At 70.6% G+C, this 55,188-nt stretch carries 56 protein-coding genes (2 of these 56 only partly in view); 33 read left to right on the top strand and 23 right to left on the bottom strand.

Annotation, left to right across the window (positions count from 1 at the left end):
• Positions 1–870, bottom strand: partial view of an ABC transporter substrate-binding protein gene (locus AC5P09_RS00775; RefSeq protein WP_493871919.1) — the beginning only. It extends 888 nt beyond the left edge of the window; 870 of the gene's 1,758 nt are visible here — the first part of the coding sequence; its start codon is at positions 868–870; its stop codon lies beyond the left edge, outside the window.
• Between the two features lie 84 nt (positions 871–954).
• Positions 955–1,980, bottom strand: coding sequence for an ABC transporter permease (locus AC5P09_RS00770; protein WP_266434169.1), 1,026 nt, complete (start codon positions 1,978–1,980; stop codon positions 955–957).
• 483 nt (positions 1,981–2,463) lie between these two features.
• Here AC5P09_RS00770 and AC5P09_RS00765 point away from each other — a divergent pair, with 483 nt between their 5' ends.
• From AC5P09_RS00765 to AC5P09_RS00745, 5 genes are read left to right on the top strand one after another with little or no spacing between them, the layout of a single operon-like run.
• Complete coding sequence (locus AC5P09_RS00765) at positions 2,464–4,110, top strand: peptide ABC transporter substrate-binding protein (protein WP_493871918.1); 1,647 nt, start codon at positions 2,464–2,466, stop codon at positions 4,108–4,110.
• A gap of 9 nt (positions 4,111–4,119) precedes the next feature.
• On the top strand, positions 4,120–5,043 hold the full coding sequence (locus AC5P09_RS00760) for an ABC transporter permease (RefSeq protein WP_493871917.1): 924 nt from the start codon (positions 4,120–4,122) through the stop codon (positions 5,041–5,043).
• Complete coding sequence (locus AC5P09_RS00755) at positions 5,036–6,049, top strand: ABC transporter permease (RefSeq protein ID WP_493871916.1); 1,014 nt, start codon at positions 5,036–5,038, stop codon at positions 6,047–6,049. Before AC5P09_RS00760 ends, AC5P09_RS00755 begins: the two co-directional genes overlap by 8 nt.
• Positions 6,050–6,058: 9 nt before the next feature.
• The gene (locus AC5P09_RS00750) at positions 6,059–7,033 is read left to right on the top strand and encodes an ABC transporter ATP-binding protein (RefSeq protein WP_493871915.1); all 975 of its coding nucleotides are present in this window, start codon (positions 6,059–6,061) and stop codon (positions 7,031–7,033) included.
• The gene (locus tag AC5P09_RS00745) at positions 7,026–8,075 is read left to right on the top strand and encodes an ABC transporter ATP-binding protein (protein ID WP_493871914.1); all 1,050 of its coding nucleotides are present in this window, start codon (positions 7,026–7,028) and stop codon (positions 8,073–8,075) included. Before AC5P09_RS00750 ends, AC5P09_RS00745 begins: the two co-directional genes overlap by 8 nt.
• Before the next feature lie 245 nt (positions 8,076–8,320).
• On the opposite strand, the gene AC5P09_RS00740 is transcribed toward AC5P09_RS00745, so the two are convergent.
• A complete protein-coding gene (locus AC5P09_RS00740) occupies positions 8,321–10,441 on the bottom strand; it encodes a S9 family peptidase (protein WP_493871913.1) in 2,121 nt (706 codons plus the stop codon).
• Between the two features lie 190 nt (positions 10,442–10,631).
• Between AC5P09_RS00740 and AC5P09_RS00735 the strand changes: the two genes are divergently transcribed.
• From AC5P09_RS00735 to AC5P09_RS00700, 8 genes are all read left to right on the top strand, one after another.
• Positions 10,632–10,826 carry a hypothetical protein gene (locus AC5P09_RS00735; protein WP_053749487.1) on the top strand — a complete coding sequence of 65 codons (195 nt, stop codon included), beginning with the start codon at positions 10,632–10,634 and terminating at the stop codon, positions 10,824–10,826.
• Between the two features lie 21 nt (positions 10,827–10,847).
• Entirely contained in the window at positions 10,848–11,729 is an 882-nt protein-coding gene (gene mshB, locus AC5P09_RS00730) for an N-acetyl-1-D-myo-inositol-2-amino-2-deoxy-alpha-D-glucopyranoside deacetylase (RefSeq protein ID WP_493871912.1), read from the top strand.
• Positions 11,726–12,139 carry a DUF6113 family protein gene (locus AC5P09_RS00725; protein ID WP_493871911.1) on the top strand — a complete coding sequence of 138 codons (414 nt, stop codon included), beginning with the start codon at positions 11,726–11,728 and terminating at the stop codon, positions 12,137–12,139. Before mshB ends, AC5P09_RS00725 begins: the two co-directional genes overlap by 4 nt.
• A 158-nt stretch (positions 12,140–12,297) precedes the next feature.
• Positions 12,298–14,961, top strand: a complete 2,664-nt coding sequence (locus tag AC5P09_RS00720) for a hypothetical protein (protein ID WP_493871910.1) — start codon at positions 12,298–12,300, stop codon at positions 14,959–14,961.
• Between the two features lie 148 nt (positions 14,962–15,109).
• Entirely contained in the window at positions 15,110–16,033 is a 924-nt protein-coding gene (locus AC5P09_RS00715) for an ABC transporter ATP-binding protein (RefSeq protein ID WP_493871909.1), read from the top strand.
• Positions 16,030–16,770 (top strand): ABC transporter permease, encoded by a 741-nt coding sequence (locus AC5P09_RS00710; protein WP_493871908.1) that lies wholly within the window; start codon positions 16,030–16,032, stop codon positions 16,768–16,770. Before AC5P09_RS00715 ends, AC5P09_RS00710 begins: the two co-directional genes overlap by 4 nt.
• Positions 16,767–17,933 (top strand): sensor histidine kinase, encoded by a 1,167-nt coding sequence (locus AC5P09_RS00705; protein ID WP_493871907.1) that lies wholly within the window; start codon positions 16,767–16,769, stop codon positions 17,931–17,933. The genes AC5P09_RS00710 and AC5P09_RS00705 overlap by 4 nt, the downstream gene beginning before the upstream one ends.
• Positions 17,930–18,547 carry a response regulator transcription factor gene (locus AC5P09_RS00700; protein WP_493871906.1) on the top strand — a complete coding sequence of 206 codons (618 nt, stop codon included), beginning with the start codon at positions 17,930–17,932 and terminating at the stop codon, positions 18,545–18,547. Before AC5P09_RS00705 ends, AC5P09_RS00700 begins: the two co-directional genes overlap by 4 nt.
• 105 nt (positions 18,548–18,652) lie before the next feature.
• Here the strand turns inward: AC5P09_RS00700 and AC5P09_RS00695 are convergent, their stop codons facing one another.
• Together AC5P09_RS00695 and AC5P09_RS00690 are read right to left on the bottom strand one after the other, a co-directional pair.
• Positions 18,653–19,504, bottom strand: a complete 852-nt coding sequence (locus AC5P09_RS00695; protein WP_493871905.1) for a transglutaminase-like and tetratricopeptide repeat-containing protein — start codon at positions 19,502–19,504, stop codon at positions 18,653–18,655.
• 64 nt (positions 19,505–19,568) lie between these two features.
• A complete protein-coding gene (locus AC5P09_RS00690; RefSeq protein ID WP_493872292.1) occupies positions 19,569–20,591 on the bottom strand; it encodes a GNAT family N-acetyltransferase in 1,023 nt (340 codons plus the stop codon).
• Positions 20,592–20,732: 141 nt separating this feature from the next.
• Here AC5P09_RS00690 and fdxA point away from each other — a divergent pair, with 141 nt between their 5' ends.
• On the top strand, positions 20,733–21,053 hold the full coding sequence (gene fdxA / locus AC5P09_RS00685) for a ferredoxin (protein WP_003985062.1): 321 nt from the start codon (positions 20,733–20,735) through the stop codon (positions 21,051–21,053).
• Between the two features lie 107 nt (positions 21,054–21,160).
• Complete coding sequence (locus AC5P09_RS00680; protein ID WP_493871904.1) at positions 21,161–22,279, top strand: bifunctional succinyldiaminopimelate transaminase/glutamate-prephenate aminotransferase; 1,119 nt, start codon at positions 21,161–21,163, stop codon at positions 22,277–22,279.
• A 108-nt stretch (positions 22,280–22,387) separates the two neighbouring features.
• On the opposite strand, the gene AC5P09_RS00675 is transcribed toward AC5P09_RS00680, so the two are convergent.
• Both AC5P09_RS00675 and AC5P09_RS00670 read right to left on the bottom strand, forming a co-directional pair.
• Entirely contained in the window at positions 22,388–22,837 is a 450-nt protein-coding gene (locus AC5P09_RS00675; RefSeq protein ID WP_493871903.1) for an ATP-binding protein, read from the bottom strand.
• Between the two features lie 338 nt (positions 22,838–23,175).
• Positions 23,176–24,156 carry a VldE C-terminal domain-containing protein gene (locus tag AC5P09_RS00670; protein ID WP_493871902.1) on the bottom strand — a complete coding sequence of 327 codons (981 nt, stop codon included), beginning with the start codon at positions 24,154–24,156 and terminating at the stop codon, positions 23,176–23,178.
• Positions 24,157–24,240: 84 nt separating this feature from the next.
• On the opposite strand from AC5P09_RS00670, the gene dapE reads away from it, so the two are divergent.
• A complete protein-coding gene (gene dapE / locus AC5P09_RS00665) occupies positions 24,241–25,320 on the top strand; it encodes a succinyl-diaminopimelate desuccinylase (protein WP_493871901.1) in 1,080 nt (359 codons plus the stop codon).
• 123 nt (positions 25,321–25,443) lie between these two features.
• On the top strand, positions 25,444–26,202 hold the full coding sequence (locus tag AC5P09_RS00660; RefSeq protein ID WP_493871900.1) for an LOG family protein: 759 nt from the start codon (positions 25,444–25,446) through the stop codon (positions 26,200–26,202).
• Positions 26,203–26,330: 128 nt separating this feature from the next.
• Here the strand turns inward: AC5P09_RS00660 and folP are convergent, their stop codons facing one another.
• Entirely contained in the window at positions 26,331–27,191 is an 861-nt protein-coding gene (folP, locus tag AC5P09_RS00655) for a dihydropteroate synthase (RefSeq protein WP_493871899.1), read from the bottom strand.
• 153 nt (positions 27,192–27,344) lie between these two features.
• Here folP and AC5P09_RS00650 point away from each other — a divergent pair, with 153 nt between their 5' ends.
• Positions 27,345–27,695, top strand: coding sequence for a DivIVA domain-containing protein (locus AC5P09_RS00650; RefSeq protein ID WP_493872291.1), 351 nt, complete (start codon positions 27,345–27,347; stop codon positions 27,693–27,695).
• Entirely contained in the window at positions 27,692–28,276 is a 585-nt protein-coding gene (locus AC5P09_RS00645; protein ID WP_493871898.1) for a DNA-3-methyladenine glycosylase I, read from the top strand. The genes AC5P09_RS00650 and AC5P09_RS00645 overlap by 4 nt, the downstream gene beginning before the upstream one ends.
• A 38-nt stretch (positions 28,277–28,314) precedes the next feature.
• On the opposite strand, the gene chcB is transcribed toward AC5P09_RS00645, so the two are convergent.
• Positions 28,315–29,118, bottom strand: coding sequence for a 2-cyclohexenylcarbonyl CoA isomerase (gene chcB, locus AC5P09_RS00640; RefSeq protein ID WP_266434133.1), 804 nt, complete (start codon positions 29,116–29,118; stop codon positions 28,315–28,317).
• 377 nt (positions 29,119–29,495) lie between these two features.
• Between chcB and AC5P09_RS00635 the strand changes: the two genes are divergently transcribed.
• On the top strand, positions 29,496–29,663 hold the full coding sequence (locus tag AC5P09_RS00635) for a DUF3117 domain-containing protein (RefSeq protein WP_003966491.1): 168 nt from the start codon (positions 29,496–29,498) through the stop codon (positions 29,661–29,663).
• A gap of 138 nt (positions 29,664–29,801) precedes the next feature.
• On the opposite strand, the gene AC5P09_RS00630 is transcribed toward AC5P09_RS00635, so the two are convergent.
• Entirely contained in the window at positions 29,802–30,500 is a 699-nt protein-coding gene (locus AC5P09_RS00630) for an O-methyltransferase (protein ID WP_307680206.1), read from the bottom strand.
• A 163-nt stretch (positions 30,501–30,663) separates the two neighbouring features.
• Between AC5P09_RS00630 and sigE the strand changes: the two genes are divergently transcribed.
• The 5 genes from sigE (at position 30,664) to AC5P09_RS00605 (ending at position 36,115) form a co-directional block, all read left to right on the top strand.
• The gene (gene sigE / locus AC5P09_RS00625; RefSeq protein ID WP_266434131.1) at positions 30,664–31,437 is read left to right on the top strand and encodes an RNA polymerase sigma factor SigE; all 774 of its coding nucleotides are present in this window, start codon (positions 30,664–30,666) and stop codon (positions 31,435–31,437) included.
• Entirely contained in the window at positions 31,434–32,414 is a 981-nt protein-coding gene (locus AC5P09_RS00620) for an anti-sigma factor family protein (RefSeq protein ID WP_493871897.1), read from the top strand. The genes sigE and AC5P09_RS00620 overlap by 4 nt, the downstream gene beginning before the upstream one ends.
• Positions 32,415–32,521: 107 nt before the next feature.
• Positions 32,522–34,552, top strand: a complete 2,031-nt coding sequence (locus tag AC5P09_RS00615) for a S1C family serine protease (protein WP_493871896.1) — start codon at positions 32,522–32,524, stop codon at positions 34,550–34,552.
• A gap of 220 nt (positions 34,553–34,772) precedes the next feature.
• Positions 34,773–35,234: a sec-independent translocase gene (locus AC5P09_RS00610; RefSeq protein ID WP_493871895.1), complete on the top strand. Its 462-nt coding sequence runs from the start codon at positions 34,773–34,775 to the stop codon at positions 35,232–35,234.
• 224 nt (positions 35,235–35,458) lie between these two features.
• Positions 35,459–36,115: a hypothetical protein gene (locus AC5P09_RS00605; RefSeq protein ID WP_493871894.1), complete on the top strand. Its 657-nt coding sequence runs from the start codon at positions 35,459–35,461 to the stop codon at positions 36,113–36,115.
• Between the two features lie 60 nt (positions 36,116–36,175).
• Here the strand turns inward: AC5P09_RS00605 and AC5P09_RS00600 are convergent, their stop codons facing one another.
• The 3 genes from AC5P09_RS00600 to AC5P09_RS00590 are packed head-to-tail and all read right to left on the bottom strand — an operon-like array spanning position 36,176 to position 39,225.
• A complete protein-coding gene (locus AC5P09_RS00600) occupies positions 36,176–37,309 on the bottom strand; it encodes an Mrp/NBP35 family ATP-binding protein (protein ID WP_493871893.1) in 1,134 nt (377 codons plus the stop codon).
• A gap of 43 nt (positions 37,310–37,352) precedes the next feature.
• Positions 37,353–37,949 carry a DUF1003 domain-containing protein gene (locus AC5P09_RS00595; RefSeq protein ID WP_307677160.1) on the bottom strand — a complete coding sequence of 199 codons (597 nt, stop codon included), beginning with the start codon at positions 37,947–37,949 and terminating at the stop codon, positions 37,353–37,355.
• Positions 37,939–39,225: a magnesium transporter MgtE N-terminal domain-containing protein gene (locus tag AC5P09_RS00590; protein ID WP_493871892.1), complete on the bottom strand. Its 1,287-nt coding sequence runs from the start codon at positions 39,223–39,225 to the stop codon at positions 37,939–37,941. The genes AC5P09_RS00595 and AC5P09_RS00590 overlap by 11 nt, the downstream gene beginning before the upstream one ends.
• 223 nt (positions 39,226–39,448) lie before the next feature.
• On the opposite strand from AC5P09_RS00590, the gene AC5P09_RS00585 reads away from it, so the two are divergent.
• Positions 39,449–40,204: a hypothetical protein gene (locus AC5P09_RS00585; protein ID WP_493871891.1), complete on the top strand. Its 756-nt coding sequence runs from the start codon at positions 39,449–39,451 to the stop codon at positions 40,202–40,204.
• A 24-nt stretch (positions 40,205–40,228) separates the two neighbouring features.
• Here AC5P09_RS00585 and AC5P09_RS00580 read toward each other — a convergent pair whose 3' ends face one another.
• A complete protein-coding gene (locus tag AC5P09_RS00580; protein WP_493871890.1) occupies positions 40,229–40,741 on the bottom strand; it encodes a hypothetical protein in 513 nt (170 codons plus the stop codon).
• Positions 40,742–40,763: 22 nt separating this feature from the next.
• Entirely contained in the window at positions 40,764–41,885 is a 1,122-nt protein-coding gene (locus AC5P09_RS00575) for a magnesium and cobalt transport protein CorA (protein ID WP_493871889.1), read from the bottom strand.
• Positions 41,886–42,360: 475 nt separating this feature from the next.
• On the opposite strand from AC5P09_RS00575, the gene AC5P09_RS00570 reads away from it, so the two are divergent.
• Positions 42,361–42,945, top strand: coding sequence for a suppressor of fused domain protein (locus tag AC5P09_RS00570; RefSeq protein ID WP_493871888.1), 585 nt, complete (start codon positions 42,361–42,363; stop codon positions 42,943–42,945).
• Between the two features lie 41 nt (positions 42,946–42,986).
• On the opposite strand, the gene AC5P09_RS00565 is transcribed toward AC5P09_RS00570, so the two are convergent.
• Entirely contained in the window at positions 42,987–44,222 is a 1,236-nt protein-coding gene (locus AC5P09_RS00565) for an MFS transporter (RefSeq protein WP_493871887.1), read from the bottom strand.
• Between the two features lie 161 nt (positions 44,223–44,383).
• Between AC5P09_RS00565 and AC5P09_RS00560 the strand changes: the two genes are divergently transcribed.
• The 3 genes from AC5P09_RS00560 (at position 44,384) to AC5P09_RS00550 (ending at position 46,771) form a co-directional block, all read left to right on the top strand.
• Positions 44,384–45,025, top strand: a complete 642-nt coding sequence (locus tag AC5P09_RS00560; RefSeq protein ID WP_493871886.1) for a DUF6758 family protein — start codon at positions 44,384–44,386, stop codon at positions 45,023–45,025.
• 222 nt (positions 45,026–45,247) lie between these two features.
• Positions 45,248–46,105, top strand: a complete 858-nt coding sequence (locus tag AC5P09_RS00555; RefSeq protein ID WP_493871885.1) for a PHP domain-containing protein — start codon at positions 45,248–45,250, stop codon at positions 46,103–46,105.
• Positions 46,106–46,165: 60 nt separating this feature from the next.
• Positions 46,166–46,771 (top strand): MarC family protein, encoded by a 606-nt coding sequence (locus AC5P09_RS00550; protein WP_493871884.1) that lies wholly within the window; start codon positions 46,166–46,168, stop codon positions 46,769–46,771.
• An 86-nt stretch (positions 46,772–46,857) separates the two neighbouring features.
• Here AC5P09_RS00550 and AC5P09_RS00545 read toward each other — a convergent pair whose 3' ends face one another.
• A complete protein-coding gene (locus tag AC5P09_RS00545; protein WP_217241068.1) occupies positions 46,858–47,010 on the bottom strand; it encodes a DUF8834 family protein in 153 nt (50 codons plus the stop codon).
• Between the two features lie 230 nt (positions 47,011–47,240).
• Here AC5P09_RS00545 and AC5P09_RS00540 point away from each other — a divergent pair, with 230 nt between their 5' ends.
• On the top strand, positions 47,241–48,134 hold the full coding sequence (locus AC5P09_RS00540) for an NYN domain-containing protein (RefSeq protein WP_493871883.1): 894 nt from the start codon (positions 47,241–47,243) through the stop codon (positions 48,132–48,134).
• 195 nt (positions 48,135–48,329) lie between these two features.
• On the opposite strand, the gene AC5P09_RS00535 is transcribed toward AC5P09_RS00540, so the two are convergent.
• Positions 48,330–49,211: an alpha/beta fold hydrolase gene (locus AC5P09_RS00535; RefSeq protein WP_493871882.1), complete on the bottom strand. Its 882-nt coding sequence runs from the start codon at positions 49,209–49,211 to the stop codon at positions 48,330–48,332.
• Positions 49,212–49,305: 94 nt separating this feature from the next.
• Positions 49,306–51,798, bottom strand: coding sequence for a DEAD/DEAH box helicase (locus AC5P09_RS00530; protein ID WP_493871881.1), 2,493 nt, complete (start codon positions 51,796–51,798; stop codon positions 49,306–49,308).
• Positions 51,799–52,271: 473 nt separating this feature from the next.
• Here AC5P09_RS00530 and AC5P09_RS00525 point away from each other — a divergent pair, with 473 nt between their 5' ends.
• Entirely contained in the window at positions 52,272–53,018 is a 747-nt protein-coding gene (locus tag AC5P09_RS00525; protein WP_266434090.1) for a ferritin-like fold-containing protein, read from the top strand.
• Between the two features lie 44 nt (positions 53,019–53,062).
• On the opposite strand, the gene AC5P09_RS00520 is transcribed toward AC5P09_RS00525, so the two are convergent.
• From AC5P09_RS00520 to AC5P09_RS00505, 4 genes are all read right to left on the bottom strand, one after another.
• Positions 53,063–53,332, bottom strand: a complete 270-nt coding sequence (locus AC5P09_RS00520) for a hypothetical protein (RefSeq protein ID WP_493872290.1) — start codon at positions 53,330–53,332, stop codon at positions 53,063–53,065.
• 179 nt (positions 53,333–53,511) lie between these two features.
• The gene (locus AC5P09_RS00515; RefSeq protein WP_019754243.1) at positions 53,512–53,739 is read right to left on the bottom strand and encodes a DUF3107 domain-containing protein; all 228 of its coding nucleotides are present in this window, start codon (positions 53,737–53,739) and stop codon (positions 53,512–53,514) included.
• A 146-nt stretch (positions 53,740–53,885) separates the two neighbouring features.
• Positions 53,886–54,527, bottom strand: a complete 642-nt coding sequence (locus AC5P09_RS00510) for a TetR/AcrR family transcriptional regulator (RefSeq protein ID WP_266434087.1) — start codon at positions 54,525–54,527, stop codon at positions 53,886–53,888.
• A gap of 154 nt (positions 54,528–54,681) precedes the next feature.
• On the bottom strand, positions 54,682–54,906 hold the full coding sequence (locus AC5P09_RS00505; protein WP_493871880.1) for an Rv3202a family protein: 225 nt from the start codon (positions 54,904–54,906) through the stop codon (positions 54,682–54,684).
• 164 nt (positions 54,907–55,070) lie between these two features.
• On the opposite strand from AC5P09_RS00505, the gene AC5P09_RS00500 reads away from it, so the two are divergent.
• Positions 55,071–55,188, top strand: partial view of an alpha/beta fold hydrolase gene (locus AC5P09_RS00500; RefSeq protein WP_493871879.1) — the 5' portion only. 947 nt of this gene lie beyond the right edge of the window; the window shows 118 of its 1,065 coding nt (coding positions 1–118); its start codon is at positions 55,071–55,073; the stop codon falls past the right edge of the window.

Raw genomic sequence — 55,188 nt, 5'->3', positions numbered from 1 at the left:
CAGCGCCTGGAAGCCGAACTGCATGACGACCTTGTCCGGGTAGCCGTTGCGGACCGGGTCCTTGTCGGCCTCCCAGTGCTCGTTGCGCACCAGGGTCAGGGACTTGTCGATGCTGCGGGACTGGATCTTGTACGGGCCGCAGGAGTAGGGGCGCTTGTCGTACTTCTTCTGCGTGTCGTGCTTCTTGGGCACGATCGCGAAGCCTCGCATGGCCAGCATGAACGGGAAGTCGGCGTGCGCTTCCTTCAGCCGGAAGGTGATCGTGCTGCCGTCGATCTCGAGCGAGGACAGGTGCTTGCCGTCGTAGGGGCCCTTGTACTTGTCGCCGCCCTCGAGCCAGCCCTGCGGGTAGCGGGGACCCTCGGTGACGAAGGAGGCGAAGAGGCGCTCGAAGGTGTGGCGGACGTCGTCGATGGTGACGTCGGCGCCGTCCTCCCACTTCACGCCGTCCTTCAGCGTGAACGACCAGGTCTTGCCGCCGTCCTTCACGGTGCCCGCGTCCGTGGCGAGGTCGCCGACCAGGGTGGTGTTGCCCTTGGAGTCGACCCGGTAGCCGGTCAGACCGCGCAGGAACAGGACCGAGCCGGCACCCGTGTACGACGAGTAGATCTGCGCCGGGTCCAGGTGGTCGAAGTCGATCTGGTCGAGGGTGTAGATCGTGCCGCCCTTGACCGCGCCCGGCATCTCCGGGGCGGGGCCCGCGGAGTCGGCCTTGGTGCCGACGGTGATCTGGGCAGCCTTGCCCTGGGGTGCCTTGGTGGAGCTACCGCCGCTGCCACCGGCGTTGCCGCTGCTGCACGCGCTCAGGACGGTGGACGCACCTGCAGCCACGGTGGTGGCTATCAGGAAGTTTCTGCGGGAAAAGGACATGGCTACCTGCCTAGACGTGATGGATGAGAGAGACGGGCTACGAGCTGTCGGCGACCGGACGACGATGACCGGGCCGGGTAGGACTCAGCGCTTGGACTTCGGGTCGAGTGCGTCGCGTACCGAGTCGCCGAGCAGGTTGAAGGCGAGGACGAAGATGATCATCGAGACGCCCGGGAAGATCATGAAGGTGATGTCTTCCGTGTAGAACTGCGCGCCGCGCTGGATCATGACGCCCCAGTCCGGGGTCGGGTCGATGATGCCGACGCCGAGGAAGGCGAGGCCCGCCTCCGCGGTCACGAAGGCCGGGAGGGCGAGGGTGGACTGGATCAGGATCGGAGTCCACAGGTTGGGCAGCAGTTCCTTGAAGATGATGCGGGCCGGCGAGGCCCCGGTCACCTTCGCCGCCTCCACGAACTCCCGCTCACGCAGGGCCAGTACCTGGCCGCGCAGCAGGCGGGCGATGGACGCCCAGCCGAAGGCCGTGAGGACGAGGATCAGGCAGGTGGCCCGCAACGAGGTGGGGATCTCGTCGTCGGGGGCGACGAAGAGGCCGTACACGACGGGCATGAAGGCGATGAAGAACAGCGTGGACGGGAACGACAGCAGGATGTCGATGACCCGGCCGATGAGGTAGTCGGTCCTGCCGCCGAGGTAACCGGCGGTGATGCCGATGACCACGCCGATGATGGTGACCAGGACCGTGGTGGCCGTTGCGATGAGCAGCGAGGTGCGGATGCCGTACAGGAGGAACGTGAAGACGTCGCGGCCCAGTGCCGGTTCGATGCCGAACCAGAAGTCGCCGTCGATGCCGCCGTTCGGCTTGAGCGGGAAGCCGGCCTCGTTGAGCAGGCCGGTCTGCTCCTGGCCGTACAGCGTGTACGGGTCCTTGCCGTAGAGCGAGGCGATCAGCGGAGCACATATCGCGATCACGAAGAAGAAGATCACGATGCACGCGGAGATCACGCCCGTCCGGTCCCGCTTGAAGCGGGTCCAGGCGAGACGGCCCGGGGAGCGGCTCTCGGCGCCCTTGAGGGTGGAGGACGCCACAGGCTTCTCGACGGTCTCGTCGGTCACCTCGAGCGGGGCAGCCGCAGATGTTGGGGGGGTCATGGTGCTCCTGGCCCACGGAAAAGTCTGATGACTCCGCAGGGCACTCCCCTACGGGCTACGCCGGACTTTTTCAACGCAATTCGTTCAAGGTCAATAAAATCTGGGTCGACTTGGGTTTCTCTTTACGTTCTTTGCCTTTCAATGACTCTTCCGTAGCTACGCGTGTAGCGTGCCGTGATCGACTCGTGTCTTACATCGGACTAACTGGACCAATCGGTCAATGAGTTCGATATACGGACGCCGGTGTGTCGGAATGCGTACACCGGGACGTTCCTTTCCAACGGTTCGGTATCGCTTGCCGAAGATCCATTGCGCCTCATGGTGAAGATCCATTGCTTCGGAACCGGATCGTCCGCTTCAGTGTCCCGTTCGGGTGCGTGCATCCGGATGGCGCGTACCTCCAAAGGCCCGAGCCCGTGTGCGGTATCCATCCTTTGCCCCGATATTTGCCGATAACGGACCGGCATTCAGAGGAGGCACTCCATGCGTGGAGCCACGCACGCCAGATGGGCCGCCTGCGCGGCGGCGGCAGCGCTCGCCGCGACGGCCTGCGGGGGCGGTGACAGCGACACCGGCGGCAGCGGCGACACCGGCGCGGTGCTCAGTTCCTCCTGGGGAGACCCGCAGAACCCGCTGGAGCCGGCCAACACCAACGAGGTGCAGGGCGGCAAGGTCCTCGACATGATCTTCCGGAGTCTGAAGAAGTACGACCCGGAGACCGGCAAGGCCGAGGACATGCTCGCCGAGAAGATCGACACCTCGGACTCGCAGAACTTCACCGTCACCATCAAGGACGGCTGGACCTTCAGCAACGGCGAGAAGGTCACCGCCAAGTCCTTCGTCGACGCCTGGAACTACGGCGCGAGCCTGAAGAACAACCAGAAGAACGCGTACTTCTTCGGCTACATCGAGGGCTACGACAAGACCCACCCCGATGACGACGGCGACGGCGGCAAGCAGAGCGCCGACACGCTCTCCGGCCTGAAGGTCGTCGACGACAGGACCTTCACGGTCAAGCTCAGCCAGAAGTTCTCGACCTTCCCCGACACCCTCGGCTACCCCGCCTACGCCCCTCTCCCGCGGGCCTTCTTCGACGACCACGACGCCTGGGTGGCGAAGCCGGTCGGCAACGGGCCGTACACCATCGACTCGTACACCAAGGGCTCGCAGATGTCCCTGCGGGCCTGGGACGGCTACCCCGGCACGGACAAGGCGCAGAACGGCGGCGTGGACCTGAAGGTCTACACCGACAACAACACCGCCTACACCGACCTGATGGCCGGCAACCTCGACCTGGTCGACGACGTCCCCGCCGCCCAGCTCAAGAACGTCCAGAACGACCTCGGCGACCGGTACATCAACACCCCGGCCGGCATCATCCAGACCCTCTCCTTCCCGTTCTACGACGACGCCTGGAACAAGGCCGGGATGGAGAAGGTCCGCACCGGACTGTCCCGGGCCATCAACCGCGAGCAGATCACCGAGACGATCTTCCAGAAGACCCGCACCCCCGCCACCGACTGGACCTCTCCGGTGCTCGGCGAGGACGGCGGCTTCAAGGAAGGTCTGTGCGGGGACGCCTGCGAGTACGACGCCGACGCCGCCAAGAAGCTGATCGAGGAGGGCGGCGGGCTCCCCGGCGGTCAGGTCAAGATCACGTACAACGCGGACACCGGCTCCCACCGGGAGTGGGTCGACGCGGTCTGCAACTCCATCAACAACGCGCTCGACAACGACAAGGCCTGCGTCGGCAACCCGATCGGCACCTTCGCCGACTTCCGCAACCAGATCACCGACCGGAAGATGCCCGGCCCGTTCCGCGCCGGCTGGCAGATGGACTACCCGCTGATCCAGAACTTCCTGCAGCCGCTGTACTACACCAACGCCTCCTCCAACGACGGCAAGTGGACCAACAAGGAGTTCGACCAGCTCGTCGACGAGGCCAACGCCGAGACCGACCCGGCGACTGCGGTGGAGAAGTTCCAGCAGGCCGAGGAGGTCCTCAGGGACGACATGGGCGCCATCCCGCTCTGGTACCAGAACGGCAGCGCCGGCTACTCGGAGCGGCTGTCCAACGTGAAGCTCAATCCCTTCAGCGTCCCGGTCTACGATCAGATCAAGGTCGGCTGAGGCGCCGGCATGGGACGGTACGTCGTCCGGCGGCTGCTCCAGATGATCCCGGTCTTCGTCGGGGCCACCCTGCTGATCTTCCTCATGGTGAACGTGATGGGCGACCCCATCGCCGGCCTGTGCGGCGAGAGGCAGTGCGACCCGTCCACGGCCGCCCAGCTGGAGAAGGAGTTCGGCCTCGACAAACCGGTCTGGCAGCAGTACCTGACCTACATGGGGAACGTCTTCACCGGCGACTTCGGCACCGCGTTCAACGGCCAGGAGGTCACCGAGCTGATGTCGACGGCGTTCCCGGTCACCATCCGGCTGACGATCGTCGCCATCCTCTTCGAGATCGTCATCGGCATCACGCTCGGGGTCATCACGGGTCTGCGTCGCGGCCGCCCCGTCGACACCTCGGTCCTGATGTTCACCCTCGTCGTGATCTCGGTCCCCACCTTCGTCACCGGTCTGCTGCTCCAGCTCCTCCTCGGCGTCGAGTGGGGCTGGATCAAACCGTCGGTGTCGGCGGACGCCACCTTCGGCGAGCTGATCGTGCCGGGCCTGGTCCTCGCCTCGGTCTCCCTCGCCTACGTCACCCGCCTGACCCGGACCTCCATCGCGGAGAACAAGCGGTCCGACTACGTGCGTACGGCGGTCGCGAAGGGGTTGCCTCGTCGCCGGGTGATCACCCGGCACCTGCTGCGCAACTCGCTCATCCCCGTCGTCACCTTCATCGGCACCGACATCGGCGCCCTGATGGGCGGAGCCATCGTCACCGAGCGCATCTTCAACATCCACGGCGTCGGCTACCAGCTCTACCAGGGCATCCTCCGCCAGAACACCCAGACCGTCGTCGGCTTCGTGACGGTCCTAGTCCTGGTTTTCCTGGTCGCCAACCTGATCGTCGACCTCCTGTACGCCGTACTCGACCCCAGGATCCGCTATGCCTGAGCCCCTCCCGCAGGAGCCGTACCTGTCCGGCGGGGGCCGGGCTCCCGAGGACGGAGCGATCGCCGCGACCGGCATGGGCGGCGCGATGGACCTGGCCACCAGCGAGGGCGAGACCCTGGAGAAGCGCCCCGGCGGCCCGGACGGCACGGGCCCTTGGGACCGGCCCCGCTCCCTGTGGTCCGACGCCTGGCGCGACCTGCGCCGGAACCCGGTCTTCATCATCTCCGGCCTGGTGATCCTCTTCCTCGTCGTCATCTCGATCTGGCCGTCGCTGATCGCCTCCGGCAGCCCGCTCAAGTGCGACCTCGCCAAGGCCCAGGAGGGCTCCCAGCCCGGTGCGCCGTTCGGCTACGACGGCCAGGGCTGCAACGTCTACACCCGTACCGTCCACGGCGCCCGTACGTCCGTCACGGTCGGCGTCTGCGCCACGCTCGGGGTGTCCCTGCTCGGCTCGGTGCTGGGCGGGCTCGCCGGGTTCTTCGGCGGGCTCTCCGACTCGTTCCTGTCCCGGATCACCGACGTCTTCTTCGCGATCCCGGTCGTCCTCGGCGGTCTTGTCCTGCTGTCGGTCGTCACCAGCAACACCGTGTGGCCGGTGATCGGCTTCATGGTGCTGCTGGGCTGGCCGCAGATCTCCCGCATCGCCCGCGGCTCCGTCATCACCGCCAAGCAGAACGACTACGTCCAGGCCGCCCGGGCGCTGGGCGCCTCCAACTCCCGGATCCTGCTCCGGCACATCATGCCCAACGCCGTCGCGCCGGTGATCGTCGTGGCGACCATCGCGCTCGGCACCTACATCGCGCTGGAGGCGACCCTGTCGTACCTCGGCGTCGGGCTGAAGCCGCCGACCGTCAGCTGGGGGATCGACATCTCCGCGGCCTCGTCCTACATCCGCAACGCCCCGCACATGCTGCTCTGGCCGGCGGGAGCGCTGGCGCTCACCGTGCTCGCGTTCATCATGCTGGGCGACGCGGTGCGCGACGCCCTCGATCCGAAGCTGAGGTGAGCCGCCGTCATGCTGCTCGAAGTGCGTGACCTGCACGTGGAGTTCCGGACCAGGGACGGGGTCGCCAGGGCCGTCAACGGTGTGAACTACGGCGTGGACGCGGGCGAGACCCTCGCCGTGCTCGGCGAGTCCGGCTCCGGCAAGTCGGTGACCGCGCAGGCGATCATGGGCATCCTCGACATCCCGCCGGGGCGGATCACCGGCGGCGAGATCCTCTTCCAGGGCCGGGATCTGCTGAAGCTGAAGGAGGAGGAGCGGCGGAAGGTCCGTGGCGCCGAGCTGGTGATGATCTTCCAGGACGCGCTGTCGTCGCTGAACCCCGTCCTCTCCGTGGGCGACCAGCTCGGCGAGATGTTCGTCGTCCACCGGGGGATGTCGAAGAAGGACGCGCGGGCCAGGGCCGTCGAGCTGATGGACCGGGTCCGCATCCCCGGCGCCGGGGCGCGGGTGCGCGACTACCCGCACCAGTTCTCCGGCGGTATGCGCCAGCGCATCATGATCGCGATGGCGCTGGCCCTGGAACCGGCGCTGATCATCGCCGACGAACCGACGACGGCCCTGGACGTGACGGTCCAGGCCCAGGTCATGGACCTGCTCGCGGAGTTGCAGCGCGAGTACCACATGGGGCTGATCCTCATCACCCACGACCTGGGCGTGGTCGCGGACGTGGCCGACCGCATCGTCGTCATGTACGCGGGCCGGATCGTGGAGTCGGCGCCCGTGCACGACATCTACAAGGCGCCCGCGCACCCGTACACCCGGGGCCTGCTGGACTCCATCCCGCGCCTGGACCAGAAGGGCCAGGAGCTCTACGCCATCAAGGGCCTGCCGCCCAACCTCATGCACATCCCGCCGGGCTGCGCCTTCAACCCCCGCTGTCCCATGGCCCAGGACGTGTGCCGCACCGACGAACCGCCGCTGTACGAGGTGTCGGACGACCGGGGCAGCGCCTGCCACTTCTGGACGGAGTGCCTGCATGGCTGAGCCGATTCTGGAGGTCAGCGGGCTGGTCAAGCACTACCCGCTCACCACGGGCATCCTCTTCAAGAAGCAGGTCGGCGCGGTGAAGGCCGTCGACGGCGTCGACTTCACCCTGAACCGCGGTGAAACCCTGGGCATCGTCGGGGAGTCCGGCTGTGGCAAGTCGACGGTCGCCAAGATGCTGGTCAACCTGGAGCAGCCGACGGCCGGTTCGATCAAGTACAAGGGCGAGGACATCGGCAGGCTGTCCGGCCGCGCCCTGAAGGCCGTGCGCCGCAACATCCAGATGGTCTTCCAGGACCCCTACACCTCGCTCAACCCCCGGATGACGGTGGGCGACATCATCGGGGAGCCGTACGACATCCACCCCGAGGTGGCCCCGAAGGGCGACCGCCGCCGCAAGGTCCAGGAGCTCCTGGACGTCGTCGGCCTCAACCCCGAGTACATCAACCGCTATCCGCACCAGTTCTCCGGCGGCCAGCGCCAACGCATCGGTATCGCACGGGGGTTGGCGCTGCGCCCGGAGGTGATCGTCGCCGACGAACCGGTCTCGGCCCTGGACGTCTCGGTGCAGGCGCAGGTCATCAACCTGATGGCGAGCCTCCAGGACGAGTTCGACCTCTCGTACGTCTTCATCGCGCACGACCTGTCGATCGTCCGGCACATCTCGGACCGGGTCGGGGTCATGTACCTCGGGCGGATCGTCGAGATCGGCAAGGACGCCGAGATCTACGACCATCCCACGCACCCTTACACCCAGGCGCTGCTGTCCGCGGTCCCCGTGCCCGACCCGGAGGCCCGCGAACACCGGGAGCGGATCATCCTGGCGGGCGACGTGCCGTCCCCGACCAACATCCCCTCAGGCTGCCGCTTCCGCACCCGCTGCTGGAAGGCGCGGGAGCGGTGCGCGGTAGAGGTGCCGGCGCTGGCGGTCCCTGCCGAGTTCCGCCACGTCCCCGGCCCGGCGGCCCACGACTCGGCCTGCCACTTCGCGGAGGAGAAGCAGGTCGTGCCCCCGGACGATCACACAGAGGGCGCGGCATAGTCGTACAAATACACAGCAATCGCGTTTACAAGCAGGCAACTCGGCCGACCCGATCCCGATATACGGACGCGTCAGTCTGAACAACGTACGGCCGTGCGGGTGCCGTAAACGGGCCGGAGCGCGCCATGTCGCTCCGGCCCGTTGCCCTTTTTTGCGCCTAAACCGGCGCCGCTCTCGCGGACCTGGCTGGTGCTTCGTCGTGGTTCCTCAATTGTGGGTTGCGGTGCTCTGCGGAGAGTTGAGGCTCAGCCCAGCCCAAGAGTGCGCCGAAGGAAGTCCAGTTGAAGCCGCAGCAGGTTCTCGGCGACCGCCTCCTGCGGGGTCATGTGGGTCACGCCGGACAGTGGCAGCACCTCGTGCGGGCGGCCGGCGGCCAGCAGGGCCGAGGACAGCCGCAGTGAGTGGGCGACCACCACGTTGTCGTCCGCCAGGCCGTGGATAATCATCATCGGGCGGTGCGGTTCCGCGGCGTCGACCAGACCCGCGTCGTCGAGCAGGGAGTTGCGGCGGTAGACCTCGGGCTGCTCGTCGGGGTGGCCCAGGTAGCGCTCCTGGTAGTGGGTGTCGTACAGCCGCAGATCCGTGACCGGGGCGCCCACCACGGCCGCGTGGAAGACGTCCGGGCGGCGCAGGGCCGCGAGCGCGGCCAGGTAGCCGCCGAAGGACCAGCCGCGGATCGCGACCCGGTTCAGGTCGAGCGGGAAGTCGGCGGCGAGGGCCTGGAGCGCGTCGACCTGGTCCTGCAGGACCACCTCCGCGAGGTCGTCCCTGACCGCCTTCTCCCAGGCGGGGGAGCGGCCCGGAGTGCCCCGGCCGTCCGCGACGACCACGGCGAACCCCTGGTCGGCGAACCACTGCGAGGTCAGGTACGGATTCTGCGCGGCGACCACCCGCTGGCCGTGCGGACCGCCGTACGGATCCAGCAGCACGGGAAGGGGAGTGTCCCCGTCGTAGTCAGTAGGCATAAGCACGGCGCACGGGATTCGTCGTGCGCCCCCCTCGGTGAGCGTCACGCGCGGGGACATACCAGGATCTTCGGCGTATGAGGTGACACTCGCCACCGGCTTGCCGTCGCGCAGTACCTGGACGCGGGCGCCCGGCCGGTCCAGTGCGGCGGACACCAGCACGGTCACGCCCCCGGCGCGCACCGCCGAGTGCACGCCGGGTTCCTGTGAGAGGCGCTCCAGGCCGAGCTCGTTGACCCGGTAGACGTGCACCTCGCCGGTCTCCGGGGACTCGGCGTCCTCGCCGGCCGACGCGGAGACCAGCACGTCGTCGTCGGCGACGTCTAGCACCGCCCGCACGTGCAACTGGGCTCCCGTCAGCGGCCGTTCACCGACCGCCAGAACCCGCGCACCTCCTTCGTCGGCGATGCGCACCAGCTGTCCGGAGGGGCTCCAGGACGGCACTCCAGGGAAAAGATCCAGCCAAATTGGATCTTCGTCCGCGTGCACCATCCGGGTCGTGCCGGTCTCCGGATCCACGGCCAGATACAGCTGACTGCGCTGGTCGCGCGCCTGTACGAGCAGCAGTGGCGCACCCGCCGCTGACCAGTGCACATGCGCCAGATACGGATAGCGCGCCCGGTCCCAGACGACCTCCGTGCGCGCCCCGTCCAGGCCGATCACGAAGAGCCGTACCTCCGCGTTGTCGGTGCCCGCCGCCGGGTACGGCACGTGGTGTGGCTCACGCTCCGGGTGGGCCGGATCGGAGATCCACCACCGCCGCACCGGCGTGTCGTCCACGCGCGCGACCAGCAGCCGGTCCGACTGCGGCGACCACCAGAAGCCTCGCGAACGGCCCATCTCCTCGGCCGCGATGAACTCCGCCAGACCATAGGTGACCTGCTCCGACTCGCGTTCCGTCAGCGCCCTGTCCCCCTCGCCCTCCGCGCCCACGACCCGCAGGGCGCCCTGCGCCACGTACGCGACGTGCCGTCCGTCGGGGGAGGGGCGCGGGTCGATCACCGGTCCGGGGACGTGGAGTTCGCGTGCCGTGCCGGCCCGCAGCTCCGCCGTGAAAAGCCGCCCTGACAAGGCGAAAGAGGCCAACTCGACGGCGGAGTCGGTGGCGTAGCCGACCACGCCGGCACCGCCCTCACGGCTGCGTTCGCGCCGCGCCCGCTCCTCGGGCGAGAGGTGCTCCTCGGCGCCGCCCAGGAGGGCGCGCGGGTCCGCCGCGACGCGCTCCCCGGCGTCCGGAAGGTCGAGGACCCAGAGCGAGTTGGCCCGGTCCGTGCCGGAGCTCGAACGCAGGAAAACGACACGGGAACCGTCGGGCGCCACGGTGAACGCGCGTGGCGCGCCGAGCGTGAACCGCTGGGTGCGGGCGTGCCGACGGGGGAAGGAGTCAGGCTCGGTCGTCATGCCACGACCATATTGGCCGTGCGCCCCCTTGTGAGGCCGTGCGCCGATCGATGCGCACGTACGGATAGTTATGATCACTAGCGCATAGTGGGTATCAACCTGCTGGCATCTTGTATGGATTTATCTGCCCCCATAGTTCCGTTCCCCGTCCGACCCCCCACGTCCCTGGGTTCTTTGGAGGTGAGCCGCCGTGGCACTCTCGATTTCGGCGGTGGTGCTGCTGGCGATCGTCGTCTTCCTTCTGATCAAGAAGTCAGGGCTGAAGGGAGGTCATGCGGTCGTGTGCGTCCTGCTCGGCTTCTACCTGGCTTCGTCCACGGTGGCCCCGACGATCAGTGAGCTGACGACGAACATCGCGGGCATGATCGGAAGTATCAAGTTCTGACCAGCCCTTTAGAGTGGCCCCATGACGGAACTGCCCGCCCGGCGTCTGCTGCTGGTGCACGCGCACCCGGACGACGAGTCGATCAACAACGGCGCGACCATGGCCAGGTACGCGGCCGAGGGTGCCCGGGTGACACTGGTCACCTGCACCCTCGGTGAACGCGGCGAGGTCATCCCGCCCGGGCTCGGGCATCTGACCGGCGCCGCCCTCGGCGAGCACCGGCTGCGCGAGCTCACGGCCGCGATGCGTGAGCTCGGCGTCGAGGACTTCCGGCAGCTCGGCGGCCCGGGGCGCTACCAGGACTCCGGAATGATGGGCCTCACCGACAACGACGACCCGGGGTGCTTCTGGCAGGCCGACGTCGACGAGGCGGCCGCGCGGCTGCTCGAGGTGATCCGCGAGGTACGGCCGCAGGTCCTCGTCACCTACGACGAGAACGGCGGCTACGGCCACCCCGACCACATCCAGGCCCACCGCGTCGCCATGCGCGCGGCCGATCTGGCCGCCGAAGCGGGCATCGGGATCGCCAAGGTCTACTGGAACCGGGTACCGCGCTCCGTCGCCGAAGACGCCTTCGCGCGGCTCGAGAGGGAGCTGCCCGGCCTCCCCTTCACCAAGGCGGCGGTCATCGACGACGTACCGGGCGTGGTGGCCGACGAGCGCGTCACCGCCGAGATCGACGGCACCGCCCACGCCGCCGCCAAGGCCGCCGCGATGCGCGCGCACGCCACGCAGATCACGGTCGCCGACCCGTACTTCCTGCTCTCCAACGAGCTCGCGCAGCCCCTCTTCACCACCGAGTACTACGAGTTGGTGCGCGGGGAGCGGGCGGCGTCCGGCTCGCGGGAGACCGACCTGTTCGCCGGTGTCGAGGAGATGTCCGGTATCGAGGAGACGTCATGAGTGACCGGACGACCTCCGCGCTGGCCCAGCCCCTGCAGCGGCCCTCCTTCGGGCGGGCCGCCGCCTACCTCGGGCTCCTCGTGCTCGGCGCACTGGTCGGCGTGGCCGGGTCGCTGGTGCAGTCCGGCTGGTTCCCGGGCGGGCTGCTGCTCGGTCTCGCCGGCGAGGCCGGGCTCTGCCTCGGCGGAGCGAGAGCCACCGGCAGCCGGGCCGGGGCCGTCGCGCCCGCCGGCGGCTGGATCGTCGCGGTCATCCTGCTCACCGCCAGCCGGCCGGAAGGCGACTTCGTCTTCGCCGCGGGCAGCGGGTCCTACCTTTTCCTGCTCGGCGGGATGGCCGTTGCTGTGATCTGCGCCACGCTTGCCCAGGGGCGGCAACCGGACGGCGATGGCGTCCGACTTGGGAAGTGACGTACCACTTCGCCGTACGGAGCGCGTGGGAGTCCGGTGATGGTTTCCCCGGCGGTCGTGGGATACACGCCAGAAGTGGCCAGTATGGTGGTGCGCGCCGCCGAGCCGCCCGAGAGAGGTCGTAACGCGGGCGGCGGAGCCAACCGGGAGAACCTGCCTTGAGTCGTGAAACTGACAGTCCGTCCTCCGGGCCCAACGGGCGCGGCGGAGCCGCATACCCCTCGGGCACGCCGCCGTACGGGACGCCCACGGCTTCCGACGGCGGTGCGGACGCGGGCCGTTCGGCCGCGCAGCCGGAGGAACGCAAGACCGAGACCACGCTGACCACCAGGATCCGGATCAACATCCCCGGATCTCGGCCCATTCCGCCGGTCGTCGTGCGCCAGACCGTCCCCGATGCCGAGGGCTCCGACGGCAACGGCACGGACGACGCCGAGGCGCCGGCGCCGGGCGCCGCCATGTCCACGGGCGTCGTCGAGTCTCCCGCCGAGGGTGCCCCGGGCGCCGACGAGAAGACGAGCGACTGGTTCGCGCCGCGCAAGTCCGGGCCCGCCAAGGGCAGTCCGGGCGGGGGCTCCACCAACGGGGCCGGTACGCCGGGCGGTTCGGGTGCTGCGGGTGCTGGGGGCGCTGCGGGCGCCGGTACGCGTCCCGGTGGTGCCCGGCCCGGTGGGGTGGTCGGCTCCATGAGCGTGCCGGGCGGCTCCCGGTCCGGCGGAGCGAACGGCTCCCGCCCGGGTGGCACGAACGGCTCCGGAGCCCCCGGTGGTGCCACCGGCGGCCCCGTCGCCCCCGGCCACGGCGGCGGCACCGGCTCCTTCGACGTGACCGAGGCGCTGTCCGCGGGCGGCCCCCAGACGGGCGGCTCCCGCCCCGGCCCGGGCCGCGACGACCTGCCGTACTTCTCGGAGAACGGCAACGGTCAGAACGGTGCCGGTCCTCACGGTTCCGGTCCTCACGGTTCCGGTCTGAACGACGGTGGTCAGAACGGCACCGGCGGTCAGAGCGCGCTGAGCGGTTACGACACCGACCTGAGCAGCTACGGCGGTCCGAACGGCCAGAGTCCCTACGGCGGCCCGAGCGGCCCCGGCGGCCCGAGCGGTTTCAACGGCCCGAACGGCCCCGGCGGCCCCGGAGGCCCGGGCGGCGGGCAGGGCCCCGCGGGCCCGACCGGCGGTCCGGTCACCGGCGACGGTCCGATCGTTCCGCCCGTCGGCGGGGTGAGTGACACCCTCGGCGGCTCCTACGACTTCAACGGGCCTGACGGCATCGGCGGGCCCGGTGGCCCCGGTGGTCCCGGCGGTCTCTCCGAGGGCCGCGGCCCGGGCGGTCCCGGCGGTCCCGGTTCTCCCTCCGGGCGTTCCGGACCTGCCGGCCCGGGTGGTCCCGACAGCCGTGGCGGACCCGCGGGTCCCGGCGGCCCCGGTGCGCCGCAGGCCTTCGGGGGTCCGAACGGCCCCGGCGGTTCTCCTGCGCTCGGCGGCCCGACCGGTCCTGGTGGATCTCCTGCCCTGGGTGGTCCGACGGGTCCGGGCGGGTCTCCCGCCCTCGGTGGTCCCACCGGCCCCGGCGGCACTCCTGCCCTCGGCAACCCCGCCCTCGGCGGCCTCGGCCCCGGCGGCGGTATGAGTGACGACACCGCGATCCTCACCCCGCAGAAGCCCGCCCCCGAACCCGGCGGCCACGGCTTCGGCGGCGCCTCAGACAACGTCTCCGGGCACACCGTCACCAGCGGCATCCCCGTCGTGCCGGCGGACCGCAACGGGACCTTCCCGCCGGGCGCCCACACCGACGCCCCGGTGCCCCACGCGGCCCCGAAGCCCGAACCCGGCCGGCAGGCCGCGCCCGCCGCGTCCAAGAAGCCCAAGAAGCCCAAGAAGAAGGGCCGCAACAAGCTCGCCCTCCTCTGCACCGGCGTGATCGTCATCGCCGCGGGTGCCTACGGCGCCGGGCTGCTGATGAACAGCTCCGACGTGCCCAAGGGCACCACCGTGCTCGGCGTCGACATCGGCGGCGGCACCCGGGACGACGCCGTCGAGAAGCTCAACAAGGCCTTCGACGGCCGGGTGAACAAGGACCTGAAGCTCACGGTCGACGGCAAGAGCGTCACGCTCAAGCCGGAACAGGCCGGGCTCCAGTTCGACATGGCGGCCACCGTCAGCGGGGCGGCGCACAGCGACTACAACCCGGTCTCCGTGATCGGCTCGCTGTTCGGCAACCACCGGGTCGTCGACCCGGTCATGCCGGTCGACGAGGAGAAGCTGCAGGCCGAACTCCAGGACACCGCGGGCGGCACCGGCTCGGCGACCGACGGCACCATCGAGTTCAAGTCCGGCAAGGCCGTGGCCGTGTACGGCAAGGCGGGCAAGGGCGTCGACGTCGCCAGGTCGACCGAGGCGGTCGAGGAGGCGTACCGCACCCAGGTGGAGACCGGCACGGCCCCCGCGGTGACGCTCCCGACGACCACCAAGCAGCCGACGATCTCGAACGCCGAGGTCGACCGGATGATGAAGGAGTTCGCGGAGCCGGCGATGTCCGAACTCGCCATCGTTCAGACCGACGCGGCGCACAGCATCAAGTTCGGCTCCCTGTCACTGCCGAAGATCCTCGGCTTCAAGGCCGTGGGCGGCAAGCTCGTGGAGACGTACGACCTCGAGGCGCTCAAGGAGGCGTACGGCACCACCTTCGAGGGCGTGCAGATCGACGGCGCGAGCGGCAAGCGGGACGTCCTGCCGCAGGACGTCGCCTCCGCGCTGGGCAAGGCTCTGCGCGGCAAGACGGCGGCGGAGCGCACCGTAGTGATCGACACCACCCCGAACTAGCGGAGCACGACCGCACGAGAGGGCACCCGGCACCCGCCGGGTGCCCTCTCGTCGTACGGAGCCGAGGCCGTCGTATGACATCTGTCATCCGGCACTCGGGATCACCGACACTGCCGGGCGCCGGGCCTGCACTGCCACCCTGGCTCCCATGACGACAACAACGGCGACCACCACCCCGGTGGTCGCGTTCGACCAGGTGAGCAAGGGCTACGGGAGCGTTCGGGCCGTGGACGGCCTGACCCTGGCCCTGCATCCGGGGGAGACCGTGGCCCTGCTGGGCCCGAACGGCGCCGGCAAGTCGACCACCCTCGACCTGCTGCTCGGCCTCAGGAACCCGGACAGCGGCAGCGTCCGGCTCTTCGGCACCACCCCGCGCGAGGCGATCGTCACCGGGCGCGTGGGCGCGATGCTGCAGAGCGGCGGGCTGATGGACGAGGTGACGGTCGCGGAGCTGGTGCGGCTGGCCTGCGCCCTGCATCCGAGGCCGTACCAGCCTTCCGACGTACTGTCCCGCGCCGGCATCTCCCAGCTCGCCGACCGCAAGGTCGACAAGCTCTCCGGTGGCCAGGCCCAGCGCGTCCGCTTCGCCCTCGCCACTGCCGGCGACAGCGACCTGATCGTCCTGGACGAGCCGACCACCGGCATGGACGTCACCACCCGCCAGGCCTTCTGGGCCACCATGCGCGAACAGGCCGAGCAGGGGCGGACCGTCCTGTTCGCCACCCACTACCTCGAAGAGGCCGACGCCATCGCCGACCGGGTCCTCGTCCTGCACCGGGGCCGGCTGCTGGCCGACGGCACGGCCGCCGAGATCAAGGCGACGGCGGGCGCCCGCCGGATCTCCTTCGACCTGGAGGGGGCGATCGACGAGGCCCCGCTGCGTACCCTGCCCTTCCTGACCTCCGTCGACGTGTCGGGCCAGACCGTCCGCATCCAGTCCTCCGACGCCGACGCGACCGTCCACGCCCTCTACGGCCTCGGCCTCTTCCCCCGCAACCTCGAAGTCGCCGGGCTCGGCCTGGAGCAGGCCTTCGTCGCCATCACCACCGCCGAGGAGGCCAAGCGGTCATGAACAGCCTGATCAAGCTGGAACTCACCCGCGCCCTGCGCAACCGCAAGTTCCTGTTCTTCTCCGTGATCTACCCGTCGGTCCTGTTCCTGATCATCGCGGGCAACGCCGACAGCACGACCGAGGTCACCGGCACGGACCTGACCCTCCCGACCTACATGATGGTCTCGATGGCCTCCTTCGGCGCCCTGACCGCCGTCCTGATGGGCAACAGCGAACGCATCGCCAAGGAGCGCGAGAGCGGCTGGGTACGGCAGCTGCGGCTGACCGCGCTCCCGGGCCGCGGCTACGTCCTGGCGAAGACCGCGAGCGCCGCCGTGGTGAGCCTGCCGTCGATCGTCGTCGTCTTCGTCGTGGCGGCGGCCGTGAAGGACGTACGGCTGGACGCCTGGCAGTGGCTCGCCCTCACCGGCGCGATCTGGGCCGGCAGCCTCGTCTTCGCCGCGCTCGGCGTCGCCATCGGGTACCTGGCGAGCGGGGACGCGGTCCGGCCGATCACGATGATCACCTACTTCGGCCTGTCGATGCTGGGCGGACTGTGGATGCCGACGACGACGTTCCCGTCCTGGCTGCAGGACATCGCCGAGTGGCTGCCCACGCACGCGTATGTTGCCCTGGGGCAGGCGATCGAACAGAGCCGGGCCCCGCACGCCCAGGACGTCGCCCTTCTCGCCGTCTTCTTCGTCCTGTTCACGGGCGGCGCGGCCTGGCTGTACCGGAAGGACACGCTGAAGGCGTGAGCGGCATCGGGATCAACATCGGGCAGCGGCCGCAGAACCGCAGGCAGAGGGTGATCAAGCTCCTCTGGACCAGCATCTGGCTCGCGTATCTGAGCGCGCCCGTGGGCGACCTGCTGCACGGCGGCCACAGCACCGGCGTCCAGGTTCTCGGCTCGCTCGGTGTCGTGGCCTTCATCGCCTGGTACTTCGCCCTGATCTTCCGCGCCGGACGCGGCAGGGCCACCGCCGTGGTGCTCGGTTCGCTGGCCGTCCTCACCGCCCAGTCCACGATTCTCGCCCTCAGCCTCGGCCGCGAGTGGCTCGTCCTGTTCGTGTACGTGTCGGTGGCGTCCGGCGCGGCGCTCCCGACGCGGCTCGCGCGCCTGGTCATCCCCGCCGTGGCCGCCCTGCTCACACTGATCGCCCTGGCCGTCCCGGGCGGCACGGCGTTCCTGGCCGGGCTGCTCCTCCCGGCCCTCCTCGGCGGTTTCTCCATGTCCGGCGTACGCGAACTCATCCGTACGACCGTCGAGTTGCGCGAGGCCCGTGCCACCGTCGCCCAGCTCGCCGCCAACGAGGAGCGCCTGCGCCTCGCCCGTGACCTGCACGACCTGCTGGGCCACTCCCTCTCCCTGATCACGCTCAAGAGCGAGCTGGCGGGCCGTATGCTGCCCGCCCACCCCGACAAGGCGGCCCGGCAGGTCGCCGACATCGAACAGGTCAGCCGACAGGCCCTGGTCGACGTCCGAGAGGCGGTCACCGGCTACCGCCGCCCGCGCCTGCCCGCCGAACTCGCGGGCGCCCGGGTCGCGCTTACGGCGGCCGGCGTCACCGCGAACCTCCCCGCCGACCCCGACCTCGCCGGCATCCCCGAGGAGAGCGAGTCGGCCCTGGCCTGGGCGCTGCGCGAGGCCGTGACCAACGTCGTACGGCACAGCGGCGCCCGCCGCTGCACGGTGGACCTCGTCCGCCGCCAGACCCTCGACGGCCCGGTCCTCGAACTCTCCGTGGAGGACGACGGCACCGGCGGCTCGGGCACCGCCCCCGGCAACGGCCTCACCGGCCTCACCGAACGCCTGGCCAAGGCGGGCGGCTCCCTGGAGGCGGGCGGCACCCGGCACGGATTCCGCCTGCTCGCCCGCGCCCCCGCCGACTCCACCGCGGACGTAGGATCCGCCCCATGACCAGCCGCACGATCAAGGTCCTGCTCGCCGAGGACCAGTCGATGGTCCGCGAGGCCCTGGCCGCCCTCCTCGGCCTGGAGGACGACATCGAGGTGGTCGCTCAGGTCGCCCGCGGCGACGAGGTCCTGCCGGCCGCCCGCGAGCACGACATCGACGTGGCCCTCCTCGACATCGAGATGCCGGGCGCGACGGGCATCGAGGCGGCGGCCCTGCTGCACAAGGAACTCCCGGCCGTGAAGCTGGTCGTCCTCACCACCTTCGGCCGCCCCGGCTACCTCCGCAGCGCCATGGAGTCCGGCGCCGACGCCTTCCTGGTCAAGGACGCCCCCGCCTCCCAACTCGCCGCAGCGGTACGCAAGGTCCTCGCGGGCGAGCGCGTCATCGACCCCACACTGGCGGCAGCGGCCCTGGCGGAGGGCGCGAACCCTTTGACGGACAGGGAGCGGGAGATACTCCGCGCGGCGGAAGACGGCTCCACGAACGCGGAATTGGCAGCAGCCCTGCACCTGTCCCAGGGCACGGTCCGCAACTACCTCTCGACGGCGATCCAGAAACTGGCGGTGCGGAACCGGGCGGAGGCGGTAAGGATCGCGAGAGAGAAGGGCTGGCTGTAAACGCCGGTCAGGGCCAACACCCCAGGGGCGCGGGGCTGTATCGATGTGCGGCTCCGCCGCGTGGGCGCGACCAGCCACGACGCACCCGCAGCCGCGTGACAACGGTCAATTCAACATTGCTCGCGCGGCATGAGCCTGCTGCCGAACCCGAGCCGCAGCAGCCTTATCCACGGCCCTCACCAGCTCCGCATACGCCTCCAACTCCGCGGCCCCATCGACGAAGTCACCCCGCTGCACAAGCAACTGCGCCCGCTCATACCGCAACCGCGCAGGATGCGAAGGCAACAGCAACGACAACTCCACCGCCCACAACGACACATCCGACCGCTCCGGCCGAGCCGCAGCCCACGCCCGCACGTTGTTCAGGATCCGCAGCACCACCTCCAAAGGCTCCGCAGGACCGAGCATCGACGGATGCAGCGACGCCCCCGTCGCCCCCGCCACCAGCACCTCCGCATCGCCCCCGGTCAGCACCCGCCCCCCGTCGAACGGATCGGCGAGAACCTGCTCGTCCGGCGGACCGAAGCCGACGACGAAATGCCCGGGCAGCGCCACCCCGTACACATGAGCCCCGGCCCGCCGCGCCACCTCCATCCACACCACGGACAGCAGGATCGGCAGCCCGCGCCGCCGCCGTAGCACCTCGTGCAGCAGCGAGGACTCCAGCCGCTGGTAGTCGACGGGGGCGCCACGGAAACCACACCGGTCCCCGAGCAGCTCGCGCAGCGCCACCGCCCAGGACCGTGGCCCGCCGGGCCGGAACGGCAGCTGTCCGGCCAGCCGGTCCAGCTCGATCTGCGCGGCGTCCAGGCCCGCCTCGTCCAGCGTGCCGTCCGCCTCCGCGCCCACCAGCAGGCACAGCGTGGACAGGTCGGGCCGCTCGGAGCGGGCCTCCTCGGCGAACCGGCGGCGCAGTTCGGCGGAGCGTTCGGGGGGTGGTGGATAGGGGGGACGCATAGCTGGCTCGTGCCCTTTCACGGCGATCGCTACCGTTCGTTCGTGCCGTTCGTGCCGTTAGCTGTCACTCGCTACCGTTCGTTCCCGGCGCTCCGGGTGCCCGGTAGTGGTGGTACGCATGATGCGCGGAGAAGCCCATCCCGGCGTACAGCGCCCGCGCCCCCGCGTTGTCCGTCTCGACCTGGAGCCACGACGCCGAGGCACCCTCGTCGAGGGCACGCCGCGCGAGCGCGGCCATCACGGCGGAGGCCAGCCCCCGTCGCCGTAGCGCGGGATCCACCTCGACGGCGGCGAACCCGGCCCACCGTCCGTCGACGACACACCGCCCGATGGCGGCGGGAGCCGCACCCTGCGACGAACCGGGCACCGTGGCGAACCACACCGAAGGCCCGCTCCCCAGCACCCTCAGGGCCACCTCGCTCACCCCCTTGCGCTGATACCGGGCAAGCCAGGCCTCGTCCGCCTCCCGGGACAGCACCACCTCGGAGGCCTCGGCCAGGTCGGCGATCGGCGCCAGTGCCCCGGTCCACAGCTCGGCGGTTACCTCCCGCGTCCAGTCCCGCCGCTCCAGCTCCGCGCACAGCAGCTCCTGCGTGCCCTCGGCGCCGGTCGCGGTCTGGACGTACGCGGGCAGATCACGGTCGCCGTACCAGCGTCGTACGACGGTCAGGGCCTCGTCGAGCGGCAGGCCCGGGTCGCCGAGCGGCAGCACCGAGTTCGCGCGCCGCGTGAAGCCGGCGGCAGCCCGCAGCTCCCACTCGCCGAGCCGCTCGCTCTCCACCGGCCGCCAGGCCCGGGAGGAGACGCGCGCCAGCTCCTCGTACGAGGCCGCGGGACCCCGTCGGCGGGCCGGGGCGGGCGGTACGATCTTGCCCGCGACCAGCGAGGATTCCGGAATACGGACACTCTCGCCGTCCCGTCGAGTGATCAGCAGCACACCGTCGTCCCATGATGTGAGAACACCCACCGTGTCGGTGAACTTCGTGTCCGTCACCCCAGGTTCCGCCAAGCGCCGTACGGACACCCGTTTACCCACGTCAGCAGCGGTGATACGGACCACGAGACGTCCGGTCGCGGAGATTTCCACAGGTCGGTCCACCCCTCCTGTTCGGATCATGCCCAAGAACGGAGATACTAGGGGCGGGCATCGACGACGCCGCGCTCCCGCGCGCCAGGTGGCGGAGCCTGAAGACGGCTCGCCAGCGCCCTATCGAGGAGGAACGACAGCGTGACCTACGTCATCGCGCAGCCTTGTGTCGACGTCAAGGACAAGGCGTGCATCGAGGAGTGCCCGGTCGACTGCATCTACGAGGGCTCCCGGTCCTTGTACATCCACCCGGACGAATGCGTCGACTGTGGTGCCTGTGAGCCGGTCTGCCCGGTCGAGGCGATCTTCTACGAAGACGACACTCCCGAGGAGTGGAAGGACTACTACAAGGCGAACGTCGAGTTCTTCGACGAGCTGGGTTCTCCCGGCGGTGCCAGCAAGCTGGGTCTGATCGAGCGCGACCACCCCTTCATCGCCGCGCTGCCGCCGCAGAACGGCTGAGAGCGGCCCGCGTCACTCGCGCCGCCTCGGTCCCGTACGGCCTGATCGCCTTGATCGCCGTACGGGGCCGAGGCGTTTGCCGTACCGAAGAAAGTGAGCCGAGTACCGTGTCCGCAGTCTCCGACCGTCTCCCCACCTTTCCCTGGGACAAGCTGGCGCCGTACAAGGCGACGGCCGCCGCGCACCCGGACGGCATCGTCGACCTGTCCGTCGGCACCCCGGTCGACCCGGTCCCCGAGCTGATCCAGAAAGCCCTGGTCGCCGCGGCGGACTCCCCGGGCTATCCGACCGTCTGGGGCACGCCCGAGCTGCGCGACGCGATCACCGGCTGGCTGGAGCGCCGCCTGGGCGCCCGCGAGGTCACTCACCGGCACGTCCTGCCGATCGTCGGCTCCAAGGAACTCGTGGCCTGGCTCCCGACCCAGCTGGGCCTCGGCCCCGGCGACCGGGTCGCGTACCCGCGCCTGGCCTATCCGACGTACGAGGTCGGCGCCCGCCTGGCCCGCGCCGGCTACGAGGTCTACGACACGGAGACATTTGCGGCTACCGCCGCGGGGACGGACCTGGACCCGGCCGGCCTGAAGCTGCTCTGGCTGAACTCGCCGTCCAACCCCACGGGCCAGGTCCTCTCCAAGGCCGAGCTGACCCGGATCGTCGCCTGGGCCCGTGAGCACGGCGTCCTGCTCTTCTCCGACGAGTGCTACCTGGAGCTGGGCTGGGAGGCCGACCCGGTCTCCGTCCTGCACCCCGACGTGAACGGCGGCTCCTACGACGGCATCGTCGCCGTCCACTCCCTGTCCAAGCGCTCCAACCTGGCCGGCTACCGCGCCGCGTTCCTGGCGGGCGACCCGGCCGTCCTGGCCCCGCTCCTGGAGATCCGCAAGCACGGCGGCATGATGACGCCCGCGCCCACGCAGGCGGCGGTGGTGGCGGCCCTCGGCGACGACACCCACGTCCGCGAACAGCGCGAGCGCTATTCCGCCCGCCGCACGGCCCTGCGCGAGGCGCTGCTGAGCCACGGCTTCCGCATCGAACACAGCGAGGCCAGCCTCTACCTCTGGGCCACCCGCGACGAGCCCTGCTGGACCACGGTGGCCCACCTGGCCGACCTGGGCATCCTCGTCGCCCCGGGCGACTTCTACGGCGAGGCGGGCGAGACCTTCGTACGCGTCGCGCTCACGGCGACGGACGAGCGGGTGCAGGCGGCGGTGGAGCGGCTCACGTAGCCGCTACGGCTACCACGCACAAAGGCGACTACAAAGGCGACCACAAAGGCGACGGGGCCCAGGAAACTCCCTGGGCCCCGTCGCCGTACAGCCGAGCTGCGGCTGAGGTCAGCCGACCGGCAGGCTCTGCACCGGCAGAGAGTCCGCCGCCGGCAGTCCACCCTTGGTGAGGGAGTCCGTCGGCAGCCCACCCTTCGTCGCCGTCGACGCGGTGTCACCGAGGATGTCCCCGGCGGAGCCCGCGGCCTCGCCCGCGGTCTTCTGCGCGGCCGGGGCCGCCTTCTTCACGGCCTTGCCACTGGTCTTGCCCGCGGCCGGCACGGCCTTCTGGACGGCCTTGCCGCCGGTCTGGCCGGCGGTGCCGGTCAGGTTCTGAGCCGCGCCGTCGACCGTGTTGCCGACGCTCGCCCCGTCCAGGGCGGTCAGCCCACCGAGGTTCGGGGTGGCCGGCAGCTCGGGGGCCGCACTGGCGGAACCGGCCGCACCGACCCCGGCAGCCGCTCCCGCAGCGACGAGCAGCGCGGCACGGGCGATCCGTCGGGTCAGGGGGAGGGACATGTTGCTCCTTTGACGGAAGAGAACGATGAAGTGTCCGACCGTGCCCGGCAGTTGACCGACTGGCTGTCGGTCCGGCTGTTGATCTCCGGGCCTCGGACGCAGTGACTACCGCTCGAAGCCCGGGAAGGTTGCGGCGGGGCAACGTAAAGAGTTGGCAATGCGTCGCATTATCGGCTGCGGATAAAAACGGACAAAAAGTTCCCGGTCCGAAAGTCTGCCGAATCCTTACAGCCCTTTGTTCTCAAGGGTTTCGACGGATACGGGGGTGACGCACCGAAAACCTGCGCACAACCGCGCCCGAACCCGCCGGACGTAACCCTTCCGAGTGAGTACCCGTACTACTGCGCAGTGACGATCCGGACCGCCCCGGCGTCCTGCTCCGCGCCCGCGGCGCCTTCCGCGCCGGCCGCACGCCACTGGCTGTCCGTGTTCCCGGCCGTCCACTGCCGTCCGGCGTACGAGACACGTTCGATGTGCAGCGCGGAGGCGTTGGCCACGGCCCAGTGCGCCAACTGCCAGCCGCGCTGCCGAAGGCTGCGGTCGGAGCCGGAGCCGGAGCCCGTCTCGGCGGTCACGGGCAGCGTCACGGTCCGCCCGCTTCCGCTCCCGCTCACGGAGGGCGTCGGCGTGGGCGTCACCTCGGCGCCCGCCTCGGCCGACGCCGACTTCAGCACGTCCTGCCCGAAGTCCCGTACGAGCGCCGTCCGCACCGCGTCGGCACCCGCGGCCTGCGTGGCGGCGGGGCGGCCCGCGCAGGTCAGCGTGGCCGCCGACTGCCCGGTGAGAGCGGCGGCGAGCAGCGCGGCGTCCGGTTCGTGCTTGGCGTACGCCGTCGGAAAGCCGCTGCGCTGCACCTTCTGCGCGGCGACGGTCAGTGGCAGCTTCGTGTAGTCGGGCACCTTGGCCAGGTGCTTGTAGAAGCTGTCCGCCGAGTACGTCGGGTCCAGGATCTCCTTCGGTGTGCCCCAGCCCTGTGAGGGCCGCTGCTGGAACAGGCCGAGCGAGTCGCGGTCGCCGTAGTCGATGTTGCGCAGCGCCGACTCCTGGAGCGCGGTGGCGAGCGCGATCGTCACGGCCCGCTCGGGCATCCCGCGCCCGGTGCCGACGGCCGCGATCGTCGCCGCGTTCACCGCCTGCTCGGGTGAGAACTCATAGGTGGCTCCGTCGCCACTGCCCGAGACGACCTTGCACCCCGGGCCCGCGCCTCCGGTGACGTACTGCACCACGAGGTAACCGGCGACGGCGCACATGACCACGAGGGCCGCCCCGAAACGGAGGAGGCGGCCGCGACGCTTGGAAGGAGGGGACAGCTCTGGCATTCGCCACAAGATACTGGAGAGTACGGTGCGGCTGTGCCAGGTGGGGAAAGTCGGGCGGCGACCCGGCGCGTTAGGGTCGACAGCATGGCTGACACCCCACTTGACCTGACGCTGGACGCAGCGAAGCTCACCGCGCAGCTCGTCGACTTCCCTTCCGAGAGCGGCAACGAGAAGCCCCTCGCGGACGCGATCGAGATCGCGCTGCGGGCGCTGCCCCACCTGCGGGTCGACCGGTTCGGCAACAACGTCGTGGCCCGGACGAACCTGGGCCGCCCGGAACGCGTCATCCTCGCCGGCCACATCGACACCGTCCCGATCGCGGACAACGTCCCCTCCCGGCTCGATGACGAGGGCTACCTGTGGGGCTGCGGTACCTGTGACATGAAGTCCGGGGTGGCCGTGCAGCTGCGCATCGCGGCGACCGTCCCCGCCCCGAACCGCGACCTCACCTTCGTCTTCTACGACAACGAAGAGGTCGCCGCCCACCTCAACGGCCTGAAGCATGTGGCCGCGGCCCACCCCGAGTGGCTGGAGGGCGACTTCGCGATCCTGCTGGAGCCGACGGACAACCAGGTCGAGGGCGGCTGCCAGGGCACGCTGCGGGTGTTCCTGAAGTTCACGGGACAGCGGGCGCACTCCGCGCGCGCGTGGATGGGCTCCAACGCGATCCACGCGGCCGCCCCGGCGCTCGCCAAGCTCGCCGCGTACGAGCCGCGCAAGCCGGTCGTGGACGGCCTCCAGTTCCACGAGGGCCTCAACGCCGTACGCGTCGAGGGCGGTGTCGCCACCAACGTCATCCCCGACGCCTGCACCCTCGTCGTCAACTTCCGCTACGCGCCCGACCGCAGCGAGGCGGAGGCGGAGGCGTTCGTGCGCGAGTACTTCGCGGACTGCGGTGTCGACGAGTTCGTCGTCGACGACCACACCGGCGGCGCCCGCCCCGGCCTCACCCACCCCGCCGCGCAGGCCTTCATGGCGGCCGTCGGCGGCGAGGCCCGTCCCAAGTTCGGCTGGACGGACGTGGCCCGTTTCAGCGCGCTCGGGGTACCCGCCGTGAACTACAGCCCCGGCGAGCCGCTTCTCGCCCACAAGGTGGACGAGCGGGTGAAGGCGTCCCTCATCCCGGAGGCGGAGGAGCGGCTGAGGTCGTGGCTGACAGCATGAGGGGGCGGAAAGAAGCCGGGAGCGTGCTTGACCGCGCTTCATGGCGGACATGCTCACGTCCCCCGTCCGTAACCCGCGTAGATCTACGCTGAGGTGGAAAGACGGCAAGCGGAGGGAGCGCACATGGCTACTGGCAACCCCGAGGGCAAGAAGCGGCCACCGGAGGAGCAGCGCCTGGGACCCGTCCTCCGGAGACGGGATCAGGTCCAGGCGAGCACGACCGACCAGCGTCTGCTGGACGCGGGCGGCCCCTCGGACTGGGTCCACACCGACCCGTGGCGCGTCCTGCGCATCCAGTCGGAGTTCATCGAGGGCTTCGGCACGCTCGCCGAACTCCCGCCCGCCATCAGCGTGTTCGGCTCCGCGCGTACGCCCGTGGACTCGCCGGAGTACGAGGCGGGCGTGCGGCTCGGCCGGGGTCTGGTGGAAGCGGGCTTCGCGGTGATCACGGGCGGCGGCCCGGGCGCGATGGAAGCCGCCAACAAGGGCGCCTGCGAGGCGAAGGGCATCTCCGTCGGCCTGGGCATCGAGCTCCCCTTCGAGCAGGGCCTCAATCCCTACGTCGACATCGGGCTCAACTTCCGCTACTTCTTCGTCCGCAAGATGATGTTCGTGAAGTACGCCCAGGGCTTCGTGGTCCTGCCGGGCGGCCTCGGCACGCTGGACGAGCTGTTCGAGGCGCTCACCCTCGTCCAGACCCAGAAGGTCACCCGCTTCCCGATCGTCCTCTTCGGTACGGAGTACTGGGGCGGGTTGGTGGACTGGCTCAAGAACACGCTGATCGCCCAGGGCAAGGCCTCGGAGAAGGACCTGCTCCTGTTCCACCTCACGGACGACGTGGACGAGGCGGTGGCGTTGGTGTCGAAGGAGGCGGGCCGCTAAATCAGCCCGTCTGGGGGTCCCCCCTCTGGGGGAGTTTGAGGACGAGGCCCTTCGGGCCGAAAGCGGGGGTCTGGGGGCGCAGCCCCCAGGGACGGGACGGGAAGGGGCGGCGGGGGCGAGGAAAATCCCTACGCCAGCCCCCTCCGCGCCACCGCCGGTGCCCGGTGCCCCGCGATCGACGCCACCATGTCCAGCACCTGCCGGGTCTCGGCGACCTCGTGCACCCGGTACACCTGAGCACCGAGCCACGCCGACACGGCCGTCGTGGCCAACGTCCCCACCACGCGCTCCTTCAGCGGCTTGTCCAAGGTCTCGCCCACGAAGTCCTTGTTCGACAGCGACACCAGCACCGGCCACCCGGTGGCCACCATCTCGCCCAGCCGCCGCGTCGCCTCCAGACTGTGCCGCGTGTTCTTCCCGAAGTCGTGCCCGGGATCGATCAGCACGGACTCCCGGGGCACCCCCAACGACACCGCCCGCTCGGCCAAGTCCACGGTCACCCGCAGAATGTCGGCCATGACGTCGTCGTACGTCACCCGGTGCGGCCGCGTACGAGGCTCGGAACCCCCCGCGTGCGTACACACCAAGCCCACCCGGTACCGCGCGGCGACCTCCGCGAGCCCCGGATCCACCCCGCCCCACGCGTCGTTCAGAAGATCCGCGCCCGCCTCGCACACGGCCTCGCCGACCTCGGCCCGCCAGGTGTCCACGCTGATGACGACATCGGGAAAGCGCCGCCGGACCTCCGCGACGAAGCCGACCGTGCGCCGTGCCTCTTCCTGGGCTGTCACCTCTTCGCCCGGCCCGGCCTTGACCCCGCCGATGTCGACGATGGCCGCGCCCTCCGCCACCGCATGCTCCACGCGCGCGAGAGCGGGCTCGTCGCGGAACGTGGCCCCCTGGTCGTAGAAGGAGTCCGGGGTCCGGTTCACGATCGCCATGATCACCGGCTCGTGCGCGCCGAATTCACGCCTGCCCAGCCTGAGCATCCCCTGTGACCTCTCCTCGTACGTCGTGGTCCTCGGCGTCTGTGGCCGCCTGCGACCCTAACTGTCAGACTCGCATGGCACGATCGGACCCTGACACATTCGACGCCGGCGCCCAGCACGTCGGCACCGACCATGGGGACCTCAGCGATGGTTATGTTCTTGTTCCTGGTCATCGCACTGGCCGTGGTGGTCGCCGCGGTGACGCTCGCCGTCGTGGGCGGCGGGGAGAGCGACGGCCCGCTGCCGGAGGCCGCGCCCGAGCGCCTGCATGACCCGCTGCCGCTGGACCGCCCGGTGAACCGCGCCGACATCGAGACCCTGCGCTTCCCGCTGGCCGCCCGCGGCTACCGCATGGCCGACGTCGACGACGCGCTCGGCCGCCTCGGCGCGGAGCTCGCCGAGCGGGACGCCCGGATCGCCGACCTGGAATCCGCACTGGCCGGCGCGCAGGCCACCGCGACCCACCTCTCCATGGAGAAGCCCGCACAGGAGGAGCGTCCGTGAGCGACGGCTCCGCCCTCCCCGGTCCGGACGGCGCGCTGCGCTGCCCGTGGGCCCTGTCGGCCGAGGAGTACGTGACGTACCACGACGAGGAGTGGGGCCGCCCGGTCCACGGCGACGACGCGCTCTTCGAACGGCTCAGCCTGGAGGCCTTTCAGTCCGGCCTGTCCTGGATCACCATCCTGCGCCGCCGCCCCACCTTCCGCGCCGCCTTCGCCGGCTTCGAGATCGCCAAGGTCGCCGTCTTCACCGACGACGACCGCGAGCGTCTCCTCGCCGATCCGGGCATCATCCGCAACCGCGCCAAGGTCGACGCGACACTCGCCAACGCGCGCGTGCTGGCCGACTGGGCCCCGGGCGACCTGGACGACCTGATCTGGTCCCACGCTCCGGACCCGGCCGCCCGCCCGGTCCCGAAGACCCTCTCCGACGTCCCGGCGGTCATCCCCGAGTCGACGGCGCTGTCGAAGGCCCTCAAGAAGCGGGGGCTGCGTTTCGTCGGGCCGACGACCGCGTACGCGCTGATGCAGGCGTGCGGCCTGGTGGACGACCACCTGGAGGCCTGTGTGGCGAGGCGGGGCTGAGCCCCGCCTCCCGGCTCACCGGCCCCGCGCCTGCCTGCTCACCGCCCCAGGTACTTCGGCTTCTCCTTGTTCACGAACGCCTGCACCGCGATCGCGTGGTCCTCGGACCGGCCCGCCCGCGTCTGCAGTTCGTCCTCCTTCTCCAGGGTCTCGGCCAGGGAGTGCGACAGCCCGTAGGCCATCGCCTCCTTGATCGCCCCGTACGCCACCGTCGGCCCCTCGGCCAGCGCCCGCGCCACCTTCTCCGCCTCGCCGCGCAGGTCCGCCGACGGCACGACCCGGTTGGCGATCCCGAGGTCGTACGCCTCCTGTGCCGTGATGCTGCGCGGGAAGAGCAGCAGGTCGGCAGCCCGGCCCGGTCCGATCACCCGGGGCAGCGTCCAGGAGATGCCCGAGTCGGCGGTCAGCGCGACGCCCGCGAACGACGTGTTGAAGGCCGCCGTGTCGGCCACGATCCGGTAGTCCGCGGCCAGCGCGAACCCGAACCCGGCCCCGGCCGCCACCCCGTTCACCCCGGCCACCACGGGCTTGCGCATCTCCGTCAGCGCCCGCGCGACGGGGTTGTAGTGCTCCCGCACGGTGCTCATGGTCTGCCCGGTCCCCGCCTCCCGGTCGGCGGCCAGCAGCCCGATGTGCTCCTTGAGGTCCTGCCCCACGCAGAACGCCCGCTCGCCCGCGGCGGTCAGCAGCACCGCCCGTACGGCCTCGTCGGCGGCCGCGGCCTGTACCGCGTCCCGGAGAGCGACCTTGGTGGCGATGTTCAGCGCGTTCATCGCCTCCGGGCGGTTCAGCACGATCGTCGCGAGTCCGTCGCTCACCTCGTACAGCACGGTGTCGGCCATGGCGTATCCCCTCGGGTTCGCGGCTCGGACGTACCCGTCGGTACGTCCCTGTGTCCGAAGGACAGCATGGCGGAGATCACCGTGCGGGGACCGGACCGGACGTGTGACCTGCGTCAAAGAATTCCGCACCGTATTCGCTCGGCGGATGTCCGCGGGGCGGCGCAGTATCGCAGTCACATCGCCGAATTGAGTGGTTTTGCTCGCGCGCGTTGCCCAAGCGATGCCGACTGATGTTGGTCATCGGGTGCTGAGATGCGGGATAATGGCCTGGAAGCAATGTGTTCGATGCCGGTGTCGTGTGTCCCACCCCCGGGAGACGCGTGCCCTCCAGGGCCGTCGGCTTTGACGATGAGCTGGTTTCAGGAAGGGGAACGAGCATGGCGGCCATGAAGCCGCGGACGGGCGATGGCCCGCTCGAGGTGACCAAGGAGGGGCGGGGCATTGTCATGCGCGTTCCGCTCGAAGGCGGCGGGCGGCTCGTCGTCGAGCTGACCCCCGATGAGGCCGACGCGCTCGGTGACGCCCTCAAGAAGGTCGTCGGCTGACGCGGACGCGACCATACCCTTTCAGCGACCCCGGGCACCGCATGCGGTGCCCGGGGTCGCTGTGTGCTGTGCCGGGTGTCGTGTTCGATGCCAGCTCGATGCCAGCTCGATGCCCGCTCGATGCCCGTTTTCGAACGGTCAGCGCTTGACCGCGCAGAGCAGCCCGTCACCCACTGGGAGCAGTGACGGCACGAGTTCCTGGCTCTCGCGCACCGCGCGCAGCAGCTCGCGCAGCCGCAGGACCTCCGTGGGCTGCGGGCCCGAGTCGACGGTCCGGCCGTTGGCGAAGACGCCCTCGAAGACGACCAGGCCGCCGGGGCGCAGCAGGCGCAACGATTCAGCGAGGTAGTCCATGACCTCCTGCCGGTCGCCGTCGCAGAAGACGAGGTCGTAGCCGGCGTCCGCGAGCCGGGGCAGGACGTCCAGGGCGCGGCCCGGGATGAAGCGGGCCCGGTTGCTGGCGAAGCCGGAGGCACGGAAGGCCTGGCGGGCGAACTGCTGGTGTTCCGGCTCGGGGTCGACGGTCGTCAGCACGCCGTCCGCGCGCATGCCGTGCAGCAGATGGATCCCCGACACGCCGGTCCCGGTGCCGATCTCGGCGATCGCCTTGGCCTCCACGGTGGCTGCGAGCAACCCGAGCGCCGCGCCCGTGCCGGGCGACACCGAGCGCAGCCCCGCCTCGCGGGCCCGGTCACGGGCCCAGCGCAGGGCTTCGTCCTCGGCGACATAGGCGTCGGCGAACGCCCAGCTCGTCTGCCGGTTGCCGGTAATGACCCTCTCCTGTCCCCGTGGTTGCCTGGGCGTGACTGTATCCGTTGGCGCCGGGAACCCGCAGATGGGACCGGGCGTTTAGAGGGGTGGGAGACAGAGCGGGGGGACACAGTTGGATCACGACGACGAGCAGGCGCTCGAGCAACTGCTGACGCAGCCGCACGAGCCGTATCAGCACAGATCAATTTCTCGTAAAACCGCTTATCCGGAGCTAACGGGCGAGGTGGCTATGGTAGGGGCTCCACTGGACACCACCAGAGCCGACAGGGGAGGTGCGGCCGCACCTGTGGATCGGGGAGGAGTGCTGCGGCGCTTCCTCGGATCGGCGGGCAGGCCGAAATCCGTGAACGACACCGCTGCTGACCACAGCCATGCCGCTGAATACGCCCAGACCGCGACCTTCTCCACCGACGCGGACGGGCAGGCGTGGACTCCGCCCACCTGGGAGGAGATCGTCAGCACTCACAGCGGCCGGGTCTACCGGCTCGCCTACCGTCTGACGGGCAACCAGCACGACGCCGAAGATCTCACCCAGGAGGTCTTCGTCCGCGTCTTCCGCTCGCTGTCGACCTACACGCCCGGCACCTTCGAGGGCTGGCTGCACCGCATCACGACCAACCTCTTCCTGGACATGGTCCGCCGCAAGCAGCGCATCCGCTTCGACGCCCTCGGCGAGGACGCGGCCGAGCGACTGCCCAGTCGCGAGCCGTCGCCCCAGCAGGTCTTCAACGACGCGCACTTCGACGCCGACGTCCAGCAGGCCCTCGACACCCTCGCCCCCGAGTTCCGCGCCGCGGTCGTCCTGTGCGACATCGAAGGACTGTCGTACGAGGAGATCGCCGCGACCCTGGGCGTCAAGCTCGGCACCGTCCGGTCCCGGATCCACCGTGGCCGTTCCCAGCTGCGCAAGGCTCTCGCCCACCGCTCGCCGGAGGCCCGGGCCCAGCGCCGCTCCTTCATGGCCCGTGTTCCCGCGCTGGGGGGAGGGGGCGCGACCGCGTGAGTGGATCACGGCCTACCCCGTCCGAACAGCATCTGGGAGACCGACTCGCCGCCCTTGTGGACGGAGAGCTCGGTCATGAGTCGCGCGACCGCGTCCTCGCGCACCTGGCCACCTGCGCCAAGTGCAAGGCAGAGGCGGACGCACAGCGCCGACTGAAGAACGTCTTCGCGGAGGCGGCCCCGCCGCCGCCCTCGGAGAGCTTCCTGGCCCGCCTCCAAGGGCTGCCCGCCGGAGACGACCCGGACGACGGCGACGACTCGCCGTTCGGCGGCTCGGCGTTCGCCGGCGGACTGACCGGACGGCCCGGCGCCGCCGGGGTCTTCGGTCCGAGGCGCGGCGAGCGCTTCGAGTTCGCCTACCTGCCGACCCGTTCGCACGCCTCGATGCTTCCGTCGTCCTCGGCGAACCGCGGCTTCCGCATCCATGACGTCAGTCGTCACGAGGCCGAGCGGTCGTCCTCGCGTGGGCTGCGGTTCGCGTTCGTCGCCGCTGGGGCCGTGTCCCTGGCCGCGATCGCGCTGGGCGGGGTCACCACGGTGACGCCGACCGACATGGCCGCGGACGCGCGCGGCGGATCCGGCGGCAGCAATGTGACACCGGCGCGCACACAGGGCACGGGAGCCGTGACGGCACCCGAGAGCCAGCGACGCCGTGGGCTCGGCCCGCTGCTCGCCCAGGGCCAGAGCCAGGGCTCGCTCCATGACACCCCGGTCGCCCCGACCGCGGTCTCGGCACCGCTGCTGCCCGGGGCGCCGACGGCCGCCGCGGGCCAGGTGCATGAGGGCGTCCACTCGCTGACCGCGCCCGTGATGGCCGGCGCGGCCGCCATGTCCCCTCTGATACGTCCGCTCAGCGCGACCCCGCCGCTCTCCCTCACCACGTGGTCCACCACCCCGGACCTCCTCCCGACCCCCGGCCTCCTCGCCGCACCCGTCCCCGACTCGACCTCGGCGTCTTCCTCCTCCACTCCCCGCTGACCGGCCACTGCGCGGCGGCTCGGGAACCTGGTTGAATCCAAGGGGGTCGGCCAGGGGGCCGATGCACTGCCTGTGCCGCAAGGCGGAGCCCGAGCTGTGGGGAGAGCATGAACGAGGGGAAGCCCGCGAAGGCCAAGTGGTGGAGCAGTCCTCGACCGCAGGACCTCCCGGCCCCGGCGGAGGGGGCTACACCGACGGGGGACGGGGAGACACCCATTCCGTCGGCGGACGCGGTGCCGGATGACGTGGGCTGCCGCTCAGGCCGCGGTGACGAGTCCGGCGGCGACTTCGAACTCAGGGCCCCGGAGGACGCCCCCGACACCGGGCGCGACTTCGAGCTGAGTGCTCCGGAGGACGCGCCTGCCACGGAGGGCGACTTCGAACTGGCCCGGCCCGCCGACCTTGCCGCCGAACCTGCCTCCGAGCGGCCCGCTGCGCCCGCCTCCGAGCGCCCCCGGCCGCTGCACGACCCCGACCCCTACAGCACCCCGCCGTACGGGGAGCCGGGCCCCTGGGCGCCCGCCCCGCCCGTCCAGCACCCGGCGACGCCCACGCCCACGCACGGCACGGCGACACCGGCGCCGCCCACGGCTTCCGCCACGCTCCCGCCAGCCACGGCTCCGGCTCCCAGCCCGCCCGCCCCGCCTCCGCCTCTCACCGCCGCGCCAGCGGCCCCTGTCGGCTCGGCTCCGCCCGGCGCGGCCGACGGGCCGCCCGGCGCCCCTGCTGCAGCCTTCGCGCCCAGCACGGCCCAGGAGCCGCCCGCGGTCCCCGCTCAAGCCCTCCCACCCGGCACAGCCGCAGCGCCCGCCCCGCCCCACGCTGCCCCTCCAGCCGCCCCGCAGGGCCCCGCGCAGGGTGCACCTCCCTCCGCCGCCTCCGCCCCCTCCTACGCCGACGCCCCACCCGCCCCACCCCTCTCCACCCCCTGGCAGAACTACGACCCCTGGGCCCCGCTCCCCGCCGCCCCCCTCCAGCAGAACGGCGCGGCCGTCCCCACCGAGGACCGGCGGCGCAGACGGGTGAAGAAGGTGCTCGTCGGTGGGGCCGTGCTGGTGGCGCTCGTGTCCGGGGGCATCGGTGGCGTCGTAGGGGCGTATCTGGAGCGCAATGGTGGCGTCGGGGCCGTGGAGCTGCCGCAGGCCGGGGCGGAGTCGGCCGGGCGGGCTCCGGACAGCGTGGCCGGGATTGCCGCGCGGGCGCTGCCCAGCGTGGTGACCCTGCATGTGAGCGGGGCCGAGGAATCCGGCACCGGTACCGGATTCGTCCTCGACGACCGGGGCCACATCCTCACCAACAACCACGTCGTCGACGCGGCCGCCTCCGACGGCGACACAGGCGAGATATCCGTGACCTTCCACAGCGGCGACACCGCCAAGGCCACGGTCGTCGGCCGGGACAGCGGCTACGACCTCGCCGTCGTCAAGGTCAGCGGGGTGAGCGGTCTCGAGCCGCTGACCCTCGGCAACTCCGACAACGTCCAGGTCGGCGACCCGGTCGTGGCCATCGGCGCCCCCTTCGACCTGGCGGGCACCGTCACCTCCGGCATCATCAGCGCCAAGGAGCGGCCCATCACGGCCGGCGGCGAGAGCGGGGACGCGAGTGACGTGTCGTACGTGGACGCGCTGCAGACCGACGCGCCCATAAACCCCGGCAACTCCGGCGGCCCGCTCCTCGACTCCCGCGCCCGCGTCATCGGCATCAACTCCGCCATCAGGTCCGCCGACAGCGGCTCCGATCCGGACGGCGGCCAGTCCGGTTCCATCGGCCTCGGTTTCGCCATACCGATCAACCAGGGCAAGCGCGTCGCCGAGGAGCTCATCAACACCGGCAGGGCGACCCACCCGGTGATCGGCGTCACCCTCGACATGGACTACGCGGGCGACGGCGCCCGCGTAGGAACGAAGGGCAGCGACGGCGGCCCCGCGGTCACCGTCGGCGGTGCCGGCGACCGGGCCGGCATCGAGGCCGGCGACGTCATCACCGAGGTGGACGGCCAGCGCATCCACTCCGGCGAGGAGCTCATCGTCAAAACCCGCGCCCACCGCCCCGGCGACCGCCTCGAACTCACCGTCGAGCGCGACGGCAAGGAGCGGACGATCACACTGGTGCTCGGGTCCTCCGGCGGCAGCGACTGAGAGACTCACAGAAACATCACATCTCAGGGGGTCGGAAACACCCCCACCAACGCCCCCACAAGGCAAACAACCCGGAAAACCCACACGTACCCGCACTCGAAGGGCTCGGGACAGTACCGGTCGTACGGGATCGCCGGGTACCGTGGACCCGGCCCGGACCACGGAAGACCCGCACAGACCACCGAGGGCCGAGGACCGAGGACATCGCAAGGAGCTTCAGGTGTTCAATGACATAGGACCGCTCGAGCTGGTGACGCTCGTTGTCCTCGCCGTGCTCGTCTTCGGTCCGGACAAGCTCCCGAAGCTCATCCAGGACGTCACGCGGACCATCCGCAAGATCCGGGAGTTCTCGGAGAGCGCCAAGGAGGACATCCGGAGCGAACTGGGCCCGGAGTTCAAGGACTTCGAGTTCGAGGACCTCAACCCCAAGACGTTCATGCGCAAGCAGCTGGACAACGACGAACTGGGGCTCAAGGAGATCCGCAACGGCTTCGACCTGAAGAAGGAGATGGCCGAGGTCACGGACGCGGTCCATGGCCGGGACAGCGACTCGTCGTCGTCCTCCTCCCCCTCTTCCTCCCCCTCTTCCTCTTCCTCGTCCGGCTCCTCCGGCACCGTCGACATGACGAAGAAGCCCGAGACGCCCGACGAACGCCCGCCGTACGACGCGGACGCCACCTGATCCGTGCGCCGGGGCGCACGCCTCCGCCGTACGTGACGCGTTTCATACGCCGGACAGGCCCGCAGAGCCTGAACGCACCCCTCTGAGCGACCCACGCGCCGGGCGCTTTCCCGGCTGCTCGGAGCGAGGTGGCTATGCTGCCGAGTTGTTGTGCGGAACGGACGAGTACGCCCGAAGGGGGGCGGGCCGTTCGTTCCGACGAGAGCGAGGAGGCGTCCGGGCACATGGAGACGACGAGTCGGGCAGTCGCGCAGGCGTCGGCCGCGGAGGGCGGACAACAGGTCCCCTCCGCCCGGCGCACGGTCGACGGCTACCTGCTGGCGCCCTTCCCGTGGTACGGCCTCGACGAGGCCTTCACGGGACCGCGCTGGCTGATGCAGGTCGGTACGGCGGCCGACGGGGCCGTGGAGCACGGTTCCATCGGGCACGGCGACGAGCCCTCCGTACGGAACGAAGGCACGGAGGACAAGGAGAAGTTCGCGGTGGTGGTCACCGTGGCGGCCAATCCGGTGCGGCGCAGTGCGGACGGCACGGGCCTCCTGGAGGCCACGTCGGTCTCCTCGGCGGCCTGGCTGGCCGGGGTGGGGCTGCTGTCCTTCACCTGGCCCGGCCAGATGGACCACAGCCTGCGTGACGACTGGCTGGACCAGCAGACCGAGACGGCCTGGGCCCTCGCGGACGACCTGGACGGCGACGACTGGTCGACGCTGTCCCTCCCCGTGGACGGCGTGCCGACGTCCTTCCACTACCGCGAGTCCGAGTTCGGCTGGGTGCTGGCCGGGTCGACTCAGCAGGGGGTGCACGTGGGGGCGTACGGCAGAGGCATGAGCGCGTACGGGCTCGGCTTCGCCATGATCAAGGACATCAGCGCCTACGCATAGCCGGTGGTACGACGATGGGGGCGCCGTCCGTGAGACGGCGCCCCCATCGTCGTACCAGAGCTAGAACTTGTTGCGCGGCGTGATCCCCAGCGACAGTCCCGAAAGACCCCGCTGCCGCCCGCCCAGCTTCCCGGCGATCGCCCGCAGGGCCGAACCGGCCGGGGATTCGGGGTCGGTCAGGACGACCGGCTTGCCCTCGTCGCCGCCCTCGCGGAGGCGGAGGTCGATGGGGATGGAGCCGAGGACCGGGACCGAGGCGCCGGTCGTACGGGTCAGGCCGTCCGCCACCGACTGGCCGCCGCCCGTACCGAAGACGTCGACCATCTCGTCGCAGTGCGGGCACGGGAGACCGGACATGTTCTCCACCACGCCGACGATCTTCTGGTGGGTCTGGACGGCGATGGAGCCCGCCCGCTCGGCCACCTCGGCCGCCGCCTGCTGAGGCGTCGTCACGACCAGGATCTCGGCGTTCGGGACGAGCTGGGCCACGGAGATGGCGATGTCGCCGGTGCCGGGCGGCAGGTCGAGCAGGAGGACGTCCAGGTCGCCCCAGTACACGTCCGACAGGAACTGCTGGAGGGCGCGGTGCAGCATCGGGCCGCGCCAGACGACCGCGGCGTTGCCCGGGGTGAACATGCCGATCGAGATGACCTTCACGCCGTGCGCGGACGGCGGCATGATCATGTTCTCGACCTGGGTGGGACTGCCGTCGGCGCCCAGCATGCGCGGCACGCTGTGGCCGTAGATGTCGGCGTCGACGACACCGACCTTCAGACCGTCCGCGGCCATCGCCGCCGCCAGGTTCACCGTCACCGACGACTTGCCGACGCCGCCCTTGCCGGAGGCGACCGCGTACACGCGGGTCAGCGAGCCCGGCTTGGCGAAGGGGACCTCGCGCTCGGTCTGGCCGCCGCGCAGCGCGGTCGCCAGTTCCTTGCGCTGCTCGTCGCTCATGACGTCGAGCTCGACGTCGACACGGGTGACGCCCTCGACCGCCGAGACCGCATCCGTCACGCGCTGCGTGATCGTCTCGCGCATGGGGCAGCCGGAGACCGTCAGGTACACGGCGACCGCGACCGCTCCGTCCGCAGCGATCTCCACGGACTTGACCATCCCCAGTTCGGTGATGGGTCGGTTGATCTCGGGGTCGTTCACCGTCGCCAGTGCTTCACGCACCGCGTCTTCCGTAGCCATAAGGACGATGGTACGGCGCTGCACAAGGACCTGGGAAAGCCCGTCACCGGTCGTCTACGTCACGTGCCCGCGACCGTTCTGCCGGGAATACGACATGCCCGTCGCGCCTCTCCTCCAGTTCCTTCACGAAGTCCTGCATCTCCGAGCGGATCCAGTCGCGGGTGGCGACCTCCCCGAGGCCGATCCGGAGCGCGGCGATCTCGCGGGTCAGGTACTCGGTGTCCGCGATCGACCGCTCGCTCGCCTTGCGGTCCTGTTCGAGGTTGACCCGGTCCCGGTCGTCCTGCCGGTTCTGCGCCAGCAGGATCAGCGGGGCGGCGTAGGAGGCCTGGAGCGACAGCATCAGCGTCAGGAAGATGAAGGGGTAGTTGTCGAACCGCAGGTCACTGGGCGCGAAGATGTTCCACAGCACCCACAGGATGATGACGAGCGTCATCCAGACGAGGAACCGTCCGGTGCCCAGGAACCGCGCGATGCGCTCCGACAGCCGCCCGAAGGCCTCGGGGTCCCACTCGGGCAGGAGCCGGCGTCGGCGCGGGCGCGGCTGGTCGAGCCGGGGGCGTGAGCGGGTGGCGGCGGTCGCGCCCGCCAGCGTGCGCTCCCGGGCGGCCTCGCGGGTGCTCTCGCGCTCAGGAGCCATGGGGGGCCACCTCCTCGCCCTCGTCGAGGTGGAACTCGGTCTCCCGCCAGTCGTCGGGCAGCATGTGGTCCAGTACGTCGTCCACCGTCACCGCGCCCAGCAGCGACCCGGCCTCGTCGACGACGGGCGCCGCGACCATGTCGTACGTCGCGAAGAACCCGGCGACCAGCGGCAGCGCCGCGTCCGGCGCCAGGGACTGCAGGTCCTCGTCGAGGAGCGAGCTGACCAGCGTGTACGGCGGGTCGCGCAGCAGGCGCTGGAAGTGGACCGCGCCCAGGTACTTGCCGGTCGGGGTCTCGTCGGGCGGCCGGCAGACGTAGACCTGGGCGGCGAGGGCGGGGGAGAGGTCGGGGTTGCGGACGCGGGCGAGGGCGTCGGCGACGGTCGCGTCGGGCCTGAGCACGATCGGCTCGGTCGTCATCAGACCGCCGGCCGTGTGCTCCTCGTAAGCCAGCAGGCGCCGCATGTCGGCCGCGTCGGAGGGCTTCATCAGGCTCAGCAGCCGCTCCTGGTCGGCCTTGGGCAGCTCGGAGAGCAGGTCGGCCGCGTCGTCCGGGTCCATCGCCTCCAGGACGTCGGCGGCCCGCTCCTCCTTCAGCTTGCCGAGGATCTCGATCTGGTCGTCCTCCGGCAGCTCTTCGAGTACGTCGGCCAGCCGGTCGTCGTCGAGGGCGGCGGCGACCTCGGCGCGCCGCTTGGGGGAGAGGTGGTGCAGGACGTTGGCCAGGTCGGCGGGGCGCAGCTGCTCGAAGGTGGCGAGGAGGCTCTCGGCGCCCTGCCCCTGCTCCTCCAGGGAGAAGCCGGTGACGGCGGACCACTCGACGGTCAGCGTCTCGCCCTTGCGCCGGAAGGCGCCGCCCTTGCCGCCCTTGCGGACGAAGGCCCGGTCGATCTCCCAGTCGCGGCGGGCTGGCAGCTGCTGCACCGACAGGTCCAGGACCGTGACCTCCTCGCGGGTCTCGACGAGCGTGACCCGCCGGTCGAGGAGCTCCCCGAAGACGAGCCGCTCGGTGGGCCGCTGTTCGAAGCGGCGGACGTTGAGCACTCCGGTGGTGATGACCTGGCCGGAATCGATCCCGGTCACCCGGGTGATGGGCAGGAAGATGCGGCGGCGCGTGGCGAGTTCGACGACCAGGCCGAGCAGGCGCGGCGGCCGTCGCCCGACGCGCAGCATGACGACCAGGTCGCGCAGGCGGCCGACCTGGTCGCCGGCCGGGTCGAAGACGGCGACGTCGGCGAGGTGCGAGACGAAGATCCGGGGGGCGCCCGCTGCCATGGCTGTGCTTCCTTCTCGTGCGGGGTTCGTGCGGAGTTGCATCCTGGGTCGCTGGGTGGGTCTCTTTTCCGAATTGCCCGCTCGGGTGGGCTTCAGGCTAGCCCGTCCCGATCGGATACGCCCTGGTGAGCGGTCCGGACGGACTGGCTCCGCCCGCGCCCCGGGGCCCCGGTACGCTGCCGTACGCTGCTGAAGGACCCTTGTCAGAAAGGCAGCCCCACCTGTGACTGCGATTCCCCGGCGCCGTACCCGCAGGGCCGCACTGGTGAGCGCGCTGAGCGCCCTCGTCGTGGCGGGGCCGGGCCTCGCGGGATGCAGCGAGGACCCGGACGCGGGGACCAACGGGGTCGGCAAGCTGCCGGCCGCGCAGATCCAGTCCCGGACCCGTACGGCCGCCACTTCCGCCACCGCGGTGCAGCTCGCCGGCAACGTGGTCGCCGGCGGGCGGACGTACAAGCTCGACATGCGCCTGAAGTCCGACGGCGGCTCCGGCTCGGTCACCGCGGAGGGGGCGACCTTCCAGCTGCTGCGGCTGGGCGAGCAGCTCTTCCTGAAGGCGGACGCGGGCTTCTGGACCGACGCGGACGGCAAGGGCGACGGCTCCGACGCGGACGCTGCGGCGGCCGACAAGCTCGACGGCAAGTATGTGAAGGTGCCGCAGGGCGACCCCTCGTACAAGAAGTTCAGCGGCTTCACGGACATGAACGTCCTCCTCGACGGTCTGCTGACGTTGCACGGCACGCTGGAGACGGACGGCCACCACAAGCAGGCGGGCGTCCGCACCATCCGCATCACCGGCGACAAGGGCTCCGGCGGCACGCTGGACGTCTCCCTGGAGGGCGAGCCGTACCCCCTGCGCCTGGTGCGGGCGGGCGGCGCGGGCACCCTGACCTTCTCGGCCTGGGGCAAGACCTTCGCCCTGACCGAGCCGGAGAAGGACGAGACGGTGGACTACGGCAAGAAGCTGCCGACGTCCTAGGCCAGGCCTGATGGCTACCTGTGGCTACCGCCGTTTGCGCTTCTTCAGCAGCAGCCTCGGCAGCCCCGCGGGGATCTGCTCACGCGTCGTCGCCGACGTCGGCAGCGGCGCCTTGGCCAGGTCTCCGTCGGGCAGCGCTGCCGTCGTGCCGGTCGGCTCCAGGCGGAGTACCCGGCATTCGCGGGCCCACCGCTCTGTCATGACCTCGGCGTCCGGGGCGTTCAGCCGCTTGCCCTTGAGCTCCGCGACCGCGGCCTCCCACTCGGGGGACCCGGGCGGCAGCTCCACGACCTTCGCCGCCCAGGAGACCAGCCGGCCGCCCTTGTCCTTGCTGCGCACCGTGACCTGGGCGGTGGTCCCGTCGGCCAGCCCCGGCAGCGGCTGCTCGCCGGACCCGTCGCCGACCAGACAGGCCGCGCCCTCGTGCCACACGTGCCACAGCGCGCGGGCCGGGCCGCCGGGACCCTCGACCCAGATGAGGCCGGACTTCTTGGTGGCCTCCTCGACGAGGGCCTGGTCGAGCAGCTCGCTTGTCATGGGCTCAGCCTATCCAGGGCCCTCAGAGCCAGCCGTTGCGCTTGAGCGTGCGGTGGATGCCCACACAGAGGGCCACCGTGACCGACATGATCACGGGGTAGCCGTACCTCCAGTGCAGCTCCGGCATGTGGTCGAAGTTCATGCCGTACACACCACACACCATCGTCGGTACGGCGATGATCGCGGCCCACGAGGTGATCTTCCGCATGTCCTCGTTCTGCGCGACGGACGCCTGCGCGAGGTTGGCCTGGAGGATCGAGTTGAGGAGCTCGTCGAAGCCGAGGACCTGCTCCTGGACGCGGGCGAGGTGGTCGGCGACGTCCCGGAAGTACTTCTGGATGTCCGGGTCGATCAGCCGCATCGGCCGCTCGCTCAGCAGCTGCATGGGGCGCAGCAGCGGAGAGACGGCCCGCTTGAACTCCAGGACCTCGCGCTTGAGTTGGTAGATGCCTGCCGAGTCCACACCGCGCGAGACCCCGCCGCGGCGCCCCGGCGAGAAGACCTCGGTCTCCACCTCGTCGATGTCGTCCTGCACCGCGTCCGCGACCGCGATATAGCCGTCGACGACATGGTCGGCGATCGCGTGCAGCACCGCCGAGGGGCCCTTGGCGAGCAGCTCGGGGTCGTCCTGGAGGCGGTGGCGCAGCGCCCGCAGCGAGCCCTGGCCGCCGTGCCGGACGGTGATGAAGAAGTCCCGGCCGGTGAAGCACATGACCTCGCCGGTCTCGACGACCTCGCTGTTGGCGGTGACCCGGTCGTGCTCCACGTAGTGGATGGTCTTGAACACGGTGAACAGGGAGTCGTCGTAGCGCTCCAGCTTGGGGCGCTGGTGAGCCTGGACCGCGTCCTCCACGGCCAGCGGGTGCAGCCCGAACTCGCCGGCGATTCCGGAGAACTCGGCCTCGGTCGGCTCGTGCAGCCCGATCCACACGAAGCCTCCGTCGCGGCGCACCACGCGCATCGCCTCGTTCGGGGTGAGCGGCTTCGGCGTCTGGACGCGGGCGCCGTCGCGGTAGACGGCGCAGTCGACGACGGCGGACGGCGTCGAGGGGTCGCGGGTGGTGTCGTAGACGCTGCTGCTGTCCTTGCGCAGGGAGACGCGGGACGGGCGGACTACGGCACGCAGGTCGCGGATCATCGACATGGCAGGCTCCTTCGTGACTGGCAACGAAAGGCCGCCGACGACGGTTGGAACTGCCCGGAATGGGGACGTCCTGACTGCGGATGTTTGGCACGTCCACAAAGCGGGGAGCACCGCACCGTCGCGGTGGCAAGCTTCGCTACTGATTCAGCTACTGCCTCTGATCGGGCAGTTCGGACAGATCAGGCAAAACGAAACGAAGCGCTCTTCCGCGGTGAAGCGAGTGCGAGAGGTGGCAGCCAGCCAGAGCCAGAGCAGCTACATCAGCGGCGGGAAGAGCGGGTGCTACTGCACGGTCGACTTCGGTCCATTGCAGCCCCACCTCCTCCGGCCGGTCCCTCGTAAGGGAGTTCCTTCGGCGTCGGGGCTTGATCGCGACGCTTCTGCGTGCTGCCCCGAACCACCGGGCAAGAGTATCAGCCGACCGAAGTGTCAAGGCGCTGCTTTGCCCGGTACTGACGAGTTCTATGCTCGCGACATGGCTGATGTTCTTCCTCTGGTCGAGGCCCGGTTGCGCAGCGCGCTGGGCGAGCCGGACGCGCGCGCGGCGGTCACCTTCCTCGGCACCGACCGCATCGAGGTGCTGCGTTTCCAGGAGGGGGACATCGTCCGTTACGCCACGCTCGGCATGTCCGCCCAGCCGATGAGCGACCCCACCGCCGCGCTCGCCGACCCGGTCAAGGGTCCGCGCGCCGAGCTGATCCTCTCGGTACGCGGCGGTCTCGCCGACACCGACAAGGCGCTCCGCCCGCTCGCCGTGCTCGGCGCTTCCCCGCAGGTCGAGGGAGTGGTGGTGGCCCCCGGCGCCTCTCTCGACGTCGGCGAGCCCCTGTGGCCCGGCGCCCCCTTCACCTCGGTGCTGGTCGCCGAGCCGGGCGGCCTGGTCGAGGACCTGGAACTCGACGAACCCCTCGACCCCGTACGGTTCCTGCCCCTGCTCCCGATGACCCCGAACGAGGCGGCCTGGAAGCGGGTGCACGGTGCTCAGGCCCTCCAGGAGCGCTGGCTGACGAACGGGACGGACCTCAGGGATCCGTCCCGCAGGTCCGTCCCGCTGGAGTGACACGTGGGTGAGCAAGCTCACCAACCGGTGGCCGAAAAGCGTCAGTTGGCGAAGACGGTGACCCCGTCCTCGGTCGCGTGCACCGGCTCCAGTTCCTCGGCGTCGTGCGCGAGCGCCTTCCGCCGTACGACGACCACGAGCGCGCCCAGCACCGCGGTGACCGCCGCGACCACGAACGGGATGTGGATGTCGCTCCACTCCTCGATCTTCGGTGCGAAGTAGGGCGCCGCGGCGGCCGCGAACCAGCGCACGAAGTTGTAGCCCGCACTCGCCACGGGACGCGGGGCGTCCGACACCCCGAGCGCCAACTCGGTGTAGACGGTGTTGTTCACGCCGATGAAGGCGCCGGACAGGATCGTGCAGACGATGGCGGCGGTGTGGCTGCCGTACCCGAGGACGAGCACGTCGACCGCGAGCAGCACCAGCGAGCCGCCGAGCACCTTCAGCGAGCCGAACCGCTCCTGCATGCGCGGCGCCACGATCACCGAGAAGACGGCGAGCAGCACACCCCAGGCGAAGAACACGGCGCCCGACTTGTACGGGGTCATGTCCAGCACGAACGGCGTGAAGGCCAGCACGGTGAAGAACGTGTAGTTGTAGAAGAACGCCGAGACGGCGGCGGAGGCGAGACCGCCGTGGCCCAGGGCCTTGATCGGGTCCAGCAGTGAGGTCTTGCGGGCCGGCTTCGGCTGCTCCTTCAGGAATGCCGTGATGCACAGGAAGCCGATCGCCATCAGGAACGCGGTGCCGAAGAACGGGTAGCGCCAGCTGGCGTCACCGAGCAGTGCGCCCACCAGCGGTCCGCACGCCATGCCGAGGCCGAGGGCGGACTCGTACAGCAGGATCGCTGCCGCGCTGCCGCCGGCCGCCGCGCCGACGATGACCGCGAGGGCCGTCGAGACGAAGAGCGCGTTGCCGAGGCCCCAGCCGGCCCGGAACCCGACGAGTTCGCCGACCGAGTTCGAGGTGCCCGACAGCGCCGCGAAGACCACGACCAGGGCGAGGCCGAGCAGCAGGGTCCGGCGGCCGCCGATGCGGCTGGAGACGAAGCCGGTGACCAGCATCGCGATCGCGGTGATCAGGAAGTACGACGTGAAGAGCAGCGAGACCTGGCTGGCGGTGGCGTCCAGGCCCGAGGCGATGGACGGCAGGATCGGGTCGACGAGCCCGATGCCCATGAAGGCGACGACGGACGCGCCGGCGGTCGCCCACACCGCCCTCGGCTGCCGCAGGATGCCACCGGCTCCCGCGTCGAAGGGGTCCTTGGTGTCTCCCATCGTGTGCTCCCATCCCGACGAAGGTAGTTGGTATATACACACGATAAGTTAGATCACCTAATTAATGCAAGCTACATCTGGTTTTCGCCGGTGAACGGCTTCCGCCCGGACGGGTGATCAGTCCTTGACGTGGCGGAGCAGGGGTAGGACCGTGGGGCCCTATGAGGGGCGAACCCAGTTGCCCGAAGTGTGGTGGCCGGGTCAGGGCTCCCGGACTCTTCGCCGATACCTGGCAGTGCGACGTGCACGGGACCGTGCATCCGGTGCAGCCCGTGATCCCGCCCAGCGTCGAGGCCCTCGGTGTCGTGGTGCACCGCACCCAGGTGCCGGTGTGGATGCCGTGGCCACTGCCCGTCGGCTGGCTGTTCACGGGCGTGGCCTGCGCCGGCGACGACCGCAGCGGCGGCCGTGCCACGGCCGTGGCCTGCTCCGGACCCGGACCGCTCGGCGGCATGGGCGAGCTGATCCTGGTCGCCGAGGAACTCGGCGTCGGCCTCGGCGCGCGGTACGGCGGCATCGACGGCCCGGACCCGGGGCCGTACATGAACGTCGAGAAGCCGCCCCAGGCCAAGGTCCTCGCCGCCGGTCGCCCGACCCCGCTCTGGCATGTGGCCGGCGCGCCGGACGACCGTGCGGTCTTCGCGGGCGAGGCGCTCGGGCTGTGGGTGTGGGCCGTCGTGTGGCCCGAGCAGTCCGGGCTGCTGATGTACGACGAGCTGGTGCTGACGGATCTGCGGGATGCGGGGGCCGAGCTGGACTTGGTGCCGTGCGGCGCGTTGTCGCCGCGCTTGCTCGAGCCGTAGCGCCTGCGGTGGGTGGGGAGGGCGCTCGCTGGGCGGGGTGGGTGCGGGGCTGTGCTGCGCCGGTCGCGCCCGCGCGGCGGAGCCGCATATCGATACAGCCCCGCGCCGCTAGCGGCGTTGTTCGTAGGGGGCGCTCAGGGGTTGCGGGTGTGACAGGGGCGGCCGAAAGTCCGGTTATTCTTTGAGCGTCCGCTTCCGCTTCGTCGCCCGTTGGAGTCCGCTGTGCGCATCGACCTGCACACCCACTCCACCGCTTCCGACGGTACGGACACACCGGCCGAGCTGGTGCGCAACGCCGCCGCGGCCGGTCTCGACGTCGTCGCGCTGACCGACCACGACACCACCCGCGGGCACGCCGAGGCGGTCGCCGCGTTGCCGGAGGGGCTGACGCTGGTCACCGGCGCGGAACTGTCCTGTCGTATCGACGGCGTCTCCATGCACATGCTGGCCTACCTCTTCGACCCCGAGGAGCCGGCGCTGCTCGCCGAGCGTGAGCTGGTGCGGGACGACCGGGTGCCGCGGGCGCGGGGCATGGTCGCCCGGCTTCAGGAGCAGGGCGTCCCGGTCACCTGGGAGCAGGTGGCGCGGATCGCGGGTGACGGTTCGGTCGGACGCCCGCATGTCGCGACCGCGCTGGTCGAGCTGGGCGTCGTACCGACCGTGGGTGACGCGTTCACGGCCGACTGGCTGGCCGACGGCGGCCGGGCCTTCGTGGCGAAGCACGAGACCGACCCCTTCGAGGCGATCCGGCTGATCAAGGGCGCTGGTGGCGTCGCCGTGTTCGCCCACCCGGGCGCGAGCAAGCGGGGGTGTACGGTCCCGGAAGCCGCGATCGCCGAGATGGCCGCGGCCGGGCTCGACGGCATCGAGGTCGACCACATGGACCACGACCCGGACACCCGGGCGCGGCTGCGCGGCCTCGCCAAGGAACTCGGGCTGCTGACCACCGGGTCCAGCGACTACCACGGCAGCCGGAAGACGTGCGTGCTCGGCGAGTACGTGACGGATCCCGAGGTGTACGGCGAGATCACGCGACGGGCGACGGGGGCCTTCCCGGTGCCGGGGGCCGGCGGGGCTTGAGGCCACGTCCCTCGCGTTCTCCACGTCCGTTCGTCCCGCACGTCACTCAGCAAGGCCCTCATGTTCGACCTCGCCGTCTTCGGCTCCCTGTTCCTGACCCTCTTCGTCATCATGGATCCCCCCGGGATCACCCCGATCTTCCTCGCGCTGACCTCCGGGCGCCCCGGCAAGGTGCAGAGGCGGATGGCGTTCCAGGCCGTCTGCGTGGCCGGCGGGGTCATCACCGTCTTCGGGCTGCTCGGGCACCAGATCCTCGACTACCTGCACGTGTCCGTGCCCGCGCTGATGATCGCGGGCGGGCTGCTGCTCCTGCTGATCGCGCTGGACCTGCTCACCGGCAAGACGGACGAGCCGAAGCAGACCAAGGACGTCAACGTCGCGCTCGTACCGCTGGGCATGCCCCTGCTGGCCGGGCCGGGCGCGATCGTGTCGGTCATCCTCGCCGTGCAGAAGGCCGACAGCGTCGCCATGCAGGTGTCGGTGTGGACGGCGATTCTCGCCATCCATGTCGTGCTGTGGCTGGTGATGCGGTACTCGCTGCTGATCATCCGGGTCATCAAGGACGGCGGAGTGGTCCTGGTGACGCGGCTCGCGGGCATGATGCTCTCCGCCATCGCCGTGCAGCAGATCATCAACGGGGTCACGCAGGTGATCCGGGCGAGCTGAGAGCCCGGTGGCCCGGATAGCGCAGAGCCCCCGCACGGCGTCGGTGCCGTACGGGGGCTCTGAAGTCTGTCGCGGGGACTCGCGCGTTATGAGGCCGAGGTCTCGGCCGGGCGAATCCAGAGGCGCTGTCCTATGGCGGCGGCCTGCTGCACGATTCGGTTGACGGAGGCGGCGTCCACGACGGTGCTGTCCACGGCCGTGCCGTCGACATCGTCGAGTCGCATGATTTCGAAGCGCATTGGCTTCTCCCTTCGTCTGGTCATCCTCCTGCGGAGAACTACTTGGGTGGCGCCTTGTGGTGTTGCGCCTTCTGTAGGTAGTCAACGGGATGCGTGTTACAAACATTCCCTACGCTAAAGAAATTTTTCGAACGGCTAATTACTGACCGGTAAGAGATTCGGAAGAGGTGTGAACGGGACTGAGCGGGACCGGTTGTGTTCGCAGCGTGACCGCCGGGACAATGGAGACGATGAACGACGACCTCGCGGCCCTCAGTGCCCGCATCGACCGCACCAACGAGCTGCTCCAGCGCATGCTCGCCGAGGTGGCGAAGACGCCCTCGACCCATGCGATCTTCGTCGACGCGGGATACCTGTACGCGGCCGCGGGACGCCTGGTCTCCGGGACGGAGGACCGCCGCGCGTTCGATCTGGACGCCGAGGGGCTGATCGACGCGCTCATCGACAAGGCGCGCACGATCTTCGCGGACAGCAGGCTGCTGCGGGTCTACTGGTACGACGGCGCGAGACGCCGCATCCACACCGCCGAGCAGCAGTCCATCGCCGAACTCCCGGACGTCAAGGTCCGGTTGGGCAACCTGAACGCGAACAACCAGCAGAAGGGCGTCGACTCCCTCATCCGCTCCGACCTGGAGTCCCTCGCCCGCCACCGCGCCATCAGCGACGCGGCACTCCTCGGCGGCGACGAGGACCTGGTCTCCGCGGTCGAGGCGGCGCAGGGCTACGGCGCCCGCGTCCACCTCTGGGGCATCGAGGCGCCGGACGGCCGCAACCAGGCCGAGCCCCTGCTCTGGGAGGTCGACAGTCAGCGCACCTTCGACCTCGACTTCTTCAAGTCGTACGTGTCCCGCCGCACGGCCCTCGCCCACGAGTCGACGGCGCCCCGCCCCGCGCGCGAGGACGTCCGCTTCGTGGGCGCGCAGATCGCGGCGAAGTGGCTGGCGGCGAGGGGACGGGACTCACTCGGGGACCTGCTGCCCGGCCACCCGTACCTCCCCGGCTCGGTGGATCAGGACCTCCTGGTCGAGGCGGAGGGCCTGCTGCAGTACTCGCTCCGCGGCCAGGCCGACCTCAGACGCGCGCTGCGGGACGGCTTCTGGGAGCACCTGCGGACGCAGTACTAGGGGGTGTTTCGAAAGTCCTGTGCGGTGCCCGCGGTGTCCGGTGCGTGCTCTCGGTGTGCCGGACGGAAGGCCCCGTCGATGGCCTGGACGTACTTGGGCTTTCGGCCGGTGCGGCGGGAGTGCGTGCCGGGCGCCGTGGGTGCTGTGCGGGACTTTCGAAACACCCCCTAGCCCCTACGGTCCCTTGGCGGGCCCTTACTCGTGCTCGCTGAGCCGGGTGTTGTCCCAGAAATCCGCGAGGGCGCGGGCGGTGGGGAGGGGCTGGTCGGCGTTGGGGGAGTGCTCGGCGCCCGGGATGACCGTCCGCCGCGCCTGCAGTCGTACGGCCATGCCGTCCAGCAGCGTCACCGGCCAGGTGTCGTCCCGGGCGCCCGACAGGACGTGGAACGGGAGCGGAACGGCGGCGAGTTCGGCGACCCGGTTCGGCTCCGTGCACAACTGACGGCCCGTGGCGCGGAGTTGGGCGGGCTTGTTGCCCAGCCAGCGGCGGCGCAGCTGCTCCGTGCCGCCGATGCCGCGGGCCGGGCCGCCGACCTCCTCCGGCGGGCCCATCGCCAGGATGGCCTCCCACACCTCGGCCATACCCATCACGTCGAGCGCGTCCCGCAACAGCTTCACGCGCTTCTGCTGGGAGTCGGAGATCTGGGCCGGCCCGGAGGAGACCAGGGTGAGCGAGAGAAAGGGGGAGTGGTCGAGCAGTACGGCAGCGCGGGCGATCTGGCCGCCGAGGGAGTGCCCGAGCAGATGCAGGGGCGTGCCGACGCTCTCGGCCTGGGCGAGCACGTCCCGCGCCAACTCGGCCTGCGCGTAGGCGTCTTCGTCCTCCTCGGGCCCGTCCGACTCGAACTGCCCTCGCCCGTCCACGGCCACGACACGGTACCCGCGCCCCGCGAGCGGCTCGTGCAACAGCGTGAAGTCCTCCTTGCTCCCCGTGAAGCCGGGCAGCATCAGCACGGTGCCCTTCGGCTCGACGCCGGGGGCCGCGGGCGAATCGACGACGGCGAAGTCTCCGCGGGGGGTGCGGAGGGAGTAGGCGCGGGCGTTGCGGGGCCGGGTGAAGGAGGCTTGGCTGGTCACGGGGGGAGGGTATCGGGTGGGGTGCGGGGTCGTCGGCTCCGGGAAAGCCGACGGCCCGGTTCACTCGAGGTGAACCGGGCCGTTGGGCGGGAGATCAGCTCTCCGTGGGCTCCGTGGCTGCCGTGGCCTTACGGGTCCGGCGCCGGGGAGCGGCGACCTTTTCCTCGGCTACGGCCTGGGCCGGGATGTCGGCGGCGGCCACCGCGGGCTCCGCGGCCTTGCGGGTGCGACGACGAGGCTTCGCCTCTGCCTCCGCCTCGACCACGTCACCCTCGACTGCCTTGGCCGCGGCGGTCTTGCGCGTCCGGCGCGGCTTGGCCTCCGTGCCCTCGGCGGTGTCGACGGCGGCCTCGGCCGGAGCCGCGGCGGCGGTCTTGCGCGTCCGGCGCGGCTTGGCAGCCGTGCCTTCCGCGGTGTCGACGGCGGCTTCGGCGACAGCCGCCGTCTTGCGCGTGCGGCGCGGCTTGGCCTCCACGGCCTCGACCGTGTCGACCGCTGCCTCGGCGGTGGCGGCGGCCTTGCGCGTACGGCGCGGCTTGACCGCGGCCGGCTCCGCCTCCGGGGCCGTCTGCGCCGGGATCTCGGCGACGACGGCGACGGGCTCGGCGGCTACGGCCTTGCGGGTACGGCGACGGGGCTTGGCCTCCACGGCCTCGACCGTGTCGAGGGCGGCCTCGGCCGGAGCCTCGGCGGCTACGGCCTTCCGCGTACGACGGCGCGGCTTGGCCTCAGCAGCCTCAGCAGCCTCGGTTTCCGGAGTCCCGGTCCCCTCGGCCGTGTCGACCGCGACCTCGGCCGCAGCCGTGGCCTTGCGGGTACGGCGGCGCGGTGCGGCGGCGGGAGCCTCCGCCTCCACCGGGGTCTGGGACACCGTCTCCGGCGTCGTGGACTCGGCCGTGTCGACCGCCGTCTCCGCCGACTTGCGGGTACGGCGGCGGCGCGACTTCGCCGGGGTCTCGGCGGTGTCGAGGGCAGCCGTGGACTCGGGCGTCGTGACGGCGGCCTCCGCGGCCTCCGTCACCGGGGCGATCTCGGACACCGTCGGCTCGATCGTCGGCGCTGCCGTGGCCGGCACCGTCTCCGATGCGGCGCCGCGGCTGCGGCGACGGCGGCGCGGGGTACGGGTCTCGGTGGCGTCCTGGGCCGCGGTGGTCTCCTGCGGGGCGACGCCCTCGACGGGAGCCGTGCCGACGGGGGCCGTCGAGTCCAGCGGGGAGCCGTTGCGGGTACGACGGCGGCGACGCGGCGTACGGGCCGCACGCTCGCCCTCGGCCGGCCGGGACTCCTCCCGACCGCCTCGGGCGTCACGGTCACCGCGACCGCCGCGGTCATCACGGCCGCCACGGTCTCCACGGCCGCCACGGTCACCGCGACCGCCGCGCGCCCCACGGCCGCCCGTCTCGCCCAGGTCCTCCAGCTCCTCCGCCCCGAGCCCGGCGCGGGTGCGCTCGCCGCGCGGCAGGACACCCTTGGTGCCCGCCGGGATGTTCAGTTCCTCGAAGAGGTGCGGGGAGGTGGAGTACGTCTCCGGCGGGTCGCTGAAGCCGAGGTCCAGCGCCTTGTTGATGAGCTGCCAGCGCGGGATGTCGTCCCAGTCGACGAGGGTGATCGCGATGCCCTTGGCACCCGCGCGGCCGGTACGGCCGATGCGGTGCAGGTACGTCTTCTCGTCCTCGGGGGACTGGTAGTTGATGACGTGGGTGACACCCTCGACGTCGATGCCGCGGGCGGCGACGTCGGTGCAGACGAGGACGTCCACCTTGCCGTTGCGGAACGCGCGCAGCGCCTGCTCGCGGGCGCCCTGGCCGAGGTCGCCGTGGACCGCGCCGGAGGCGAAACCGCGCTGCTGGAGCTGGTCGGCCAGGTCGGCCGCCGTCCGCTTCGTACGGCAGAAGACCATCACGAGACCGCGGCCCTCGGCCTGCAGTATCCGCGCGACCAGCTCGGGCTTGTCCATGTTGTGCGCGCGGTAGATGTGCTGCTTGGTGTTCGCGACCGTCTTGCCCGCGTCGTCCGGCGAGGTGGCGCTGATGTGCGTGGGCTGCGACATGTAGCGGCGCGCGAGGCCGATGACAGCGCCCGGCATGGTCGCCGAGAACAGCATGGTCTGGCGGCGGGCCGGCAGCATGTTGATGATCTTCTCGACGTCGGGCAGGAAGCCCAGGTCGAGCATCTCGTCGGCCTCGTCCAGGACGAGCGCCTTGATGTGCTTGAGGTTGAGCTTCTTCTGGCCCGCGAGGTCCAGCAGACGGCCCGGGGTGCCGACGATCACGTCGACGCCCTTCTTGAGGGCCTCGACCTGCGGCTCGTACGCCCGGCCGCCGTAGATGGCGAGAACGCGGACGTTGCGCACCTTGCCCGCGGTCAGCAGGTCGTTGGTGACCTGCGTGCACAGCTCGCGGGTGGGGACGACGACGAGCGCCTGCGGGGCGTCGGTGAGGTCCTCGGGCTGGGCGCGGCCGGCCTCGACGTCGGCGGGGACGGTGACGCGCTCCAGGAGCGGGAGGCCGAAGCCCAGCGTCTTGCCGGTGCCGGTCTTGGCCTGGCCGATGACGTCGCTGCCCGAGAGGGCGACGGGGAGCGTCATCTCCTGGATGGGGAAGGGAGTGATGATGCCGACGGCCTCAAGTGCTTCGGCCGTCTCGGGAAGGATTCCGAGCTCTCGGAAAGTCGTAGTCAGGGTGCTGCCTCTTCTGTGTGCGCGGCGCGAGGGCGAGCGCGGGGGTCGTCTAGGACCGTGCTGGGGACGTCGACTACTGCCTTACGGGCGAGCCGTATGACACGGGACCACTGCCGACGCTCTAGCGCTCGAACCGCTGAGGGTCCCCCTCCGAACTTCGTACGCACTGTGCCGTACGGGCGAGGAGGGCTGTCGGGTCGGAGCCGATCGGGCCACCGACCGGGCATCCTCATTCGTGCGGCCCGTCGAATAGTCGCCGGGCGCATTACCACTGTACCCCGGAAACGCGCACATGCGATGGCCGATTCGGTCACGTAGTCGTCGTCACACTGATTGACCAGGGACTTCCCTCGCGCGGCGAGCGAGCTATTGTGCGCTTCATGACGACCTCTGACAAGCCTGACAACGCCTCCGCCGCACCTGCAGCACACACCGGAGTCGCCGCCCAGGACTGGACGCGGGCATCCGCCGAACCGCAGTACCGAGCCGCGGTCGTCGACCTGCTCGGCGCGCTCGCGTACGGCGAGCTGGCGGCGTTCGAGCGGCTCGCGGAGGACGCGAAGCTGGCGCCGACGCTGGCGGACAAGGCGGAGCTGGCGAAGATGGCGTCGGCCGAGTTCCACCACTACGAGAAGCTGCGCGACCGGCTGACCGAGATCGGCGAGGAGCCGACCGCGGCCATGGAGCCGTTCGTCGCCGCCCTGGACGGCTTCCACAAGCAGACCGCGCCCTCGGACTGGCTGGAGGGGCTCGTCAAGGCGTACGTCGGCGACTCGATCGCCAGTGACTTCTACCGGGAGGTCGCCGCCCGGCTCGACTCGGACACCCGCGAACTCGTCCTGGCCGTCCTCGACGACACCGGGCACGCCGGCTTCGCCGTCGAGAAGGTGCGCGCGGCCATCGACGCGGAACCGCGCGTGGGCGGCCGGCTCGCGCTGTGGGCACGACGGCTGATGGGCGAGGCCCTGTCGCAGTCCCAGCGCGTGGTCGCCGACCGGGACGCGCTGTCGACGATGCTCGTGGGCGGCGTGGCGGACGGCTTCGACCTCGCCGAGGTCGGCCGGATGTTCTCCCGCATCACCGAGGCGCACACCAAGCGGATGGCGGCACTTGGGCTTGCTGCCTAGTGCCGCGGCACTTGCTCATCGAGGACGCCGCGATCGGCGGCGGATCAGGCGGTTGCCGATCGGCGGCGGAGTCTTCCCGCGGGGCGCAGCAGCAGCGAGAGCGAGGCCGCGCAGACGATCGTCGCACCCAGGAGGATCAGCAGGACGCCGCCCGTGTCCAGCGCGCTGTGCGTGACGAAGGCGCCGAAGAGGGCGCCGGCCACACCGGTGGCGAGGACCAGGGAACGGGCCGGCAGGCGGTGGGACAGCCGGTGGACCGCCAAACCCGCCAGCACGAGACCGAGCAGAGCGGAGCCGAGCGCTTCCAACAACATCATGGGGTCCCTCCCACACGGCCACACTGCGCGTCACGGTCGTAGCCCGTCATACCCGTGACCTGCGGAATGCAATCCTCCTCTGTGCGCGAGTTGTGCTCCGGATGTGGAGAAAAAACCGAAGAAATCGAGAGGGGCCCGACGACTCACGGTCGCCGGGCCCCTCTCGATACGTATGACTACAGCGCGCCGAAGCCCACCTTGCGCGGGGCCGGCTCACCGAGCTCGACGTAGGCGAGGCGGTCGGCCGGGACGAGGACCTTGCGGCCGTGCTCGTCGACGAGGCTCAGCAGCTGCGACTTGCCGGCCAGCGCCTCGGACACCGCCCGCTCGACCTCCTCGGCACTCTGACCGCTCTCCAGAACGATCTCGCGAGGCGCGTGCTGCACGCCGATCTTGACCTCCACGGCTATGTCCCTCCGACGGTCAGTGAAGTGCGCGACCTTCCGCGCCGTACTCCGCACACATTAGCCCGGTGAGGGGACGTACATGCTCCGCCCAAGAACGCCAGGAGCGAACAGCGGGCGGGAACAAACCCTCGGGGCGGTGTGCGTCAGTGGTGGTCCGTGCCGTGCAGCGGGAAACCGGCGATGCCTCGCCAGGCGAGCGAGGTCAGCAGCTGGACCGCCTGCTCGCGCGGGACGCTGCGGTCGCTGTGCAGCCAGGAACGGGCCACCACCTGGGCCAGCCCGCCGAGGCCGGAGGCCAGCAGCATCGACTCCGCGGGCGAGAGGCCGGTGTCCTCGGCGATGACCTCGGAGATCGCCTCGGCGCACTCGTTCGTGACCTTGTCGACGCGCTCGCGCACCGCGGGCTCGTTCGTCAGGTCCGACTCGAAGACCAGGCGGAAGGCGCCGCCGTCGTCCTCGACGTACGCGAAGTAGGCGTCCATGGTCGCCCGTACGCGCTGCTTGTTGTCGGTCGTTGACGCGAGCGCGGTGCGTACGGACTGGATCAGCGACTCGCAGTGCTGGTCCAGCAGCGCGAGGTAGAGGTCGAGCTTGCCGGGGAAGTGCTGGTAGAGCACTGGCTTGCTGACGCCGGCGCGCTCGGCGATGTCGTCCATGGCGGCCGCGTGGTAGCCCTGCGCCACGAAGACTTCCTGCGCGGCGCCCAGCAGCTGGTTCCGTCGGGCACGGCGCGGCAGGCGCGTGCCTCGCGGGCGTGCCGCCTCTGTCTGCTCGATGGCTGTCACGCCGCCTCCCAAAGTCGTCCTCGTGCGGTGTGCGCCGCGCCGCCATCGTACTTTTCGGTAACCGTGGTGTGCGCAGTGCGAGCGCAGAATTTCACGGACCGGACGCTGGTGAATGCCGCGCACCGTCTCTCAAACCGGGATGGAACGGGCGATGTCACCGATAGTCGTCCTCGTCGATGGAGACGACGCGGGCCTGTTCGATGAGGTCGGCCTCGTTGGCCCGGCCCGGGTCCACGCCGGTCAGCGGGTCGTCGCGGTCCGGCTTGACGTCCGCCTGCTGCTCGGCGGCGTCGCCCTCCGGCGCTTCGACGTCGATCTCGGTCGCTTCCTCGGCGTCCTCGTTCATGAAGGTCTCGGGGTCGCGGGGGTCGACGGCCATGATGGGCTCCCTTCCTAGAACATCCCTGAGTGGAACAGGGGGCCACATGCGGGTGCCCTGCGTACGAGCCTAGGAGACACCCGATCTGGACGCCATGCGATCCGGGTACCTTCTGTGACGGCGAACACATGAACCACTGCGTGATCATCTCGTAACATTGCCGCATGTCTTCGACCGAGCTGCCGTTCGTGCCGCCCGCCAACGTGCTGCCCAAAGTGGCGCCCGTCAGGGTGGCCGAGGGCGAGCGGCTCAGGTCGGTCGAGCTGCCGGGGATCACGCTGA

It is taken from the genome of Streptomyces sp. a15, from assembly GCF_059026085.1.
Note: the sequence above shows the minus strand (reverse complement) of the source record. Positions and strands in the feature narration are given on the sequence as shown.

What these genes read in the sequence shown, in the direction of transcription:
- AC5P09_RS00770 (WP_266434169.1), bottom strand. Translation starts at nt 1,980, where the DNA reads ATGACCCCCCCAACATCTGCGGCTGCCCCGCTCGAGGTGACCGACGAG.
- AC5P09_RS00765 (WP_493871918.1), top strand. Translation starts at nt 2,464, where the DNA reads ATGCGTGGAGCCACGCACGCCAGATGGGCCGCCTGCGCGGCGGCGGCA.
- AC5P09_RS00760 (WP_493871917.1), top strand. Translation starts at nt 4,120, where the DNA reads ATGGGACGGTACGTCGTCCGGCGGCTGCTCCAGATGATCCCGGTCTTC.
- AC5P09_RS00755 (WP_493871916.1), top strand. Translation starts at nt 5,036, where the DNA reads ATGCCTGAGCCCCTCCCGCAGGAGCCGTACCTGTCCGGCGGGGGCCGG.
- AC5P09_RS00750 (WP_493871915.1), top strand. Translation starts at nt 6,059, where the DNA reads ATGCTGCTCGAAGTGCGTGACCTGCACGTGGAGTTCCGGACCAGGGAC.
- AC5P09_RS00745 (WP_493871914.1), top strand. Translation starts at nt 7,026, where the DNA reads ATGGCTGAGCCGATTCTGGAGGTCAGCGGGCTGGTCAAGCACTACCCG.
- AC5P09_RS00740 (WP_493871913.1), bottom strand. Translation starts at nt 10,441, where the DNA reads ATGACGACCGAGCCTGACTCCTTCCCCCGTCGGCACGCCCGCACCCAG.
- mshB (WP_493871912.1), top strand. Translation starts at nt 10,848, where the DNA reads ATGACGGAACTGCCCGCCCGGCGTCTGCTGCTGGTGCACGCGCACCCG.
- AC5P09_RS00725 (WP_493871911.1), top strand. Translation starts at nt 11,726, where the DNA reads ATGAGTGACCGGACGACCTCCGCGCTGGCCCAGCCCCTGCAGCGGCCC.
- AC5P09_RS00715 (WP_493871909.1), top strand. Translation starts at nt 15,110, where the DNA reads ATGACGACAACAACGGCGACCACCACCCCGGTGGTCGCGTTCGACCAG.
- AC5P09_RS00710 (WP_493871908.1), top strand. Translation starts at nt 16,030, where the DNA reads ATGAACAGCCTGATCAAGCTGGAACTCACCCGCGCCCTGCGCAACCGC.
- AC5P09_RS00700 (WP_493871906.1), top strand. Translation starts at nt 17,930, where the DNA reads ATGACCAGCCGCACGATCAAGGTCCTGCTCGCCGAGGACCAGTCGATG.
- AC5P09_RS00695 (WP_493871905.1), bottom strand. Translation starts at nt 19,504, where the DNA reads ATGCGTCCCCCCTATCCACCACCCCCCGAACGCTCCGCCGAACTGCGC.
- AC5P09_RS00675 (WP_493871903.1), bottom strand. Translation starts at nt 22,837, where the DNA reads ATGTCCCTCCCCCTGACCCGACGGATCGCCCGTGCCGCGCTGCTCGTC.
- AC5P09_RS00670 (WP_493871902.1), bottom strand. Translation starts at nt 24,156, where the DNA reads ATGCCAGAGCTGTCCCCTCCTTCCAAGCGTCGCGGCCGCCTCCTCCGT.
- dapE (WP_493871901.1), top strand. Translation starts at nt 24,241, where the DNA reads ATGGCTGACACCCCACTTGACCTGACGCTGGACGCAGCGAAGCTCACC.
- AC5P09_RS00660 (WP_493871900.1), top strand. Translation starts at nt 25,444, where the DNA reads ATGGCTACTGGCAACCCCGAGGGCAAGAAGCGGCCACCGGAGGAGCAG.
- folP (WP_493871899.1), bottom strand. Translation starts at nt 27,191, where the DNA reads ATGCTCAGGCTGGGCAGGCGTGAATTCGGCGCGCACGAGCCGGTGATC.
- AC5P09_RS00650 (WP_493872291.1), top strand. Translation starts at nt 27,345, where the DNA reads ATGTTCTTGTTCCTGGTCATCGCACTGGCCGTGGTGGTCGCCGCGGTG.
- chcB (WP_266434133.1), bottom strand. Translation starts at nt 29,118, where the DNA reads ATGGCCGACACCGTGCTGTACGAGGTGAGCGACGGACTCGCGACGATC.
- AC5P09_RS00635 (WP_003966491.1), top strand. Translation starts at nt 29,496, where the DNA reads ATGGCGGCCATGAAGCCGCGGACGGGCGATGGCCCGCTCGAGGTGACC.
- sigE (WP_266434131.1), top strand. Translation starts at nt 30,664, where the DNA reads ATGGTAGGGGCTCCACTGGACACCACCAGAGCCGACAGGGGAGGTGCG.
- AC5P09_RS00615 (WP_493871896.1), top strand. Translation starts at nt 32,522, where the DNA reads ATGAACGAGGGGAAGCCCGCGAAGGCCAAGTGGTGGAGCAGTCCTCGA.
- AC5P09_RS00605 (WP_493871894.1), top strand. Translation starts at nt 35,459, where the DNA reads ATGGAGACGACGAGTCGGGCAGTCGCGCAGGCGTCGGCCGCGGAGGGC.
- AC5P09_RS00600 (WP_493871893.1), bottom strand. Translation starts at nt 37,309, where the DNA reads ATGGCTACGGAAGACGCGGTGCGTGAAGCACTGGCGACGGTGAACGAC.
- AC5P09_RS00595 (WP_307677160.1), bottom strand. Translation starts at nt 37,949, where the DNA reads ATGGCTCCTGAGCGCGAGAGCACCCGCGAGGCCGCCCGGGAGCGCACG.
- AC5P09_RS00590 (WP_493871892.1), bottom strand. Translation starts at nt 39,225, where the DNA reads ATGGCAGCGGGCGCCCCCCGGATCTTCGTCTCGCACCTCGCCGACGTC.
- AC5P09_RS00580 (WP_493871890.1), bottom strand. Translation starts at nt 40,741, where the DNA reads ATGACAAGCGAGCTGCTCGACCAGGCCCTCGTCGAGGAGGCCACCAAG.
- AC5P09_RS00575 (WP_493871889.1), bottom strand. Translation starts at nt 41,885, where the DNA reads ATGTCGATGATCCGCGACCTGCGTGCCGTAGTCCGCCCGTCCCGCGTC.
- AC5P09_RS00570 (WP_493871888.1), top strand. Translation starts at nt 42,361, where the DNA reads ATGGCTGATGTTCTTCCTCTGGTCGAGGCCCGGTTGCGCAGCGCGCTG.
- AC5P09_RS00565 (WP_493871887.1), bottom strand. Translation starts at nt 44,222, where the DNA reads ATGGGAGACACCAAGGACCCCTTCGACGCGGGAGCCGGTGGCATCCTG.
- AC5P09_RS00560 (WP_493871886.1), top strand. Translation starts at nt 44,384, where the DNA reads ATGAGGGGCGAACCCAGTTGCCCGAAGTGTGGTGGCCGGGTCAGGGCT.
- AC5P09_RS00550 (WP_493871884.1), top strand. Translation starts at nt 46,166, where the DNA reads ATGTTCGACCTCGCCGTCTTCGGCTCCCTGTTCCTGACCCTCTTCGTC.
- AC5P09_RS00545 (WP_217241068.1), bottom strand. Translation starts at nt 47,010, where the DNA reads ATGCGCTTCGAAATCATGCGACTCGACGATGTCGACGGCACGGCCGTG.
- AC5P09_RS00540 (WP_493871883.1), top strand. Translation starts at nt 47,241, where the DNA reads ATGAACGACGACCTCGCGGCCCTCAGTGCCCGCATCGACCGCACCAAC.
- AC5P09_RS00530 (WP_493871881.1), bottom strand. Translation starts at nt 51,798, where the DNA reads ATGACGCTCCCCGTCGCCCTCTCGGGCAGCGACGTCATCGGCCAGGCC.
- AC5P09_RS00525 (WP_266434090.1), top strand. Translation starts at nt 52,272, where the DNA reads ATGACGACCTCTGACAAGCCTGACAACGCCTCCGCCGCACCTGCAGCA.
- AC5P09_RS00520 (WP_493872290.1), bottom strand. Translation starts at nt 53,332, where the DNA reads ATGTTGTTGGAAGCGCTCGGCTCCGCTCTGCTCGGTCTCGTGCTGGCG.
- AC5P09_RS00505 (WP_493871880.1), bottom strand. Translation starts at nt 54,906, where the DNA reads ATGGCCGTCGACCCCCGCGACCCCGAGACCTTCATGAACGAGGACGCC.